55 protein-coding genes (2 of these 55 cut by a window edge) are annotated in these 56,534 nt (G+C 60.4%); 26 read left to right on the forward strand and 29 right to left on the reverse strand.

Annotation, left to right across the window (positions count from 1 at the left end; translation table 11 throughout):
- Positions 1-921, forward strand: the 3' portion of a protein-coding gene (locus Q1A63_RS14625) for a mandelate racemase/muconate lactonizing enzyme family protein (RefSeq protein ID WP_299632147.1). Its footprint begins 312 nt before the window's first position; the window shows 921 of its 1,233 coding nt (coding positions 313-1,233); its start codon lies beyond the left edge, outside the window; it ends in the stop codon at positions 919-921.
- Between the two features lie 2 nt (positions 922-923).
- On the opposite strand, the gene Q1A63_RS14630 is transcribed toward Q1A63_RS14625, so the two are convergent.
- The 14 genes from Q1A63_RS14630 to Q1A63_RS14695 all read right to left on the reverse strand — a co-directional run bounded on the left by Q1A63_RS14630 (position 924) and on the right by Q1A63_RS14695 (position 14,949).
- Positions 924-1,616: an RraA family protein gene (locus Q1A63_RS14630; RefSeq protein ID WP_298973731.1), complete on the reverse strand. Its 693-nt coding sequence runs from the start codon at positions 1,614-1,616 to the stop codon at positions 924-926.
- A complete protein-coding gene (locus Q1A63_RS14635) occupies positions 1,616-2,743 on the reverse strand; it encodes a cobalamin-independent methionine synthase II family protein (protein WP_298973736.1) in 1,128 nt (375 codons plus the stop codon). Before Q1A63_RS14635 ends, Q1A63_RS14630 begins: the two co-directional genes overlap by 1 nt.
- Before the next feature lie 10 nt (positions 2,744-2,753).
- On the reverse strand, positions 2,754-3,356 hold the full coding sequence (locus Q1A63_RS14640; protein ID WP_299632150.1) for a class I SAM-dependent methyltransferase: 603 nt from the start codon (positions 3,354-3,356) through the stop codon (positions 2,754-2,756).
- Positions 3,353-4,318 carry a cupin domain-containing protein gene (locus Q1A63_RS14645; RefSeq protein WP_298973743.1) on the reverse strand — a complete coding sequence of 322 codons (966 nt, stop codon included), beginning with the start codon at positions 4,316-4,318 and terminating at the stop codon, positions 3,353-3,355. The genes Q1A63_RS14640 and Q1A63_RS14645 overlap by 4 nt, the downstream gene beginning before the upstream one ends.
- Before the next feature lie 138 nt (positions 4,319-4,456).
- Positions 4,457-5,431: an ester cyclase gene (locus Q1A63_RS14650; protein ID WP_298973745.1), complete on the reverse strand. Its 975-nt coding sequence runs from the start codon at positions 5,429-5,431 to the stop codon at positions 4,457-4,459.
- Positions 5,428-6,444 carry a LacI family DNA-binding transcriptional regulator gene (locus Q1A63_RS14655; RefSeq protein ID WP_298973750.1) on the reverse strand — a complete coding sequence of 339 codons (1,017 nt, stop codon included), beginning with the start codon at positions 6,442-6,444 and terminating at the stop codon, positions 5,428-5,430. The genes Q1A63_RS14650 and Q1A63_RS14655 overlap by 4 nt, the downstream gene beginning before the upstream one ends.
- A gap of 18 nt (positions 6,445-6,462) precedes the next feature.
- Positions 6,463-7,221 carry an SDR family oxidoreductase gene (locus Q1A63_RS14660; RefSeq protein ID WP_298973752.1) on the reverse strand — a complete coding sequence of 253 codons (759 nt, stop codon included), beginning with the start codon at positions 7,219-7,221 and terminating at the stop codon, positions 6,463-6,465.
- Positions 7,221-8,267: an ester cyclase gene (locus Q1A63_RS14665; protein WP_298973757.1), complete on the reverse strand. Its 1,047-nt coding sequence runs from the start codon at positions 8,265-8,267 to the stop codon at positions 7,221-7,223. The genes Q1A63_RS14660 and Q1A63_RS14665 overlap by 1 nt, the downstream gene beginning before the upstream one ends.
- A gap of 58 nt (positions 8,268-8,325) precedes the next feature.
- Positions 8,326-9,654 carry a histidinol dehydrogenase gene (gene hisD, locus Q1A63_RS14670; RefSeq protein ID WP_298973759.1) on the reverse strand — a complete coding sequence of 443 codons (1,329 nt, stop codon included), beginning with the start codon at positions 9,652-9,654 and terminating at the stop codon, positions 8,326-8,328.
- A gap of 12 nt (positions 9,655-9,666) precedes the next feature.
- Complete coding sequence (locus tag Q1A63_RS14675) at positions 9,667-10,197, reverse strand: ester cyclase (RefSeq protein ID WP_298973762.1); 531 nt, start codon at positions 10,195-10,197, stop codon at positions 9,667-9,669.
- 49 nt (positions 10,198-10,246) lie between these two features.
- Complete coding sequence (locus Q1A63_RS14680; protein ID WP_298973764.1) at positions 10,247-11,404, reverse strand: carbohydrate ABC transporter permease; 1,158 nt, start codon at positions 11,402-11,404, stop codon at positions 10,247-10,249.
- Complete coding sequence (locus tag Q1A63_RS14685; RefSeq protein WP_298973766.1) at positions 11,404-12,429, reverse strand: sugar ABC transporter permease; 1,026 nt, start codon at positions 12,427-12,429, stop codon at positions 11,404-11,406. Before Q1A63_RS14685 ends, Q1A63_RS14680 begins: the two co-directional genes overlap by 1 nt.
- A 129-nt stretch (positions 12,430-12,558) precedes the next feature.
- Positions 12,559-13,779: an extracellular solute-binding protein gene (locus Q1A63_RS14690; protein WP_298973769.1), complete on the reverse strand. Its 1,221-nt coding sequence runs from the start codon at positions 13,777-13,779 to the stop codon at positions 12,559-12,561.
- A gap of 81 nt (positions 13,780-13,860) precedes the next feature.
- Positions 13,861-14,949 carry an ABC transporter ATP-binding protein gene (locus Q1A63_RS14695; protein WP_298973771.1) on the reverse strand — a complete coding sequence of 363 codons (1,089 nt, stop codon included), beginning with the start codon at positions 14,947-14,949 and terminating at the stop codon, positions 13,861-13,863.
- 128 nt (positions 14,950-15,077) lie between these two features.
- Here Q1A63_RS14695 and Q1A63_RS14700 point away from each other — a divergent pair, with 128 nt between their 5' ends.
- Complete coding sequence (locus tag Q1A63_RS14700; RefSeq protein ID WP_298973772.1) at positions 15,078-16,085, forward strand: ester cyclase; 1,008 nt, start codon at positions 15,078-15,080, stop codon at positions 16,083-16,085.
- 10 nt (positions 16,086-16,095) lie between these two features.
- Here Q1A63_RS14700 and Q1A63_RS14705 read toward each other — a convergent pair whose 3' ends face one another.
- The gene (locus tag Q1A63_RS14705) at positions 16,096-17,319 is read right to left on the reverse strand and encodes an acyl-CoA dehydrogenase (protein WP_298973774.1); all 1,224 of its coding nucleotides are present in this window, start codon (positions 17,317-17,319) and stop codon (positions 16,096-16,098) included.
- A 111-nt stretch (positions 17,320-17,430) separates the two neighbouring features.
- On the opposite strand from Q1A63_RS14705, the gene Q1A63_RS14710 reads away from it, so the two are divergent.
- Both Q1A63_RS14710 and Q1A63_RS14715 read left to right on the forward strand, forming a co-directional pair.
- Entirely contained in the window at positions 17,431-18,321 is an 891-nt protein-coding gene (locus Q1A63_RS14710; protein ID WP_299632157.1) for a LysR substrate-binding domain-containing protein, read from the forward strand.
- A gap of 233 nt (positions 18,322-18,554) precedes the next feature.
- A complete protein-coding gene (locus Q1A63_RS14715) occupies positions 18,555-18,869 on the forward strand; it encodes a hypothetical protein (RefSeq protein ID WP_299632159.1) in 315 nt (104 codons plus the stop codon).
- Positions 18,870-18,873: 4 nt separating this feature from the next.
- Here the strand turns inward: Q1A63_RS14715 and Q1A63_RS14720 are convergent, their stop codons facing one another.
- Both Q1A63_RS14720 and Q1A63_RS14725 read right to left on the reverse strand, forming a co-directional pair.
- On the reverse strand, positions 18,874-19,581 hold the full coding sequence (locus Q1A63_RS14720) for an SOS response-associated peptidase (RefSeq protein WP_299632244.1): 708 nt from the start codon (positions 19,579-19,581) through the stop codon (positions 18,874-18,876).
- A gap of 100 nt (positions 19,582-19,681) precedes the next feature.
- Positions 19,682-21,238, reverse strand: coding sequence for a bifunctional metallophosphatase/5'-nucleotidase (locus tag Q1A63_RS14725; RefSeq protein ID WP_299632161.1), 1,557 nt, complete (start codon positions 21,236-21,238; stop codon positions 19,682-19,684).
- A gap of 153 nt (positions 21,239-21,391) precedes the next feature.
- Here Q1A63_RS14725 and Q1A63_RS14730 point away from each other — a divergent pair, with 153 nt between their 5' ends.
- Together Q1A63_RS14730 and Q1A63_RS14735 are read left to right on the forward strand one after the other, a co-directional pair.
- Positions 21,392-21,742, forward strand: a complete 351-nt coding sequence (locus Q1A63_RS14730) for a DUF952 domain-containing protein (protein WP_298974373.1) — start codon at positions 21,392-21,394, stop codon at positions 21,740-21,742.
- Positions 21,743-21,755: 13 nt separating this feature from the next.
- Positions 21,756-22,799, forward strand: a complete 1,044-nt coding sequence (locus Q1A63_RS14735) for a quinone-dependent dihydroorotate dehydrogenase (protein ID WP_298973781.1) — start codon at positions 21,756-21,758, stop codon at positions 22,797-22,799.
- Positions 22,800-22,802: 3 nt separating this feature from the next.
- Here Q1A63_RS14735 and Q1A63_RS14740 read toward each other — a convergent pair whose 3' ends face one another.
- Genes Q1A63_RS14740 through Q1A63_RS14750 form a run of 3 tightly spaced genes read right to left on the reverse strand, consistent with a single transcriptional unit; the run spans position 22,803 to position 25,064 of the window.
- Complete coding sequence (locus Q1A63_RS14740; protein WP_299632162.1) at positions 22,803-24,137, reverse strand: MATE family efflux transporter; 1,335 nt, start codon at positions 24,135-24,137, stop codon at positions 22,803-22,805.
- Positions 24,130-24,645, reverse strand: a complete 516-nt coding sequence (locus tag Q1A63_RS14745; RefSeq protein WP_298973784.1) for a PaaI family thioesterase — start codon at positions 24,643-24,645, stop codon at positions 24,130-24,132. Before Q1A63_RS14745 ends, Q1A63_RS14740 begins: the two co-directional genes overlap by 8 nt.
- Positions 24,642-25,064, reverse strand: coding sequence for a PaaI family thioesterase (locus Q1A63_RS14750; protein ID WP_298973785.1), 423 nt, complete (start codon positions 25,062-25,064; stop codon positions 24,642-24,644). The genes Q1A63_RS14745 and Q1A63_RS14750 overlap by 4 nt, the downstream gene beginning before the upstream one ends.
- Positions 25,065-25,196: 132 nt before the next feature.
- Here Q1A63_RS14750 and Q1A63_RS14755 point away from each other — a divergent pair, with 132 nt between their 5' ends.
- The 9 genes from Q1A63_RS14755 to Q1A63_RS14795 all read left to right on the forward strand — a co-directional run bounded on the left by Q1A63_RS14755 (position 25,197) and on the right by Q1A63_RS14795 (position 34,548).
- Positions 25,197-25,571, forward strand: a complete 375-nt coding sequence (locus tag Q1A63_RS14755) for a MerR family DNA-binding transcriptional regulator (protein ID WP_298973786.1) — start codon at positions 25,197-25,199, stop codon at positions 25,569-25,571.
- Between the two features lie 238 nt (positions 25,572-25,809).
- Positions 25,810-26,211, forward strand: a complete 402-nt coding sequence (locus Q1A63_RS14760; protein WP_298973789.1) for a MerR family DNA-binding transcriptional regulator — start codon at positions 25,810-25,812, stop codon at positions 26,209-26,211.
- Between the two features lie 37 nt (positions 26,212-26,248).
- Positions 26,249-28,030, forward strand: coding sequence for an acyl-CoA dehydrogenase C-terminal domain-containing protein (locus tag Q1A63_RS14765; RefSeq protein ID WP_298973791.1), 1,782 nt, complete (start codon positions 26,249-26,251; stop codon positions 28,028-28,030).
- Between the two features lie 57 nt (positions 28,031-28,087).
- On the forward strand, positions 28,088-28,300 hold the full coding sequence (locus tag Q1A63_RS14770) for a hypothetical protein (RefSeq protein ID WP_298973794.1): 213 nt from the start codon (positions 28,088-28,090) through the stop codon (positions 28,298-28,300).
- A gap of 22 nt (positions 28,301-28,322) precedes the next feature.
- Positions 28,323-29,480, forward strand: coding sequence for an acyl-CoA dehydrogenase family protein (locus Q1A63_RS14775; protein WP_299632166.1), 1,158 nt, complete (start codon positions 28,323-28,325; stop codon positions 29,478-29,480).
- The gene (locus Q1A63_RS14780; protein ID WP_298973797.1) at positions 29,477-30,115 is read left to right on the forward strand and encodes a glutathione S-transferase family protein; all 639 of its coding nucleotides are present in this window, start codon (positions 29,477-29,479) and stop codon (positions 30,113-30,115) included. The genes Q1A63_RS14775 and Q1A63_RS14780 overlap by 4 nt, the downstream gene beginning before the upstream one ends.
- Positions 30,116-30,183: 68 nt before the next feature.
- Positions 30,184-31,395 (forward strand): acetyl-CoA C-acetyltransferase, encoded by a 1,212-nt coding sequence (locus Q1A63_RS14785; protein WP_299632169.1) that lies wholly within the window; start codon positions 30,184-30,186, stop codon positions 31,393-31,395.
- Between the two features lie 4 nt (positions 31,396-31,399).
- Entirely contained in the window at positions 31,400-32,350 is a 951-nt protein-coding gene (locus Q1A63_RS14790; RefSeq protein WP_299632171.1) for a hypothetical protein, read from the forward strand.
- Positions 32,347-34,548, forward strand: a complete 2,202-nt coding sequence (locus Q1A63_RS14795) for a 3-hydroxyacyl-CoA dehydrogenase NAD-binding domain-containing protein (protein ID WP_299632173.1) — start codon at positions 32,347-32,349, stop codon at positions 34,546-34,548. Before Q1A63_RS14790 ends, Q1A63_RS14795 begins: the two co-directional genes overlap by 4 nt.
- Before the next feature lie 82 nt (positions 34,549-34,630).
- On the opposite strand, the gene Q1A63_RS14800 is transcribed toward Q1A63_RS14795, so the two are convergent.
- Together Q1A63_RS14800 and Q1A63_RS14805 are read right to left on the reverse strand one after the other, a co-directional pair.
- Entirely contained in the window at positions 34,631-35,317 is a 687-nt protein-coding gene (locus Q1A63_RS14800; RefSeq protein WP_298973806.1) for a Hint domain-containing protein, read from the reverse strand.
- A 242-nt stretch (positions 35,318-35,559) separates the two neighbouring features.
- Entirely contained in the window at positions 35,560-36,216 is a 657-nt protein-coding gene (locus Q1A63_RS14805; protein ID WP_298973808.1) for a sulfotransferase family 2 domain-containing protein, read from the reverse strand.
- A 134-nt stretch (positions 36,217-36,350) separates the two neighbouring features.
- Between Q1A63_RS14805 and Q1A63_RS14810 the strand changes: the two genes are divergently transcribed.
- Positions 36,351-37,982 carry an AMP-binding protein gene (locus tag Q1A63_RS14810; protein WP_299632176.1) on the forward strand — a complete coding sequence of 544 codons (1,632 nt, stop codon included), beginning with the start codon at positions 36,351-36,353 and terminating at the stop codon, positions 37,980-37,982.
- Between the two features lie 106 nt (positions 37,983-38,088).
- On the forward strand, positions 38,089-39,102 hold the full coding sequence (locus Q1A63_RS14815; protein WP_298973810.1) for a hypothetical protein: 1,014 nt from the start codon (positions 38,089-38,091) through the stop codon (positions 39,100-39,102).
- A 30-nt stretch (positions 39,103-39,132) separates the two neighbouring features.
- Here Q1A63_RS14815 and Q1A63_RS14820 read toward each other — a convergent pair whose 3' ends face one another.
- The 6 genes from Q1A63_RS14820 to Q1A63_RS14845 all read right to left on the reverse strand — a co-directional run bounded on the left by Q1A63_RS14820 (position 39,133) and on the right by Q1A63_RS14845 (position 44,655).
- The gene (locus tag Q1A63_RS14820; protein WP_298973811.1) at positions 39,133-39,756 is read right to left on the reverse strand and encodes a hypothetical protein; all 624 of its coding nucleotides are present in this window, start codon (positions 39,754-39,756) and stop codon (positions 39,133-39,135) included.
- Between the two features lie 92 nt (positions 39,757-39,848).
- Positions 39,849-40,481, reverse strand: a complete 633-nt coding sequence (upp, locus tag Q1A63_RS14825; protein ID WP_298973812.1) for a uracil phosphoribosyltransferase — start codon at positions 40,479-40,481, stop codon at positions 39,849-39,851.
- A gap of 107 nt (positions 40,482-40,588) precedes the next feature.
- Positions 40,589-41,779: a phosphopentomutase gene (locus Q1A63_RS14830; protein WP_298973814.1), complete on the reverse strand. Its 1,191-nt coding sequence runs from the start codon at positions 41,777-41,779 to the stop codon at positions 40,589-40,591.
- Entirely contained in the window at positions 41,779-43,098 is a 1,320-nt protein-coding gene (locus tag Q1A63_RS14835; protein ID WP_298973816.1) for a thymidine phosphorylase, read from the reverse strand. Before Q1A63_RS14835 ends, Q1A63_RS14830 begins: the two co-directional genes overlap by 1 nt.
- Complete coding sequence (locus tag Q1A63_RS14840) at positions 43,095-43,484, reverse strand: cytidine deaminase (protein WP_298973818.1); 390 nt, start codon at positions 43,482-43,484, stop codon at positions 43,095-43,097. Before Q1A63_RS14840 ends, Q1A63_RS14835 begins: the two co-directional genes overlap by 4 nt.
- 85 nt (positions 43,485-43,569) lie before the next feature.
- Positions 43,570-44,655, reverse strand: coding sequence for a cupin domain-containing protein (locus Q1A63_RS14845; protein WP_298973820.1), 1,086 nt, complete (start codon positions 44,653-44,655; stop codon positions 43,570-43,572).
- 187 nt (positions 44,656-44,842) lie between these two features.
- Between Q1A63_RS14845 and Q1A63_RS14850 the strand changes: the two genes are divergently transcribed.
- The 7 genes from Q1A63_RS14850 to Q1A63_RS14880 all read left to right on the forward strand — a co-directional run bounded on the left by Q1A63_RS14850 (position 44,843) and on the right by Q1A63_RS14880 (position 55,271).
- Entirely contained in the window at positions 44,843-47,116 is a 2,274-nt protein-coding gene (locus tag Q1A63_RS14850) for an NADP-dependent malic enzyme (RefSeq protein WP_298973821.1), read from the forward strand.
- A 231-nt stretch (positions 47,117-47,347) separates the two neighbouring features.
- Positions 47,348-47,614, forward strand: coding sequence for a hypothetical protein (locus Q1A63_RS14855; RefSeq protein WP_299632181.1), 267 nt, complete (start codon positions 47,348-47,350; stop codon positions 47,612-47,614).
- Positions 47,615-47,810: 196 nt separating this feature from the next.
- Complete coding sequence (locus tag Q1A63_RS14860; RefSeq protein ID WP_299632183.1) at positions 47,811-49,703, forward strand: propionyl-CoA synthetase; 1,893 nt, start codon at positions 47,811-47,813, stop codon at positions 49,701-49,703.
- A gap of 15 nt (positions 49,704-49,718) precedes the next feature.
- Positions 49,719-50,639 carry a LysR family transcriptional regulator gene (locus Q1A63_RS14865; RefSeq protein ID WP_298973825.1) on the forward strand — a complete coding sequence of 307 codons (921 nt, stop codon included), beginning with the start codon at positions 49,719-49,721 and terminating at the stop codon, positions 50,637-50,639.
- Between the two features lie 92 nt (positions 50,640-50,731).
- On the forward strand, positions 50,732-52,810 hold the full coding sequence (locus Q1A63_RS14870; protein WP_299632185.1) for a hydantoinase/oxoprolinase family protein: 2,079 nt from the start codon (positions 50,732-50,734) through the stop codon (positions 52,808-52,810).
- 4 nt (positions 52,811-52,814) lie between these two features.
- Positions 52,815-54,524: a hydantoinase B/oxoprolinase family protein gene (locus tag Q1A63_RS14875; protein ID WP_299632187.1), complete on the forward strand. Its 1,710-nt coding sequence runs from the start codon at positions 52,815-52,817 to the stop codon at positions 54,522-54,524.
- A 39-nt stretch (positions 54,525-54,563) separates the two neighbouring features.
- Positions 54,564-55,271 (forward strand): SDR family oxidoreductase, encoded by a 708-nt coding sequence (locus Q1A63_RS14880; RefSeq protein ID WP_298973828.1) that lies wholly within the window; start codon positions 54,564-54,566, stop codon positions 55,269-55,271.
- Between the two features lie 68 nt (positions 55,272-55,339).
- Here the strand turns inward: Q1A63_RS14880 and Q1A63_RS14885 are convergent, their stop codons facing one another.
- Entirely contained in the window at positions 55,340-55,549 is a 210-nt protein-coding gene (locus Q1A63_RS14885) for a CsbD family protein (RefSeq protein WP_298973829.1), read from the reverse strand.
- A 183-nt stretch (positions 55,550-55,732) separates the two neighbouring features.
- Between Q1A63_RS14885 and Q1A63_RS14890 the strand changes: the two genes are divergently transcribed.
- Both Q1A63_RS14890 and Q1A63_RS14895 read left to right on the forward strand, forming a co-directional pair.
- Complete coding sequence (locus Q1A63_RS14890; protein WP_298973831.1) at positions 55,733-56,179, forward strand: hypothetical protein; 447 nt, start codon at positions 55,733-55,735, stop codon at positions 56,177-56,179.
- On the forward strand, positions 56,176-56,534 hold the 5' portion of the coding sequence (locus tag Q1A63_RS14895; protein ID WP_298973832.1) for a hypothetical protein. It continues 205 nt past the right edge of the window; only the first 359 of its 564 coding nucleotides appear in the window; it begins with the start codon at positions 56,176-56,178; its stop codon lies beyond the right edge, outside the window. The genes Q1A63_RS14890 and Q1A63_RS14895 overlap by 4 nt, the downstream gene beginning before the upstream one ends.

Raw genomic sequence — 56,534 nt, forward strand, 5'->3', positions numbered from 1 at the left:
TTGGGCAAAGCACGTGAGCGCCCGGTCTGGGCGCTGCTGGGTGGCCGCATGAACGACCGTATCCGCGCCTACACCTATCTCTACCCGCTGCCGAAACAGGATATGACTGCCTTCTGGACCTCGCCCGAGATGGCAGCCGAAGCCGCTGCCGATTGTTTCGCCCGGGGCTATACGGCGGTTAAATTTGACCCGGCGGGCCCCTACACCCTGCGCGGGGGGCATATGCCCGCGATGAGCGACATTTCCCAATCCGTGGCCTTCTGCAAAGCCATCCGGGAGGCGGTGGGCGACAAGGCCGATTTGCTTTTTGGCACCCATGGTCAGTTCACCACGGCGGGGGCCATCCGCCTCGGCCAGGCGCTGGAACCCTATTCGCCGCTCTGGTTCGAAGAGCCGATCCCGCCCGATGCCATCGACGAAATGGCCAAAATCGCGCGCGCCGTGCGCATTCCCGTGGCCACGGGCGAGCGCCTGACCACCAAGGCCGAATTCGCGCCCGTTCTGCGCGCCGGGGCGGCCAGCATCCTGCAGCCTGCCTTGGGCCGGGCCGGGGGCATCTGGGAAATGAAAAAAGTCGCCGCCCTCGCCGAGGTTTACAATGCTCAGATGGCGCCGCATCTCTATGCTGGCCCTGTGGAATGGGCCGCGAACATCCACCTTGCCGCTTCCATTCCCAACCTGCTGATGGCGGAAACCATTGAGACACCCTTTCACGACGCACTCATCAAGGGCAGCATCCAGGTGGAGGCGGGTTTTGTCACGCCGCCCGAAGCGCCCGGTCTGGGCATCGATGTGGACGAGGAACTGGCCCGCGCACATCCCTACACCGGCACCCGCCTGCACCTGGAAATGCAGGAAGCGCCCTGCGACTACGTCAACGGCAATGCGTTTGAAGGCGGCGCACCTGCGCCAAAGGGATAGCCTCAGGTCCGAGAGGCTTCAAACGCGGCCCAGGCGGCTTCAAACTCCGCAAAGCTGATCCGTTTGTCTTTGACCGCCTCGAAAACGATCTTTTCTGAGGCAAAGAGCTGCGCGATGGCCTCGGCGAGGCGCGGCACAATGTCATCCGGGATCACAACCCCGCCGTGACGGTCCGCGTGGATCAACGCGCCGGGGGCGACGGACATACCACAAATCTCCACCTTGATATCGAAGTCGAGCACATGCACAAACCCGTGGCTTGGCCCGATGGAGCCTGCCACCACCGGGAAGCCATCCGGCAGGTCTCCCAGATCGCGCATCACCCCGTCCGTCAGCGCCCCGGCAAGGCCAAAGGCCTTGTGAATATTGGTGTTGACCTCACCCCAATAGGCGCCAATAGCGTTCGGGACATCCATGTCCTGCACCACAGCCACGCCAGGGCGCGGGCCCTCGGCCATGTATTTGTAATAGGCCATGCGCCGGGCCTTGATGACCTCGGGCGGTTCGGATGGCGGGGTGACGGCCTGAATGCGCGCGGTGCGCGCATAGCCTACCATTGCCTGCCCCGGTGCCGAGCATTGCATCGTGCCGCGGGTAAAATCGTTGAAGCCGCGCTTGCCCTGCGCCACTTCGATGGCGTTGCAGACGGTGGGCGTGTCGACGCTGCGCAGCAGGTCCAGTAGGGCCGCGTCCATCACCGTCTCTCCGCCAGTGCCGCACCATCGCGCAGTGCTTCGAGTTTGGCGAAAGCGATATCGGGATCGACCGCGCCGAAACCCGCGAATGTGCCGAAGCCGCAGTCTGACCCGGCCACAACCCGGTCCGCGCCCACAATGCCTGCAAACCGTTCAATCCGCTGGGCGACCAGTTCGGGGTGTTCCACGAAGTTGGTTGTTGTATCCACAACGCCCGGCACCAGCACCTTGTTGTCCGGGATATCTGCCTTGCGGTCGCGAAAGACGGTCCATTCATGCGCATGGCGGGGGTTCGAGGTTTCAAAGAGCAGGTAGCTCGCCTGCGTCGACATCAGCGTGTCAAAGACCTTCTCCATCCCGATGTCGCAGACATGCGGCCCTTCGTAATTGCCCCAGCAGATGTGCACGCGCACCTTGTCCTGCGGGATGCCTTCAAGCGCATGGTTCAACGCCTCCACATGGGCGCCCGCGATCTTGAGGAACTCATCATCCGACAGATCGTTGAAAAGCATGTGCCGCGACAGCGCGAGATCCGGACAATCGAGCTGCAGATCGAGCCCGGCGGCGACAATCGTCTGATACTCCTCGCGCATCGCATCGGCCAGCGCCGCGAGATAGGCGTCGCGGGTCTTGTAGTGGTCGTTTTGCAGGAAGAGCGAGATGACCCCGGGAGAGGCCGCATTCATGAAACCCCGCGCCGCGCCATGTTGCGCCATCGCCGTCTTGAGGTTGGCAATGTCTTTCTGCAACTCGCCCTGACCCTTGGATTTAACCTCACCCGTGCACATCGGCCGCGCGTATTTCGGGGTGCCGCCATCCTCGGCCAGACGTTTGAGAAAGCTGGGGAATTTCTTCAGATCCGCAGGCGCGTTGCGCGGGCTGTCGCCTGAAAACCCGGTGTAGCGGTCCTTGACGTAGGTGGCGTAAGAGATCTTGGAGGTCTCTCCATCGCTGACAATGCCCACGCCCGCAGCCACCTGTTTGGCGACGGTATCGGAGACGGCCCGCGTCATCGCCGCGTCAAATTCTGCCGAGTCATAGGGCGTGCCGTGCTCGCGCGCGAAAATGAAATCGACGACCTCTTGGGTGCGGGGCAGCGAGCCTGCGTGCGTGGTCAGGATGGACATGGCAATCTCCTCAGATCTTGCGCGCCATGAGCACGCTGTGTTTGTTGGTCTCCGGGTCCTCGGCAAGATACCCGGTCAGGCGAAGGCCGTTTTGCTCAAGACAGGTGGCGTATTGCGCCGGAGAGAGCGAGGCGTGATAGACGGGCTGGTCACCGACGGTGCCGGTCGCCTCACCGGCATCAGGTCCCACCGTCATCAAAAGCGACGCGCCGGAGGTCAGATGCGCAGCCATACGGGCGATACAGCCGCGCTGTTCGTCGGGCGTGAGGTGGAAGAAGCTGTCCCAGGCGATGATCCCATCGAAGGTCTCGCCCAGATCGAAGCGGCGCATGTCACCCTGCCGCCAGTCACCCTGGGGCCAGCGACTGCGTGCGATCTCCAGCATGGCATCGGCGAAATCGACACCCGTCACCTCGAAGCCTTCAGCAAGGAACCAACGCGCGATGGGCTCTCCCGTCCCGCACCCCAGGTCAAGAACGCGACCTCCCGTCGGCAGACAAGCGGCAAACCGCGCGAGCCACCGCGCCTCGAAGAGCGCGCGGGAGCGTTGCGCATCGTAAAGCGCGGCCTGGGTTTCATAGACATCGCGGGTGTCGCCCGGATCTGCAGTCATCCCTGCCATGTGGCACCAGCCGGGTCATCCGTGCCCACGATGTGATAGAGGGCGGCATCGCCGGTCATCGATGGCACGGCGTTGTGCATCAGGTTTTCCGGCACCGACATCGTATCGCCAGGGGCCAGCGTCGCGGTGCCGCCTTCCCATGTGACTTTCCAGTGCCCGGTGACCGGCATGAGTACCGAAGGCCGGTCATGCTGATGCATGTCTGTGCTGGCGGAGCCACGGGTCACCAGCGCCACCTCGAACCCCGGCTTGTCGCGCAGCATTGCCTCTGCGCCAATGACACTTGCAGGTGTCTTGTCGGCCAGCGACACCATATCCCAATAGCGCGCGACGTAGCCCGGGATCACATCGGCTGTGGTCGGTTCGGGAAAGCTTTTGAGCGCGTCTTCGGTCAGGAGCGGCATCGGCTTCACACCCTCCGGCAGCGTATGGCCCTGTTTGCTGTCATAGAGCTTGCCCTCTTCCGACAGCACCAGCCCGTGATCTGCGGCGTCCTCGATCACCTGCGGCGCCCAGATCACGCCGCCGCCCGCGTCGTCGCCGCCAAGGATCGCCATGATCATACCGTAGTCATTGCCGATGTTCTCGAATCCACGGAAGATACCGGTGGGGATGTTGAAGATATCGCCCTCTTCCAGCACCACCTCGCCCGCATCACCCCAGCGGCCCCAGAAAAACCGCCAGCGGCCTTTCAGCACAAAGAACACCTCTGCCGTGCGGTGGCTGTGCAGCGAATTGCGGCACTTGGGCGGCTGGCCCGCCGCGCCGATGTTGAACCCATGCGGGATCGCGATATGCACATGCTGATCGGGGCTTTCCGACACACCGCCGCCGATGATCGTGAAGTTTTCCTTCTGATCGGAGCCGGGTGTGTGGGCGTCGATGAAGGCGGTCTTGCAAGGCATCAAATCGCCGTAGCGGACGATGCGGGTTTCCATCTCTTGTGGTGTCATGTCTTTGGTCCTTGTCTGAATGGGAAGTAAGTGGGTGAGGTCACCCGTTCCCCGGTGGACGCAGGTTCAGACGGCGCGCGCGCAGCGACGCCCGCCAGAGGTGGTATCGGCGCAGATCTTCATGGATCGCGCGGGGCATCAGAGCTCTCCTGTGTGCAGCAGGATCTGTTTCCAGATCGTGGTCTCATCAAAGATGACATATTCACGGCGCAGCCCCCAGGGGCCGAATTCTGCGTGGCTGATCCCCAAAAGGTAAACCTCCGCACCCGTCGGCGCCCCGAACCGCCCCCAGCCGGAGTGTTTGCCCTGCAATGACCAGCGCAGCGCTGCGCGGGGTGGCATCATCGGGTCGTCGCGTCCGATCTGGTGATCGATCTGGAAGGTGGCATCCGGGAAAGACGCCCGCAGCCCCATCCAGAATTGATCAACGTCGCCGTGGCTATGTCCGGTCTGTCCGCCCGGGTATTCCACGTGGCAAGCACGGTCATATTCCACAGGGATTGCCGCCATATCCGCACCCATGATCCGGGTGAGGATATCGGCGTATTTGGCCCCCCATGCGTTGTCATTCCCCCGACCTTTGTAGGGACCGGGCTGATCTGTCGCCGGGCTGAGCGGTTGGGTGCAGGCCTCTGGCCCGCCTTCGCGCGCGATCAGATCGGCGGCGTAGTCTTTCGGATCCATGCCCAGTTGGCGCACGATGGCGCCCTGATCCCGGATCAGCCATTCATCATTGATCTGATTGTTGATGGCGTGGCAGTCAGCCATGATCCGGTAGGTCAGTTTCTTGCCCGTCGCCTTGCCGTAAACCCCGTCATGCGCATGGGTCGCCGTGCTGAGCAAACGGTGCGAGGACAGCATGCCCTCCTCCGGTGTGCCCGACCAGATCACATCCTCCCCCAACAGTGTCCGATCCGGGAATTCGGCCAGCGTGGCCATGGTCGCACCAATCACATTCTGGTTGCCAATGACCACCGAGGCCGGGGAGCGGACAACGATGTCGTCGGAATAATACTGATGCAGGGTCGCAATGCCGCGATCCTCCCAGATCTCCCTGGTGATCCCGATGATGTAATCGGGGAAATCCTTGAATTTGGGATCGAAGCCTTTCATAGCGTGCAACTTTCAGGTTTGCGGGCAGAGCCGCGGATGATCAATGGGCCGTCGAGGGTGATGCGGCGGGGTGCTTCGTCTTCTTCGGAAAGGCGTGCCAACAGGGCCTCGACCGTGGCAGCCACCATGCGGTTGGCGGGCTGGCGCACGGTTGTGAGGTCGTAGCTGGGCCAATGTGAGAGCGTCACGTCATCATAGCCCACCACCGAAACATCCTCCGGCACGCGCAGACCAAGTTCAAACCGCAGCACATCCATCACCGCAAAGGCCATGTGATCATTGGCGACAAACACCGCGTCGGGCCGTTCTTGCGCGCCAAACATCCGCCGCGCGGCGTTTTGGGCGGTCTCGAAGTTGAAATTCCCGATGCCACGGGCAACGAGCGAGACCCCTGCCTCTTTCAAGCCCGCCATGAACCCCGCCTCGCGGTCGATCTGGGTCGAGGCATCTTCCCAGCCTGCGATATGGGCAATCCGCTTATGACCGCCCGCAATCAGGAACTCCGCCAGCTTGCGCCCGCCTGCCACATTGTCCGACGTCACGCTGGTGAGCCGCTCGTCATACTGGTGCCGGTTGAATAGCACGATGGGGATACCGAGGCCTTCGCACCGTTTCGTCAGGTCGCTCGACAGGCCCACGGAGGCCGCGATGATCGCATCCACCTGGTAGTCAAGCAGCTCATCAATCACCGTCTGCGTGGCCGCGTGATCGTTCGACGCCATGAAGACCAGAACATGATAGCCTTCCGCCTGCAGCGCCTTTGACAGGCGTTCGATGGCTTCCGGGTAGAACTGGTTTTCAAGGTAGGCGACGACCAGACCAATGATCCGGCTGCGCCCGGTGATCAGCGAACGCGCCAACACATTGGGCCGGTAGCCCAGCTGTGCTGCCGCCTTGCGCACTTTTTCGGCCGTGCTTTTGCTGACGGAGGCCCCGGGCGTAAACACGCGGCTGACCGCGGATCGGCTGACCCCGGCCCGCTCCGCCACTTCCACTGAAGTCACCTTACCCATGTTGCCTGATCCCGATCCTCAACCTGCCGTCCAGCCGCCGTCGATCATCATCGAGGTGCCGGTGATCATGGCCGAGGCATCCGACGCCAGAAAAAGCGCGGCCCCCATGATGTCTTCCACTTCACCCACGCGGGGCAGTTTGATCTTGTCCATGATCCAGGCCAACCGTTCAGGATTGTCAAACGTCACCGCAGAAAGGGGCGTGCGAATGAACGTGGGGCAGATCGTATTGATGCGGATCCCCGACTTGCCCCATTCGATGGCCATGGCTTTCACCATCCCTTCGAGCCCGTGTTTTGACGCGCAATAGACGGCGCGGTCCACCCCGCCCACATGGCCCATCTGGCTTGAGATATGGATGATCGACCCCGGCAGCCCTGCGCCCATCAGCGCCTTGGCCGCCTGTGCAGACAAAAAATAAGCGCTGCGCAGGTTCACATGCATCACCGCATCATAGTCTTCGGGCGTGGTCTGGGTGGCGGGCCCATGACGCGCCAGCCCTGCTGAGTTGATCACGATGTCAAAGGGCTCTTCAAAAGCAGCCCGTAGCGCACCTAGATCACCTTGATCCAGCGGCATGGCTTCAGCGGACCAGCCCTGCCCCGCCATCGCATTCACCGATGCCTGCAAGACATCCGCGCGCCGGGCTGCACACACCACATGGGCGCCAGCCTCGGCAAGCGCCACGGCACACCCCAACCCGATGCCCGACGACGCACCGGTGACCAGTGCCCGCTTTCCCGACAGATCAAATGACGGCGTTTCTGGCAGTTCCATCAAAGTGCAGCCCCTGTTGCAGAATCAAACCCAACGCGAGCCTTGTTGAATTCCCGCATGCGCGCGAAAACATCGACCCCGATCTGATCATACATATGCAGCAGGTCCACCAATACCCAATTTTCTCGAATCAAACCGTTTTCCACCCGCCAGAAATCCAGACTGCGCATTTCGATCTTCTTGCCCGTGGGCGCAATGCCTAGCCAACCGCCCTGCGAAATCGACTGGTACATGTCGGGCCAGCCGGTCACCGCCGCGTAATTGCGGTCGCCAAAGAAATGATACTCGATCTCATCCACATATTGGCCGCGGTCCGGCATGCCGTTGAGGAACGGGATCTGGTGCCACTTGCGGAACCCTTCGATCCCGCGCCCGGTGCCAATGCCGGAGGGACCATACCAGCTCATGCGCGGATGCCAGAAGCGCTCCATCTCCATAACCTCCGGCCCGCCCTGCGAGGGGTGGCGCTTGAGATATTCCAACATCTCCACGATGTGCCGACAGGTGGCGGCCCCCTGCGCCGCATCATACGGCCCCGGCACCAGCCCGTCACAGGTGGCAGGCCCGGGAATATGCCACTCGCGCCCCAGGCTCGGGCTCATCGGCCAGGCATCCGCCTGCATCATGACCTCTGGCAGATCCCAAAGCGCCTGCATCTCGGTAATCTTGCCGTCCTCGAACCGGTAGAATTCATGAAACCGCAGGTGCATCAGATGCCCGGTCGATGGAATATCCAGCCACGGCATGCAGAAGGTGCCGGTGTAAAACCCGCCGCAGCCAACCCAATCAGCCCCTTCAGCTGTGGGTCCCGCCATGACGATGTGATCACGCCGTTCCAAATCCGGCACCGCCCGCACCAGCGGCGCATAGACCGCATCCACATAAGCGTCGACGCCGGTGATCGTCTCGAACGGATAGGCCAGGCGGAACAGCACATTGGGCGCACAGATCTCATGGAGCAAGCGCCGCAGAGCCGCCAGGTCAAAATCATACAGCGCCGCGCGCAGGGGCGCGAGTGTCTCTTTATTCCGTGAATGCGTATCCATATCTTCTTCTGGCTTGAAAATATCCCGGGGGTCCGGGGGCAGCGCCCCCGGCTGCTGCTTATTCCGCCGCTTCGCGGGCCGGGGCACCCTCACCGTAGGGCACGTTCACCCCGCCATAGCGCCGGACCCGCAGATTGCATTGCTCTGCGTGCCCCACGAACCCCTCCAGCATGCACAAACGCGAGCCATAGGCGCCAATTTCGGCGGCGGCCTCATCGGTGGTAACCTTCTGATAGCTATGAGTTTTCAGGAATTTTCCAACCCAGAGCCCACCGGTATAGCGCCCGGCCTTCTTGGTGGGCAACGTGTGGTTGGTGCCGATCACCTTGTCGCCATTGGCCACATTGGTGCGCGGTCCGAGAAAGAGCGCACCATAGCAGGTCATGTGCTCCAGGAACCAATCGTCACGCTCCGTCATCACCTGCACATGTTCGCTGGCGACGTCATCCGCGACTTCCAGCATCTCTTCCCAGGTGTCACAAAGGATCACCTCGCCGTATTCCTCCCAACTGACCTTGGCAGTATCCGCTGTCGGCAGAATGGTCAGGATACGGTCGATTTCGGCCAGCGTCTCCTCGGCCAGTTTGCGTGAATTCGTGAGCAGGACTGCCGGGGAGTTGTACCCGTGTTCGGCCTGCCCCAACAGGTCGGTCGCGCACATTTCCGCGTCCACGGTCTCATCCGCGATCACCATGGTTTCGGTTGGCCCCGCAAAGAGATCGATGCCGACACGGCCGAAAAGCTGACGTTTGGCTTCGGCTACAAAAGCATTGCCCGGCCCCACGATCATATGCACGGGATCAATGGTGTCTGTACCAAGCGCCATGGCCCCCACCGCCTGAATGCCGCCCATGACGTAGATCTCATGCGCCCCACCCAGATGCATTGCCGCGATCACACCTGGATTGGGCTTGCCCTTGAAAGGTGGTGTGCAGGCAATGATCCGCGGCACCTTCGCCACGCTCGCAGTGGCCACCGACATATGCGCCGAAGCCACCATCGGGAACTTACCGCCCGGTACGTAACAGCCTACCGACTGCACAGGGATGTTCTTGTGCCCGAGGATCACGCCCGGCAGGGTTTCGACCTCGATGTCGAGCATGGAGTCCCGTTGGGCCTGCGCAAAGTTACGTACCTGTGCTTGCGCGAATTTAATATCTTCGAGCTCACGCGGGCTGAGTTGCGCGATCAGATCGTCGATCTCCTGCTGGCTCAAACGGAAGGAGGCCGGCGAATACCTATCGAACTTCTCGCTCAGTTCCCGCACGGCCACATCTCCGCGCATCTCGATATCGGCCAGCGTGGTTTCGACGGCGACGCGGGTTTTTGCGTCATCATCTGCGCGTTCGGCCTCAGGCTTACCACGTTTCAAATACTCGATTGCCATCCGTTGTACTCCTTACTCGCCCGGGCGCGGCGGGGCTTTCTCGCCGCGGTCGAAAGCCTCCCAGCCTTCGCCCTTGAACACATCCACGCCCAATTGGGCCAACACATGCGGGAAATCGACCATCACCCAGTTGTCGGTGATGCGCCCCTCTTCCACTTTCCAGAAATCCATGTAGCGGATCTCGACCCGTTTGCCGGTCCGCGCCACGCCCATGAAGGCGCCGGAATGCGTGGCCTCCTGTCGGCCAAAGGCGGCGGCCCATTCGCCCATGTAAAGGCGGGCTTCATCGACGCAGACCTTGTCGGAAAAAGCCGCCTGAAACGGGCGCTGCCAATTGTCCTGAAATTCCTGCAACCCGTTTTTGGTGCCGCACCCCAGGTTGCCCATCCAGCGGAAGTTTTGCGCAAAGAAGGCCCCGATATCGTCAATTCGGTGGTCGTTCAGGCCATCGACCATGCCTTCAATCACGGCGCGGGTGTCTTCTGTCTTGCTCATATCCGTGTCGCGGCTGAGCACCGCTTGTTCGGGACGTGATCCTTTCATCGCGGCTCCACCTCCGGCGGGCATGTCCGAGGAATAATGGAAGTCAGGGTCATCCTTTGACGGCTCCTGCGGTTAATCCGCTGACAATCTGGCGCTGGAAAACCATGACCAGAAGGAAGAGCGGCGCGGTGATGGAGACGGCCGCCGCCACGGCTTCGACCTGATCGGTGGTCGTGGTTTCGCGGTTGAAGTAACCCGCGATGGCCGGAACCATCGTCTGGTTCTGCGCGTCAAGGAGCAGCGACGTCACAAGGAAGTCATTGTAGCCCAAGAGGAAGGAGAAGAGCCCGGTGGTGATGACACCGGGCCACATCACCGGCATGATCACCCGGCGGAACGCCTGGAAATGGCTGCAGCCATCGACGCGGGCGGCTTCGTCCAACTCGGCGGGGATGTTCTGGAAAAAGGAGCGCAGCATCCAGATGGTGAACGGCTGGTTGATGGACACCAGCACGGCGATCACCGCCCAAGGCTGGCCGTAGAGCGTGGGGGCGCCTTCGCCGAAGATCGGTCGGAGGATTTCGGAGGAGTTGATGAAGACCGGTAGGTAGCCCGCGACCAGCACCGAGTGTGGCAACGCGCGGAAAACCAGCGCCAGGATCAGCAACCAGAACGCCAGATCGGAGCCGGACCGCGCGAGCCCATAGCCCGCGAGTGTGCCGACGGTCAGCGAGATGGTGACCACGCCTGCGGTGACCAGCATGGAGTTGAGGAAGTTGCGATAGAATTCGTTTTCGGCCCAGACAGCCACGTAGTGCTGGGTCGTGAGGCCCAGCACCGGGTTGCCCAACGGACCAAGGAGGCTGTTGAGCACGCCCAGCACCAGCGGCAGCACCCCGAAGAAGATAAGGACAAACAGGATGGCATAGGCCAGCGCGCCGATGATCCACCCCAGCACGAGCAACCCAGGCGGGCAGTATCTCTGCACCAGCCCCGGCAAGCGCGTGAAGGCCCAGCGGATGGCAAAATAGAGCACCGCCAGCCCCAAAGCGATGTCGATGATCGACAACCCATCGCCATTTGCGCGCGTGGCGGGGCCTGTGATGACATCCCATGCGCTGTCGGCGAAGGCGTCGACGGGCGATTTGAAGCTCATGACCGCGATCCAGAAGATCGGGAAGGCGGCAAGCAAGCACCAGAAGGCGAGGAAGGCGCCGGAGGAGAAGCGCAGTGCAAAGGACTGCTGCATGGCTTTGGGGGTAGACATCAGTGCGCGCTCCCTTTGTGGTCACGCCAGGTGCGGCGCAGCGGCAGGATCAAGAGGAACACGATCCCGATCATGGTGAGCATGGCGGAGGCGGAGGCCCGCGAGATCGCGCGGTTGCCAGCGTCATCCGGCGTCATGAAGTCATAGGTCAGCCATTGCAGCGAGATGACGTGCGCCTGGCTGCGGAAGCCGACGATTTCCTCGAAGACACGGTAGCAATCCATCAGATGGATGAGCGCGATAAAGACGATGAGCGGCATCAGGTGCGGAACGATCACATGGCGCAGACGTTCCCAGCGGCTGGCCCCATCGATCACGGCGGATTCCAGCGTGTCCATATTCACCGTTTGCAGCCCAGCATAGAAGATCACGAAGGCAAAGGGCGCCACGTGCCAGACCCGGTAGAAATACATCAGCAACTCGATGGTCCAGGCCTGCGCGAACATGGAGATGTTGGTGCCGGTCCACCGCTCCATCATGGCGGTCAGGATGCCATCGCCCACGAAAAGCCAGTAGATCGACAACGAGCCGATCACCGGTGTGATAATGAACGGCAGGAGGGAGATGAAGATGATTGGCCCGCGGATCGAGCGGGTGGCGTTGTTGACTGCAAGCGCAATGGCCAGCCCGACGCCAATCACCAGCGGCAGTGTCAGCAGGGTAAAGGACAGGGTAAATCGCAGCGCTTTCCAGAAATCGATCTGCATGATGTCATTCCAGCTGCCGTTGCCCACAGCCTCCCAAAACTTATCCATCTGCAAAACGTTGCGATAGCTTTGCAAACCGACCCACCGGGTTTCTGTCATGGTTTTGCCAGCGTCATCCAGTACCGGTACCGTCTTGGTTTCCGTCACACAGGTCTGGGTGAGAAATCCGGGCGTACAGGTTTCCACTTCGACCTGTTGCAATATGGGTTGCGTGACCTGAAAGCTCTGGATGAAGACACTCACCAGGGGTGCCGCGATAAACAGAAGCATCATAAAGACGGATGGGCCAACAAAGGCGGCAAATGTCTTGAACTTCATGGCACTCTCCTCACGGCAGCACAGATTGCGAATGTTTCTGGTGCGTTTTGCAAAGCCCCTTGTCGAAGCGCTCTGCAAAACACGCCGTTGGTCGGGGCTGGCCGCACGAACGCCGCCAGCCCCAATAGATTACTTGAGCACACCGGCCTCTTTGGCAGAGGTGGTATAGGCCTCTTCGATTGCCGTCAGCGTGGCTGCGGCGTCGCGATCACCGGTCAGGAAAGCAGGAAGCTCATTGCCCAGCGCAGTGTGCAGCAGGCCCATCTGTGTCGTGGAAGGATAGGCGGGTGGTGCTGGTGCGGCGGTTGCGGTGGCAATCGCGCCCTCCGCGATCTCCGTTGGTACGTAGCCGTTCACAAGCCAAATCGCCGCATCATTGGCTCCCTGTACGGTCTCCGCGTCCAGACCTTCCATCGCCAGCCGGAACGCCGCATCCGCCTCTTCATCAGAGATGTTCTTGGCAATCACGATGCCATCCCACCACAGGGTCGTGGCTGGTGCGCCATCGGCGACCGCTTTGGGGGCAGCCGCCATCGCGACCTTGCCCACCACCTGGCTTTCCGCCGGATCGTTCATCGCGCCTGCGCGGCTCGACCAGAGGTTCGCCATCGCGATTTTGCCCTGTTGAAACTGCTGCTGCACGTAGGTGGAGTCGCTGACCAACACCTCTGGATCCGTGAAGGCCAGCGCCTTTTTCATCGTTTCCAATGCGGCCACACCAGCATCGGAATTCACTGCGGTGGTGTTATCATCGTTGAAGAACTGGCCGCCGTGTCCGGGGTACATGTTCACGAATTCCTGCGCCAGGTTCCAGCCGGATTTCATCGTGGCCCCCAAGGGGTAATCGACGACACCGGCTTCCTTGATCTTCTCGGCGGCGGCGTAAACTTCATCCCAAGTTGTGGGCGTTTCAATGCCCAGATCCGCCAGAATGTCCGATCGGTACATCAGGTGCTGGGTGTTCACCATCATCGCCACGGCCATGATCTTGCCGTTGATGCGGATCAGCTGGTTCGGGGTCAGGTTCTGACCATATTTGGCGACCAGATCGTCCAGGGGGCGAATTGTGCCCGCGTTGATCAGCGGCGTGATCGTCCCGTTGGAGACACCCCCGATCTGGTAGAGCGATGGATTGGCCTCAAAGGCAGCAGGCTGCTTTGTGCGGAATTCCTGATCCAGCTCGGCCTGAAAGTTTCCGCATTCCGCCATGGCGTCGGTGACGGCTTTCCAGGCTTCAAAACCAGCCGTCAGCGATTTGATCGGCGTTGTATTCTCGTAGGAACAGGCCGCAAAAGCAGCACTGCCCATCAACGAGATCGCCCCCGCCAGTGCAATTTTCTTCAAAAACATATGCAAACTCCCTGTTGCAGTTGGCTTGGGTGCATCTTGCAAGGCTGCACCCTTTGGTTGGCCCCTTCAGGGGCGTATTTATCAAGCAACGCCGATGCGCGTCCCGCTGTCTTTGTTGCCCGCGTCGATGCGTGCCCCGGTGTCCTTGTCAAACAAATGGCAAATCGCTGTCGGGACATTGAACGAAACCATGTCCCCGATCTCCGCCCGGAATTCCTTGTGTGCCTTGACCGACACCAGCTGCCCCCCAGCCCGCACGGTCAGCATCGTGGCATCGCCCAGCAGTTCGATGGTGTAGATGGGCGCGGTGATCTGGCCACTGGCCCCTTCGGCCAGCGTGGCGTCTTCGGCGCGAAAGCCCAGCGTGACAGGGCCATCCGACCCGTTCAGGCCCGAAATCGACACGTTGTCACCTGCAAAGGTGCCACCGCGCATTTCGCCCTCCATCAGGTTCATTGCGGGGCTGCCGATGAAGCTGGCGACGAACGTATTGGCTGGATGGTCGTAGATGTCGGTCGGTGTGCCCACCTGCTGGACCTTGCCCTGCTTCATCACCACAACACGGTCGGCGAGCGTCATCGCCTCGATCTGGTCATGCGTCACGTAGACTGTCGTCACTTTCAGCTCGTGACTGAGGTTCTTGATCTGCGCGCGGGTCGAGACGCGCAGTTTCGCATCAAGGTTCGACAGCGGCTCATCCATCAGGAAGACGTTGGGCTCACGCACGATGGCGCGGGCCAGCGCCACGCGTTGGCGTTGCCCCCCCGAAAGTTCTGCCGGTTTGCGGTGCAGGAAATCGTCCAATTCGACCATCGCGGAGGCCCGACGGACACGCGTATCATGCTCCTCCTCGGGCACCTTACGCACCTTCAGCGGAAAGCGGATGTTCTCGTAGACATTCATATTGGGATAAAGGCCGTAGGACTGGAACACCATCGCCACATCGCGATCTTTGGGGTCCAGATCATTCACCACCTTACCATCGATGATGATCTCGCCATCGGTTGCATCCTCAAGACCTGCGATCATGCGCATCGTGGTCGTCTTGCCGCACCCTGATGGGCCGAGCAGCACGAGGAATTCCTGGTCCGCAATCGTCAGGTCAAAGTTATCGACGCCAACGAAGCTGCCCCATCTTTTGTTGATGTTCCGCAGTTGAATTTCAGCCATGATGTCCCCGCTGTCGCAGACCTGCCTTTTGCAGGCTTTTATCGACGCTAGACATTCCCGCCCTCACTTGGCAAGAGTTTTTTGCACACGTGTGCAAAACCGATTGAGCGCCGCTCAGGGATTCAGCAATGCAAAACACCACACCCGAAATTCGCGATTTTTTAAACACCGTGATCCACGCGGATGATGCAGCCCTGCAACCGCTTTGTGCCCGGTTTCTGCATCCCGGCTGCGTCTTCGAAATCTCATATCCCTTTGAGCCCCTGCAAGGTCCGAAGGCCATAATCGATGGTTTCCTGAGACCTTTGCGCGCGGCGTTGCACCATACCCGGCGGCGTGACGAAATTTTCATCAGCGGTGCCAATCGACGCGACGAAGGCGGCGATTGGATCGCCTGCGTCACGCATTATCTGGGCACCTTCAGCGGCGCATTTATGGGCATCATACCATCGCAAAAACTGGCGTTTTTACGGTCAGGCGAATTCTACAGAATCGAAAACGGCCAGATAACCCAGGCGCGAATCATCCTCGATTTACCAGATCTCATGCGTCAGGCGGGCCGTGATCCTTTTCGCGGCCAGCTTGGCCTGGAGACCCTGTTTCCGGGGCCGGCAACCCATGATGGGGTCTTGCCCGAAGGGTCGAATGGCGCCGCGAGCCTTGATCTGGTGGAGGCCATGCTGGGCGATCTGCACCACTATGACCCACACACTGGTGGCTCCGAAGGCCAGACCGGTCAGGATGGGTATTGGGCAGAGGACATGCTGTGGTACGGGCCCGGCGGCATCGGGTCGAATTACCGCTGGGAGGGGTTCGTCAGGGATCACCGCGCGCCGTTCCTGACGGCGTTCCCCGACCGAAAGGGCGGCAATCACTACTGCCGGATTGGCCACGGCAACTATGCTGCGGTGTCGGGCTGGCCATCAATGACAATGACCCATCGCGGCGACTATCTGGGTATCGCGCCGACCGCTCGCGCCCTGACGCTGCGCGTCATGGATTTCTACCGATGTGCCGACGGTAAGATCGCGGAAAACTGGGTGCTGCTCGACTACATGCACCTGATGCACCAAATGGGCGTAGATCTGATTGCCCGCTCGAATGAGCTGGCATCCCCTGCGCAAGCGCCCCCCTAAACCTGAACCATCAGAAAAAGGCCTGAAGCCCGGTCTGCGCCCGCCCGAGGATCAACGCGTGAATGTCATGGGTGCCCTCGTAAGTGTTCACCGTTTCCAGGTTCATCATGTGCCGGATCACCTGGAATTCGCCGCTGATGCCGTTACCGCCATGCATGTCGCGGGACATGCGGGCAATATCCAGCGCCTTGCCACAATTGTTGCGCTTGACGATGCTTACCATCTCGGGCGCGGCCTTGGCCTGATCCATCAACCGCCCCACCTGCAACGCGCCTTGAAGGCCCAATGATATTTCGGTCATCATATCGGCAAGCTTCTTCTGGAAAAGCTGGGTACCCGCCAGCGGCTTGCCAAACTGATGACGGTCCAGCCCGTATTGACGTGCCGCGTGCCAGCAGAATTCGGCAGCGCCCATCGCGCCCCAACTGATGCCATAGCGCGCCCGGTTCAAACACCCGAAGGGTCCTTTCAGCCCCTGAACATTTGGCAAAAGCGCCTCTTCGCTTACCTCAACGCCGTCCATCACGATCTCACCCGTGATCGACGCCCGCAGCGAGAGCTTATTGCCCACCTTGGGCGCGCTCAGACCCGCCATGCCCTTTTCCAACACAAACCCACGGATTTTCCCGCCATGGTCTTCGGATTTCGCCCAGATCACAAAAACATCCGCAATCGGCGCGTTGGAAATCCACATTTTCGACCCGGTGATCTTATACCCTGTCGCCGTTTTTTCCGCCCGCGTCTTCATGCCTGCGGGGTCGGACCCGGCGTCAGGTTCGGTCAGGCCAAAACACCCGATCCACTCTCCGGAACAGAGCTTGGGCAGATATTTCTGGCGTTGTGCCTCTGACCCATATGCGTAAATCGGATAGATCACGAGACTGGATTGCACTGACATCATTGACCGATAGCCGGAATCAACCCGCTCAACCTCACGCGCGACCAGACCGTAGGACACGTAGGAGCCACCCAACCCGCCGTATTCCTCCGGGCAGGTCACGCCGAGCAAGCCCATCTCCCCCATTTCGCGAAAAATGGATGGATCGGTGACTTCGTCGGCAAAGGCCTCAATGACGCGGGGTTGCAGTTTTTCCTGCGCATAGGCCTGCGCGGAGGCCTGGATCATACGCTCATCTTCCTGCAACTGCTCGGACAGGCGAAAGGGATCAGACCATTCAAAAGCGCCAAGATCGGGCGCGTCCTTGGCTTTCAGGATAGGGCTTTCAACGTTCATGTGATGTCCTTTCGATGCGGCAGGGATCGGGTCGGTCTTTGCCTCATTATTGCAAATTCAGGGCTAAAAGACTAACGATGCTTTGTTCTGCAAATCATGAGAAAAACTCATATGTCTGTCCCGCGCCGCTATTTGCCGTCGATCTCCGCGCTGATCGCCTTTGAAGCCGTGGCGCGGCTGGGCAGCGCCACACACGCCGCCGCCGAGCTGTCCCTGACGCAAAGTGCGATCAGCAGGCAGCTCAAAGCGCTCGAAGATCAGCTTGGCGTGGTTCTGCTGCGGTGCGAGGGTCGGGGTTTCGTGCTGACCCAAACGGGACATGAATATGTGCGCGAAGTCCGCGCGATATTGCAACGGTTGGGTCGGGCAACAATCTCTGCACGCACAAATACCGAAGGCGGCCCCCTGAATCTGGCCATTCTGCCCGCCTTTGGCATGCATTGGCTGGCACCAAGACTGCGGGATTTCGCGCGGCGGCACCCGGAAGTGACGGTAAACCTGTCGACACGACTGGCCCCTTTCGATTTTCGCACCTCGACCTTCGACGCCGCCATCCATTTCGGACGCGAGGACTGGCCAGGGGTTCGCTACCTGCCACTGCTGCCCGAAATTGTTGTGCCGGTGTGCGCGCCATCGCTGATCCCGACGCCGCTGACAGACCCAAATGAAATCCTCGGCCATGACCTTCTGCATCTCGACACGCGACCACGCGGTTGGGTACGCTGGATGCGCGCGCTGGGGCTGGATGCCGAGGTGCCGCCGGGCATGGTCTTTGACCAGTTTTCCACGATGGCACAGGCTGCGATTCATGGCCTTGGCATTGCGCTACTGCCGACATTTTTTGCAGAACCCTATCTGGCGGACGGGCAGTTGGTGCTTGCCTCACAACGCACCTCCGAAAGCATCGGCAGCTACTATCTGGTCTGGCCCGAAGACCGGGAAGAGCGCAGTGCGCTGACCTCATTTTGCAACTGGCTGGCCACGCAAACGGTAAACCCTTAGCAGGTAACGGTTTTTGAATCCCCCACCACAACCAACGAGAGAAAATTAATTAATTTCAATATATTGTACCGTTTTCAGAAACACTCTGTGCGCGGGCGCATTGCCGTTCCCGCGCCATTGGTCGGGCCATTTTCAGCCTTATTTCAAATTTAGTTCAAAGGCATCTGCCGATTGGGTGGGACCGGTCTAAGGATGTTATTGATTTGCTGCTCAAATCTGCTTTACCAGTTGCCTTGTTACTCTTTGGATCGGTCTCATTCACGGCGGTTCAGGTGCGTGCCGACGAACATATCGTCATGATACTTCAATCCGCATATTTTCCCGATCTCATCAGCGTCGAGATGGGCGACACCGTGCGTTTCGTGAACGCCAGCGGCAGCAAGCATACGGTCGGAAGTTCAGAAGGGATTTGGTCAACGGACATGATCGCCGATGGCGCCGAAGTCACTTTGGAGATCAGGCAGGCCATGGCGGGACGGTTTCACGGCTGGACCAACAGCTTGATCGAAGGACGGCTGGATCTGATCCGCGCGCCCCTGCCGGACTGACACGCTATCGGCCCACCATGACTTGTGCTGCAACATCGTCGTCATCAATGAGCTCGTGGATAAGCGCCGCACCCGAAGCGCGATTTGAATTCACATCACGCTTCACGCGGTGCATCCGCAACGCGTCGTCGGGTGCCGCCCGCATCAGCACCGCCGCCCCATGGCCCGCCTCTCCCAGCCACAATGGCCAATCCTTTTGCTGCAATATCACCGGCATCCTGTGGTGAATTGTCGACATCGGCGCATTTGCACCGGTTGTGACCAAGGCGCAGCTGCGCAGCACATCACCCTCCGGGCTTGTCCAATCCTGCCAAACGGCGGCCATCACAAGCGCCGCCCCGTCCGCACGTGTGATGTACCAGGGGTTGCGCTGGCCTTCGGGCGTTTTCGTCCATTCGTAAAACCCGGTGACGGCGACCAGAGCGCGCCGGGCGCGGACAGCCTCTCTGAACGCAGGTTTCTGCGCGATGGTTTCAGATCGCGCGTTGATCAGCAGGGAACCGGCGTTTGTTGTCTTGTACCACGCGGGCAGGAACCCCCACCGCATTTGCGTCAGCCGTCGCGCTCCGCCCTCGGACTTTGAAACGACATGGATCTGATTGGTCGGACATACATTGTAATTCGGCACGTCAGGCAGATCATTGTCTGGCTGGGCGTCGAAGAGTTGCGCCATCGCATCGCTGGGTTGGGTGATGACAAAACGGCCGCACATCCGCGGACCGTAATCGCTCAATCCGCGGGTATCCAGAGATCCGGGCATAAAAAAACGCGCCCGAGCTGGACCCGGGCGCGTTCGCGTTTATCAGAGGGCGTTACTTCGCTGAAATGCGACCATCCGTGTAGGGCGTATAGGGGCCGTGTTCTGCGAGGAATTCCGCTGTGACATCCGCCAGATCGGGCCCGAAATCATAGGCATTGGCCGCTGTTTTGAACATATCATAACCATCGCCGCCATTGCGTACGTAGTTGTTGGACACCACGGCATAGACCTTGGCCGGATCAATCGCCGCGCCGCCGACCATCACGTCGCTGATGCGGCTACCCGCCGGTTGGGACACGTCAAAGGCAAAGCTCATACCCGCCACCTGCGGGAAACGGCCTGCGCCTTCCTCGTGCTGACTGACGCCGTTTTCGAGCGCGGCGATGATGGTCTCACCGGTCACCTCGAACGTGCTGAGCGTGTTCTGAAACGGCAGGACGGTCAGCACCTCGCCCATGGTCACCTTGCCCGCGTCGATGCTCGCGCGGATGCCGCCACCGTTCTGGATCGCGATCTGCACCCCCTGGTCCTTCACCCTCGCGAGCATCGCATCGGCGATCAAGTTGCCCATCGCGCATTCACGGGCGCGGCAATCCTCCCGCACGCCCACGATTTCCGCAGCAGTTTCGGCCACGATCTTGTTGCGGATTTCTTCCAGCGGTTTGGCAGCCTCTGCGATCCGCGTTGCGGTCGCCGCATCCTTGGCAACCTGTCCGTCAATCAGGATCGGCTCACCCTTGGCTTCGGTGAGAGTGCCATCGTCGTCAAAGGTGACGTTCAATTCGCCCAGAAACTTGCCGTAGGCATAGGCCTGCACGATCGCGGTATCGCCGACCATCGTCGGATAGGGACCTTCCGCCCTGTCATTGGTGTTTGAGAGCAGTGAATTGGAATGGCCGCCGACAATCACATCAACGCCAGAGGTTTCCGCCGCAACGCGCTGGTCGGTCCGGTAACCGGAATGGCTCAACACGATGATCTTGTTCACACCCTCTGCTGTCAGTCTGTCCACCTCACCCTGTACCGCCGCAACGGGATCGGAAAAGGTGATGTTGTCGCCCGGGGAGGCCAGTTCATCTGTATCCTCCGGCGTCAGGCCGATGAGGCCGATTTTTTCGCCACCCCGTTCGATCACCGTGGATTTGGCCAGCTTGTCCGCCAGCAAAGGTTCGCGCGAAACATCCGCGTTCGACATCAGCACCGGGAAGTTCACCGCATCCATGAACCCGCGCAGCACTTCCGGGCCGTCGTCAAATTCGTGGTTGCCGACGGTCATGCCGTCATACCCCAGTTTGTTCATCATTTCGGCGGCCAGCGTACCCTTGTAGTAGGTATAGAAGAGCGTGCCCTGGAACTGGTCGCCCCCGTCGACAAGAATGGCGTTGTCGGACCGCGCGCGCGCCTCCGCGATGGCGGTAACCAAACGCGCGGAGCCGCCGAAGCATTCGCCCGCTGCATCATCTTCCGCAGAGCAGCCGCTGTCATATTTGCTGATCGGCTCAAACCGTGCGTGGAAATCATTGGTGTGCAGGATGGTCAGATTGTATTCAGCCGCTGCCATGCCACTGGTCAGGGCAAGGGCGGCGCTCGCTGTCAGGAATCGTTTCATGGGTTTTTCCTCGTTTGGACTCTGCCACCATCGTGGCGAGTGCCGAAACGACTGTCAAAGCATCTGGAGCGGCTTGCCTTTGCGTCAGGGTCGAAAAATGTCAGCATGATGGAGGCCTTGACCCCACGGGTGCTGCAAGGCATCAGAAGCGCCATGATGATTTACAAGATTTTCCGGGCCTCCGAATGGGCCGATCTGCGTGCAAACGGCACAACAGCCGGGGCGCCCATTGATGTGGCGGACGGCTATGTGCATTTCTCAACCGCATCGCAAGCCGCTGAAACCGCTGCGAAACATTTCGCTGGTGCAGACGATCTGATGCTGCTTGCCGTTGACACGGACCGTCTGGGCGACGCCCTGAAATGGGAAGTATCGCGGGGCGATCAATTGTTCCCGCATCTCTACCGGGATCTGCAAATAGCCGATGTGGTCTGGGCGCAGCCTTTGCTTTTGAAAGATGGCGCGCATGAGTTCCCCGCGGGTCTGGAAGAGGCCAGCGCGTGAACGCACAGCGGCAATGAAAAAGCTTCTTGAACAAATCGGTCTGCGCGCACTGCGCCAGATCGATCCCGAAAACGCCCATGCGCTAGCGATCCAGGCGTTGCAAAATGGCCTGGCACCGGCCCCCGGCCCGATCACCTCTGACCGTTTGAAAACACAACTGGCGGGCATGGCGCTGCCCAACCCCATCGGCCTTGCCGCGGGTTTCGACAAGAACGCACAGGCGATTGCGCCCCTGTCGCAAGCCGGTTTCGGGTTTCTTGAAGTGGGCGCTGCGACGCCGGTGCCGCAACCCGGCAATCCCAAGCCGCGTTTGTTCCGCCTGGCTGAGGATGGGGCCGCCATCAACCGCTTTGGCTTCAACAACGACGGGATGACGGCCATTGGCGCGCGGCTTGGCGCGGCGTCATCCTCGGTGCCGGTGGGCATCAACCTTGGCGCCAACAAGACCAGCGAAGACCGTGCCGCGGATTTTGCCAAGGTCATGGCGCATCTGGGTGGCGCCGTCGATTTCGCGACGGTCAATGTCTCCTCCCCCAACACCGAAAAACTGCGCGATTTGCAGGGGCCAGCGGCGCTGGCAGGATTGCTGGACGGCGTGATGCAGGTGCGTGGCACTACACCTGTCTTCCTGAAAATCGCACCTGATCTGAGCAGGGACGAAATCGCCGATATCGCGACGGTGGCGCGGGACGCCCGCGTCGATGCACTCATCGCAACCAACACAACGCTATCACGGGACGGTCTACGCAGCGCCCATGCGTCCGAAGCTGGCGGGTTGTCCGGCCAGCCGCTTTTTGAGCGATCCACGCGGGTACTGGCGCAGCTTTCCGCCCAGACAGATATTCCAATTGTTGGTGTCGGCGGCGTTGGATCGGCAGAGCAGGCCTACGCCAAAATCTGCGCGGGCGCATCCGCCGTGCAGCTTTATACCGCGCTGGTGTTTGGCGGGCTGTCGCTGGTCAGCGAAATCGCACAAGGCCTCGACAAACTGCTGGCGCGCGACGGGTTTGCCTGCGTGCAGGAGGCTGTGGGCAGCCGCCGCGGTGAATGGCTCTGACGGTCAGGTTTTCTCTGCCGAGGCCTCCAGTGCCGGATACCTCAGGCCCAGCGTGACCCCACGTGCGATGAATGAAATCAGCAGTGCCAACCAGAGCCCGTGATTTCCGAGCAGCGGCAGCAACACCAAAATGGCCGCCCAATAGATCACAAAACTGAGCGCCATCATGTTGCGCATGTCCCGGCTGCGCGTTGCCCCGATAAAGATGCCATCCAGCATCCAGGCCGCGCACCCAACCAGCGGGGCCAAGACCATGTAAGGCAGGAACACCCGCGCGGTGGCCTGCACCTCCGGGTCCTTGGCCATCAGATCGATGATCCATCCACCTGATAGCCCGAAGGCCGCCGCTGTTGTGACGCAGATCACCAGGCCCCAGGTCGATGTGAGCACAGCACTTCGGCGCACATAGGCACGATCCCCACGCCCGATGGCGCGCGCAATCAGCGTCTCCGCCGCAAAGGCAAAGCCGTCCATGGCGTAGGCGGTGATGTACATGAACTGCACCAGCACCTCATTTGCCGCCAGCGTCACATCGCCGAACTTTGCGCCGATGAAGACAAAGGACGAAAAGATGATCATCAACATCGCCGAACGCAGCAGGATATCGGTGTTCAGCAGCGCCATCCGGATCAACTTTGCGCGGTCGAAAATGCGCGGCCAGTCGCGCCAATCAGGTCTGCGAAAGGCGCTTCGGCAGAACCACAAGCCAAGCGCGGCCCCTGTCAGTTCCGCGATCACGGTGGCAATGGCCACACCGGGCACACCCCAGTCAAAGACCAGTACAAACAGCAGATCAAGCAGGATATTGGTGCCGTTCATGACCAACTGGACCCAGAAGACGCCGCCCGTGCGCTCCATCGCGACCAGCCAGCCGGTCAGCGCATAGACCGCAATGGCAGCGGGCGCTGTCCAGATGCGGATCGTCAGATAGGTCCGCGCGAGGCTTTCAACCTCATCGCTGGCCGGTGCCAGCCGCAAAGCGCCCCAGAAGATCAGCGGCTGCAGAATGATCAGTGTTATCCCGCCCGCCAGCGCCACCAGCAGGGCGCGGGTCAACCAGGCGGAAACCTCGGCCTTATCCCCTGCCCCTTCGGCCTGGCCCACAAGCCCGACCGTGCCCATGCGTAGGAACCCGAAAATCCAGTAGACGGTCGACAGGATGATCGCGCCCAGCCCAACCGCGCCAATGGGAGCAGCCTCGCCCATCTGCCCTACCACGCCGACATCCACCGCCCCCAGAATGGGAACCGTGGCATTGGACAAGACGATGGGAAGGGCGATTTTCAGGACACGCCTATGCGTCACCGCTGCCTGGGGCGTGGTTGCCGTGTCAGTCACGGCGTTGGGGCATCAGGAAATGCCCGGTTGCCTGTGCAAAAAGCCGGTTGCGATTGTCCTGCCAGGCTTCGACATGCACCGACGCATACCGCCGCCCGGACCGGTTGATCCGCGCCCGCGCATAGGCGTCCCGTGGCAGACCAGATCGCAGGTAATCGGTTGAAATATCAATGGTCTTGGGCAATCTGGGCAAGCCACCGTTTTCGAGAGATTCCGTGTTGATCGCCCCCGATTCCACATCCTCCCACAGGTAGGTCCAGCTCAGCGTGATGATCGCGGTGACCTCCAGAAATGCCGCAGTGACGCCGCCATGGATCGCGGGCAGCATCGGGTTGCCGATCAGTTTCTGATCGAACGGCAGAACACCGGTCAACTCATCTCCCTTACGCTCAAACTGCATGCCGAGGTACTGAATATAGGGCACGCCTTCGACCAGCGCCCGCAAGGTCGCATCGCGGCGCTGTTTGATCACCTGAACCGGCTCCGGTGGGCGCCGCGGCGCCTTCATCGCGCCCCCTCCACGGTAAAGGCGCCCGTCGCCGCCGCCACCGGGTTGTCGGTATCAGCATCCGTCGCCGTCGCCCGGACAAAGGCCACCGTGCGTGTCACGTGATAGCAGGTGGCGCGCGCCGTGATCGCCTGACCCGGCTTTGCCGCCCGCATATAATCAATGCGCAAGTCGATCGTCGCAGTGCCGCCGGGATTTTCCGGATGGCTCATCACCGCAGCGCCGCAGCAGGTATCCATCAGCGCCGACACAGCCCCGCCATGGATGACCCCGGTTTCGGGATCCCCCACAAGCTTTTCATCATAGGGCATTTCGATGGTTGCGACACCTTCCCCCATGTCCGTCAGGCGCATGCCCAATGATTTGCTGTGCGGGATGGCTTCGATAAACTGCCGCGCGATGTCGGTTTTTGTGGCCATGGGTGTCTGCTCCGATCGGCTTGTCCCGGATGTATCTGCGCCCTTTATCATCCCAGAGCCCGCCGAAGGGCAAGAGCGACGGTTGCGCTTGACGAATTAGAGTCCTAGCCTGCACGCAGGGAGAGAAACGGCATGACAGAGCAGCGCCTGACATTCAAAGAAATGTGCGCCAAATTCGACGTGACCCCGCGGACGTTGCGCTATTACGAATACATTGAGTTGTTACAGCCGGATCGCGAAGGGCGTGCACGTTTTTACGGCCCTCGAGAAAGCGCGCGGATGAAACTTATTCTGCGCGGTCGCAAATTCGGCTTTCAGCTCGAAGACATTCGACAGTGGCTGTTGATCTACGAAAAAGAAGGCACCGCCGCGCAAATGGAAGCCTGGGTCACCCTGGCGGATGGCCAGTTAAAGGAACTGGCAGAGCAACGCGCGCAGCTGGACGAGGCGATGCAAGAGCTTCAGGATCTGCGCGACTCCGTGGCCAATGAGATCAAAACCACCTGATTTTAACCGCTTTTGAAACGACTCACCGCTTCATTGCCGCTTGGGCATCTGGGGTCCTGTTTGTGCGGATTGGCGGTTTTTTGCGCTCATAGTGATGTGACGCAGCGTGTCGCTTGGTTTCCGCGATGGCATTCGGGAAAGTGACGTGACGTTCAGGTTACGTAAACGTAATCTCATATTGTAGCAGCAGGGCCAGACAATATCTGTACCGCGTTCCGATGCCGAAAAGAGTAGATCAATGACAGATGAGACGATGACCATCCGCGAGATGTGCGATGCGTTTGATGTAACGCCCCGGACGTTGCGTTTCTACGAATCCAAAGAGCTTTTGTTCCCGATCCGCGAGGGGCAAAAGCGTCTGTTTACCCGACGCGACCGTGCGCGGTTGAAACTGATCCTGCGCGGCAAGCGCTTTGGCGTGAGCCTGGAGGAGCTGCGGCAACTGCTGGATCTCTACGACATGGGCGATCAGCAGAACGCGCAACTTCAAGCCTCCTATGAGGTCGGGCTCAAACGTCTGGCCGAAATGGAAAGCCAGCGTGACGCCTTGAACACGGCGATTTCGGATCTGCGCGACCAGCTGAAGTGGGGCGAAGAGATGCTCGCCTCGATGAACACGTCGCGCGACGCTGCAGAATAGCGCCACCAGACATCACGATTTCAGGGAGAGAGACCAGATGCCCCGTTACACCGCCCCCACCAAAGACATGCAATTTGTCCTGCACGACGTGCTGAATGTCACCGGCCAGGACATCCCCGGATATGATGAGCTTGAAGCGGATTTCACCTCGGCCATTCTGGAAGAGGCGGGCAAGCTGACCTCCGAAGTGCTGGCCCCGCTGAACGTGGTTGGTGATACCGAGGGCTGTGTTCTGGAAAACGGCGTGGTGCGCACGCCTACTGGTTTCAAGGCAGCCTTTGAGCAGGTCAAAGAAGGCGGCTGGCCCGGGCTGGACATGCCCGAGGAGTACGGCGGTCAGAACATGCCTTACGTGATCGGCACCGCGGTCGGCGAGATGTTTTCGTCCTCCAACATGGCCTTCACGATGTACCAGGGTCTGACCCATGGCGCGGCATCGGCAATCCTGGCCCACGGGACAGATGCGCAGAAAGACATGTATCTGCCCAAGATGGTCGCCTGCGACTGGACCGGCACGATGAACCTGACCGAACCGCATTGCGGTACCGATCTAGGCCTGATGCGTACCAAGGCCGAACCACAGGGTGATGGCAGCTACAAGATCACCGGACAGAAGATTTTCATCTCCGCCGGTGAGCATGACATGTCCGACAACATCATTCACCTGGTGCTGGCCAAAATCACCGGCGCGCCGGAGGGCATCAAGGGCGTGTCGCTCTTTATCGTGCCGAAATTCATTGTCAAAGACGACGGTTCCCTGGGAGAGCGGAACGGCGTTGCCGTGGGTAAGATCGAAGAGAAGATGGGTATCCACGGCAATTCCACCTGCGTCATGAACTATGATGGCGCAACCGGCTATCTCCTCGGCGAGGAGCACAAGGGCATGCGCGCCATGTTCACCATGATGAACGAGGCACGTCTGGGCGTGGGCATGCAGGGCATGTCACAGGCCGAGGTCGCCTATCAGAACGCACTGGATTACGCCAAGGACCGGCTGCAAGGCCGCGACGTGACGGGTGTTAAGAACCCCGAAGGACCCGCCGATCCGCTGATCGTGCACCCGGACATCCGCCGCTCGCTGATGGATCAGAAGAGCTTTGCCGAAGGCGCGCGGGCGTTCATCCTCTGGGGGTCGACCCTGATCGATGCGGCCCATCGCGGCCAGGACAAGGATGCCGATGGTCTGGTGTCCCTGCTGACACCGGTGATCAAGGGCTTCCTGACCGATCAGGGCTATGACATGACCATCAAGGCGCAGCAGGTCTATGGCGGCCACGGCTACATCGAGGAATGGGGCATGTCGCAATACACCCGCGATGCCCGGATCGCGATGATCTATGAAGGTGCCAATGGCGTTCAGGCGCTTGATCTTGTCGGGCGCAAGCTGGCACAGGATGGCGGCAAGCATGTGATGGCCTTCTTCGAGCTGGTGAAGTCTTTCATCAAAGAAAACGCAGGCCAGAATGCCGAATTCGACGCACAATTCCTGGAGCCGTTGAAAGCCGCGAGCAAGGATCTGCAGGCAGCGGGCATGTATTTCATGCAAAACGGCATGAAAAACCCGAATAACGCGCTCTCGGGCTCCTATGATTTCATGCATATGTTTGGTCATGTCTGCCTCGGCCTGATGTGGGCAAAAATGGGCAAAGCGGCGCGAACCGCCCTGGACACCGGTGCTTCTGACGTTGCGTTCTATGAGACAAAGCTGAACACCGGTCGCTATTATATGGCACGGCAATTGCCAGCGACGGCCCTGCACCTCAGCCGGATCGAAACCGGTGCCGATACTGTGATGGCGTTGGAGGTGGCAAACTTCTAAGGTCGGAAAAGTGGGCTACGACCCACCCCCTTTCCGACGCTGCAAAGGACCCGGCCCATGCCCAAACGTTTCCGTCTGACCCGCCGTTTTCCCGTCGCCATGACAGAAGACGGCTACCGCAGGCTCAAACGTTTCGCGGGCGACGCCGGTCTGGACGAAGGCGAAGCGCTGTCGTTTCTCTTTGAGAATTTCGACAGCGTCATCAACGAAGAGACGTTCGGCCACCGGCTGCGGCTCTTCAATGCGGAGCTTGATGCACGCAAGAAATGAGCACATCTGGGGAGGGTGCGAGATGAAAGACGGATCAAGCGACACCTCCGGTTGGATGACCGAAGAGCACCGCATGACCGCGGAGATGACCGCGCAATTCATCACGACCGAATGGTCACCCAAATTTGAAAAATGGCGCAAACAGGGCCAGATGGACCGTGAAACCTGGGCAGAGGCCGGTGCTCTGGGTCTGCTCTGCCCCTCCGTGCCCGAAGCCTATGGCGGGCCGGGTGGCGATTTCGGTCACGAGGCCGCAATCCTCATCGAGGCCTCCGGCGCCAATCTGGCCAGCTGGGGGCACGGCATCCATTCCGGGATCGTGGCGCATTACGTGCTTGCCTACGGCACCGAGGAACAGAAACAACGCTGGCTGCCAAAGATGGTGTCGGGTGAGCTGGTTGGCGCGTTGGCGATGACCGAACCCTCCACTGGGTCCGACGTGCAGCGGATCAAGACCAAAGCGGTGAAGGACGGAAACGTCTACCGACTCTCAGGGCAGAAAACCTTCATCACCAACGGTCAGCATGCGAACCTGATCATCGTGGCCGCCAAGACCGACCCGACCGAAGGGTCGAAAGGCGTATCGCTGGTCATTGTGGAGACCGATGGCGCCGAAGGGTTTAGCCGCGGGCGCAACCTTGAGAAGGTCGGACTGCATGCGGCTGACACGTCTGAACTCTTCTTTGACGCGGTGGCGATCCCGCCCGAGAATATCCTCGGCGGTGATGAGGGTCAGGGCTTCTATCAGATGATGCAACAACTGCCTCAGGAACGGCTGATCATCGGCTGCGGCGCGGTGGGGGCCATGGAGGGCGCGGTGGAACGCACCATCGCCTATTGCAAGGAGCGCGAAGCCTTTGGCGGCCCATTGACGCAATTCCAGAACACCCGCTTCAAGCTGGCCGAATGCAAGACCCGCACTGCCGTGGCACGCGCCTTTCTGGACCAATGCATCGCGGCACACCTGCGCGGTGAACTGACGGTCGAGCGCGCTGCCATGTCGAAATACTGGCTCACCGACACCCAATGCGACGTGCTGGACGATTGCGTGCAGCTGCACGGGGGCTACGGGTTTATGCAAGAATACGCCGTCGCGGAAATGTGGGCGGACGCGCGCGTGCAACGCATCTACGGTGGCACCAATGAGATCATGAAAGAACTGATTGCGAGGACCCTATGACCATCCAACTCTATTGCTTTGGCGAAAGCGGCAATGCCTACAAGGCCGCACTTGCGCTGCAGCTCTCGGGTCTCGATTGGGAGCCGTTCAAGGTCGATTTCTTCGGGGGCGAGGCACGCACGCCCCAGTACCGCGCAGAGGTGAATATCATGGGCGAAGTGCCAGTGATGGTCGACGGCGATCTGCGCCTGACCCAATCGGGCGTGATTCAGGACTACGTCTCTGAAAAGTCGGGGAAATTCGGTGGTACGGATGCGGCCGAACGGCGCGAGATACTGCGCTGGGTGCTCTGGGACAATCACAAGCTCAGCTCGACCGCTGGGCCAACGAGGTTCCTGATGAACTTCCTGCCCGAAGACAAACGCCCGGCAGAAGTGATAGCGTTCAACCAGGGGCGTCTAAAGGCCGCCTATAGCGTTTTGAACGACCACCTCGCGGGCCGTGATTGGATTGTTGGCGACGGGATCACCAATGCCGACATCAGTTGCTGTGGCTACCTGTACTATCCTGAGCCCTTTGGCTTTGACCGCGCCGACTGGCCGCACATCGATGCCTGGCTCACCCGAATTTCCGAAACACCGGGCTGGAAAGCCCCCTACGATCTGATGCCCGGCAGCCCCGCTGACCGCGCCTGACCCGAAATACGGCGCGGGATCGCGCCTGATCAAGATACCGCGTGCAACCGCGCGAGAAGGAGACCCATATGACCGAAGCATACATCTATGATGCGCTGCGCACCCCGCGCGGCAAAGGCCGCAAGGACGGCAGCCTGCATGAAGTCACGTCACTGCGCCTGTCCGCGCAGACGCTGAATGCCGTCAAGGAACGCAACAACCTCGAAGGTCACGCGGTCGAAGACGTGATCTGGGGCAATGTCACCCAAGTGATGGAGCAAGGTGGGTGTCTGGCCCGTTCCGCCGTGCTGGCCTCTGATCTGGACGAACGCATCCCGGGTCTCGCGATCAACCGCTTCTGCGCCTCCGGCATGGAAGCCGTCAACCTTGCGGCCAATCAGGTCAAGGGTGGCGCGGGGGAGGCCTATATCGCGGGCGGTGTGGAAATGATGGGCCGCGTCGCCATGGGCTCGGACGGGGCGGCGATTGCCGTGGATCCGACGCTGGCGATGGAAAAATACTTTGTCCCGCAGGGGATCAGTGCCGATATCATCGCGACCGAATATGGCTTCACCCGCGACGACGCAGACCAACTTGCGGTGGAGTCGCAACGCCGGGCCAAAGCGGCTTGGGACGATAAGCGCTTCGCCAAATCAGTCATCGAAATCCGCGACCAGAACGGCTTGCCGATCCTCGATCACGACGAATACATGCGCCCGCAGACCGATATGCAGAGCTTGGGCGGTTTGAACCCTGCGTTTCAGGCGATGGGTGAGGTCATGCCCGGTTTCGACAAGGTCGCGCTGATGAAATACCCGCATCTGGAGAAGATCAACCACATCCACCATGCGGGCAATTCCAGCGGCATCGTCGATGGGGCGGCGGCGGTTCTGATCGGCTCGAAAGCCTTCGGCGAAAAGCACGGGCTGAAGCCCCGCGCCCGCATCCGTGCGACTGCCAAGATTGGCACCGATCCCACGATCATGCTGACCGGCCCGGTGCCGGTGACCGAGAAAATTCTCGCCGACAACGGTATGGACATCAAGGACATCGACCTCTTCGAGGTCAATGAGGCCTTTGCCGCTGTCGTCTTGCGCTTCATGCAAGCCTTTGATGTGGAAAGCGAAAAGGTGAACGTGAATGGCGGATCGATCGCGATGGGTCACCCGCTGGGGGCCACCGGTGCCATGATCATCGGCACCCTGCTGGATGAGATGGAACGCAGCGACAAAGAGGTGGGGCTTGCCACGCTCTGCATCGCCTCGGGGATGGGCGCCGCGACGATCATCGAACGGGTGTAACCGCGTGGTCGGCGTCACCGCCCTGACCGTCTATCAGGAGACGTTGGATGTCTTGTCCAACGCGATCATGACAGACGACACAGGCACGGCGCTGGCTCGGACCAAACTGCCACACCTCCATCGCACGTTGAGCAGCGAGGTGGTGGTGGAGACACCTGAGGATCTGGTCAAAGGTATTTTGGCCTTTGGTCAGGCCGTCAAAGGGCTAGGGGCAACCAATCTGGTGCGCCTGGCCACGGAGGCTAAGTTTCTCAGCGAAAACTACATTGCCGGCTACCACGTCACCTACACGCTGCGGGATGCGGTGCCGGTGGTCGACAGCTACGCGAGCCGCATGGTGTTGCTGCGCGAGGATGGGGTCTGGAAGATGTTGGAGGTGGAGAGCATGCTGGATAACCCGCATTGGCCGATCTACATTCCCCGTGTGCATCACGATGCGGGGCGCACACAGGCCCTGGCATCGCCGGAAAATGATGCACGCAAGCAGGCCGTGCATCCGCTGACCATTTACCAAAGCTTCATCGAGGACCTCTCCGCGGCCAATACCGAGGACGATTTCGAGACCTACTGCAGTTATCTGCTGTTTCCCTACACGTCGCACACTGAGTTTGCCGATACGATCATTGCAACACCAGAAGACGTGCGCCCCTTTTTCGATATGCTGCGCGACACCATGCGGGAAAAGTCCTGCGACCGGCTGGTGCGGCGCGCAGAGGATGCGGAGTTCATCTCCAGCGATCTGATCTGCGGCTATCACGCAACTGAATTCTGCGCCGGTGAGACCTGTGTCTTTGGACCGATCAAGTCGCGCATGATCCTCAAGCGCGAGAACACCAACTGGTACCTGAAATCCGTGACCAACTCGCTGGCAAACAGCCGATTTCCTTACAACGTCCCCAAGCCGTCCAACGCCTTGGTGACCCTGCGAACAATCCAAGAAAGGACCCGGACATGACCGAGTTTACAACGACAACCGACGGCGACGGCATCGCCACCATCACCTGGGATGTGCCCGAAAAGTCCATGAACGTGATGTCCTACGAAGGGCTCGCGCAGATCGACAAGCTGATGGATGACGCGCTGGCCGATGACGCGGTAAAGGGCATCATCCTGACGTCCGGCAAGGAAGGGTCCTTTGCCGGTGGGATGGATCTGAACCTGATCGCCAAGATGAAAGCGGATGCGGGCGACAACCCGGCCAAAGGTCTTTTCGATGGGGTGATGGACATGCACCGCCTGCTGCGCAAGATCGAGCTAGCCGGGATGGACCCCAAGACGCAAAAGGGCGGCAAACCGATTGCCTGCGTTCTGCCCGGCACGGCGCTGGGTATTGGTCTGGAACTGCCGCTGTCGTGTCATCGCATCTTTGCAGCCAACAACCCCAAGGCCAAGATCGGCCTGCCCGAAATCATGGTGGGCATCTTCCCCGGCGCGGGTGGCACAACCCGTCTGGTGCGCAAGATGGGCGCGATGGCGGCCTCACCCTTCCTCCTGGAAGGCAAGCTGGTCGACCCCGTGAAGGCCAAGGGCGCAGGCCTGATCGACGAGGTCTCTGACGACCCGATGACAGACGCCCGCGCTTGGGTTTTGAACGCCAAAGATGCTGATCTGGTCAAACCCTGGGACGCCAAAGGCTACAAGATGCCCGGCGGCGCGCCCTATCACCCGGCGGGCTTCATGACCTTCGTGGGCGCCTCCGCCATGGTCAACGGCAAGACGCAAGGGGTCTATCCGGCTGCCAAGGCGCTGCTTTCCGCGGTCTATGAAGGCGCGCTCGTGCCCTTCGATACTGCACTGAAGATCGAGGCGCGCTGGTTCACCTCGGTCTTGCTTAACCCCTCGTCTGAGGCGATGATCCGCTCGCTCTTCATCAATAAAGAAGCGCTGGAGAAAGGTGCCGTGCGCCCCACAGATGTGGCCGACCAGCGGGTGAAGAAACTGGGCGTGCTGGGCGCGGGCATGATGGGCGCGGGCATCTCGCTCGTCTCCGCACAGGCGGGCATCGAAGTGGTGCTGATCGACCAGACGCAGGAGGCCGCGGACAAAGGCAAAGCCTACACTGCAAATTTCGCCGACAAGGGAATTCAGCGCAAAAAGACCACGCCGGAGAAGAAAGAGCAGCTGCTCAACCTCATCACCGCGACGACCGACCTCGACGCACTGAAAGGCTGCGACCTGATCATCGAAGCGGTCTTCGAGGACCCCAAGGTCAAGGCCGAAATGACGCAAAAGGTCGAGGCGGTGATCCCCGAGGATTGCATCTTTGCCTCCAACACCTCCACTCTGCCCATTACGGAACTGGCCAAGGCCTCAAGCCGCCCGGAGCAGTTCATCGGCATCCACTTCTTCTCGCCTGTCGAGAAGATGCTGCTTGTGGAGATCATCAAGGGCAAGGGTACCGGCGACCGCGCTGTGGCCAAGGCGCTGGATTACGTGCGCCAGATCCGCAAGACGCCGATTGTCGTGAACGACGCGCGGTTCTTCTACGCCAACCGCTGCATCATCCCCTACATCAACGAAGGCATCCGCATGGTCGCCGAGGGCGTTGAGCCCGCGCTCATTGAGAACGCCGCGCGCCTTGTTGGCATGCCGCTGGGACCGCTGCAACTGGTCGATGAGACCTCGATTGATCTCGGCGCCAAGATTGCCCGCGCCACGAAATCCGCGATGGGCGACGCCTACCCCGATGCCGCAGTTGACGAGGTGATTTTCTGGATGGAGGGCGAAGGCCGCCTGGGCAGGAAGTCCGCCGCCGGGTTTTATGCCTATGATGAAAAAGGCAAACGGCAGGGGCTCTGGGACGGGCTGGCCGCCAAATACCCTGTCTCAGACGATCAACCCGATCTGACGGACGTGCAGCACCGTCTGCTCTTTGCCCAATCGCTGGAGGCCGTGCGGGCGCTGGAGGAAGGTGTACTTATGGACATTCGCGAAGGCGACGTGGGTGCGATCCTGGGCTGGGGTTTTGCGCCCTGGTCCGGCGGACCGCTCAGCTGGCTCGACATGATCGGCGCACCCTACGCCGCTGAACGCTGTGACCAACTCACGGAAACCTTCGGCGACCGTTTCGCCTGCCCCGATCTGCTGCGGGACATGGCGGCGAAAGGTCAGAGTTTCTATGGCAGGTTTGCCAAGGCCGCCGCAGCCGCCTGATTGCAATCAGAAAAGGAAAAGGGGGGTCTGCCGGCCCCCCTTTTTGCTGCTCGCCACCTGCTCGGCGCCTTGTATCAGCATCTCATGCGACCAGAACCATCTCCGTCGCACCAAAAACATATCCGGCCCCCTGCATCAGGGAGCGCTTGACCATCTCACCATCGGCGAGCATAGCGCGCGCCTGCGCCAGCGAAGCCACTTCATAGAGCACTTCGGCGGGCGCAATCATATCGTGCAACATCACCATGCTGCGCGGGCAGTGGATCAGCAGACCACCGTCAATATAGATTACTTCATCGCTCGCAAAATGAAGAGTGACCACTTCGACCGGCTGCCACGGCGCTTCTCGGCGAATGCCGCACAATCCTTCCAACGCCTGCGCCGGCACCACCGCGAAGGGATCTCCCATCGGATCGGAGGCGGTCTCACTTTCCAGCATCACCCCTTGGTCCGGCAATAGGACCACTTCCTTTGCGTTTCCGAGCGCTTCTGCAGGGATGGTCACCGGCCAGTGTCCCGGCGCGACCTCTTCATCTTGAGCCCAAAGCGTCGTGCGCGTAATCTCGACAATGCGCTGTACACCGTTGTCAAAGGTCAGGACCTTATCGCCAACCACCAGCGATTCAACGCTCCGCCAGCCTAGATTTGCCGCAACCCGCGTGCCGACGACAAGGCCATGGCTGACCGGTGGCTTGATCGTCACACCCAGCGGTGCAATTGCCTCCGGCTGAAGGGGGGCGGCGGTTACGTTGACGCTCCATCCGTACATGATGTCTTTTCTTCCTAGGTGGCCCGCCCCTTCAATTCAGGCGGGAAAGTGTCTCTTCCAGCAGCAGACGACGACCAAACCATGACGGCGCTTGGCCACGATTGCGGCGCATGTAAGGCATTGTTTCCACAACTTTGTGTATTTTTTCTATATCCAGATGATTATTGCCCAAAAAGAAACAAAAATCCGCCGATGGCGGGAACTTGCTGTCCAGCTGTTAACCAATTCACGCTTTCCGAGAATCACCCGAAATCGTCAAATCGATAGCCAAATCTGGCAATATCCTCGGCGCAGACGTCCGCCACGATATCCCGCAAGTTTTGTGAATAGTAGTGCCGGTAATCGCTTTCCCGCGCCGAGCGGTTTTCATGTGGGATCTCTAGGCTAAACCCGAGATGTTCCTGCAATGGCGCGAGATCCGCTTCAAGCCGTTCCAACCGAATAAAGCTGCGGCAGCGTTCAACGCCTGTAACATCGCGCATATAACTGCTGGCTGGAGAGTGGCGCAGGCTTTCCCGAATGTGCCGATCAGTAAGAAAGCCATCGAATGGCCGTCGCTTTGCCGTGACAACACTGGGATGTTCAAACTGCTGTTCTTTCAGCCAGTGATAGTAGCTGACCACCCGATCCCATGGGTTGCGCACCAGCGTGAAAGTGAACATTCCTGCCAGTTCTTCCGGCGTCAAAATACCGTCGATGTCGGCGAGCGTGGCGTGTTTCCAGATCCGACCACGGGCTTGTAGACCCTGCAACCGGCGCTTGCGCCTGCGTGCCTTGGGCGTGTCGCCGATCAACAGATCGTCTTTCATGGCACGGTTCTCCAGCGCCATTGCCAGCGATGTGCCACCGGTTTTGGGGATATGGACAAAGACGTATGAGCGCCCTCTGGAAATGATCATGCTCGGCTCCCGGGATGGCGCCTGGGGCGCAGGCTCCAATTGTATGACAATTCTCTTTTCAAATCCCGTAAATCCAATATCCTGCGATATGCGCTAAACTGACACGACCAGGCGCGAATGGGGAGGGAAAACAAATGGGCTGGATGCAAGATGAAACCGGGTTGGACAAATGTGACGCCAACTACGTGGCCCTGACGCCATTATCCCATCTCCGTCGTGCCGCCCTCGTTTTTACCAATCATCCGGCTGTGATCTACGACAACCACCGGGTGACATACGCGCAATATTACGAGCGCTGCACGCGGCTTGCCTCGGCGCTGGCCGCAAAGGGCGTGGCGCCGGGCGAGGTTGTGGCCACCCTGATCCCCAACGTGCCTGCGCAGATCGAGGCGCATTTCGGAGTGCCCGCTTGCGGCGCAGTGCTGAACACCATCAACACCCGTCTCGACGTGGACACGGTCAGCTATATCTTTGATCACGGCGGCGCAAAGCTGTTGCTGGTCGACAGCCAGTTCCTTGATCTGGCCGAAGCTGCTTGTGCGCAAATGGACGGCCCTGCGCCGATGCTCATTGAGGTGCCGGATACCAACGCGGGTCATCCAGCCTCGGGGCGCCATGCAACTTATGAGGACATGCTGGCCGAGGGCGATCCAGGTTTTGAGTGGATTATGCCGCAGGACGAATGGGAAAGCCTCGCGCTCAACTATACCTCCGGCACCACAGGCAGGCCCAAAGGCGTGGTCTATCACCACCGCGGCGCCTATCTGATGACCATGGGCACGGTGGTGAGCTGGCGCATGGTTCTGCACCCGATTTACCTGACAATCGTGCCGCTCTTTCACTGCAACGGCTGGAACCATTCCTGGATGATGCCGCTGATTGGCGGTACCGTCGTGTGCTGCCGCGACATCACCGCGCCTGCCATTTTTGGCGCAATTGCCGACGAAGGGGTGACCCATCTGGGCGGCGCACCCATTGTGCTGAACATGCTGGTCAACGCACCGGTGGAAGAGCGCCGCAGCTTTAACCACGTGGTTGAGGTCTTCACCGCGGGCGCGCCCCCGGCGCCCGCCACGCTGAGCAAAATCGAAAGCCTGGGGTTCAACGTCACACAGGTTTACGGGCTGACCGAAACCTATGGCCACGTGACGGAATGCCTATGGCGCGGTGAGGATTGGGACGGGTTGGACAAACCTGAACGCGCGGCAGCGAAAGCGCGCCAGGGCGTTGCCTTCCCGATGATGGAAAACATCACCGTCATGGATGCCGAGATGCAGCAGATCCCCAAGGATGGATCGGCCCAGGGTGAGATCATGATCCGCGGAAATTCGGTGATGAAAGGCTATTACAAAAATCCATCCGCGACCCAGGAAGCATTTGCCGGCGGGTTTTTCCATTCCGGTGACATCGCGCTGCAGCACGGCGACGGGTATATGCAGATCGCCGACCGCGCCAAGGATATCATCATTTCCGGTGGCGAGAATATTTCTTCGGTCGAGGTTGAAGGCGTATTGATGGGACATGAGGATGTCTTGCTGGCCGCCGTGGTCGCCAAACCGGATGAAAAATGGGGGGAGGTGCCGTGCGCCTTCGTGGAGCTGAAACCCGGCGCCAAACCTGATCCGGAGGGGCTCATTACCTTTGCGCGTCAGACGCTTGCAGGCTTCAAGACCCCCAAGAAAGTCGTCTTTGAAGAGCTGCCCAAGACCTCGACAGGTAAAATTCAGAAGTTCGAATTGCGCAAAAAAGCACAGCTGCTGGACTAAAACCCCGCCGCCGTTCATTTGCACCCCTTATCGCGGCGCCCATTGCCTGAAAACGCTCAGATGGTAAGCTGCGCGCAACCAAAAAAGAGCAGCACCCACCGACGCCATGACGGCTTTGAAAAAATATGCCCGGCTTGAAGCAAGCGGCCTGTGGCGCGCGTCCGAGGATGCGCAGCGGCGCGAGGTGATCGTCTCGATAGGCGACGCGACCCTGATGATTTCCGACATGCGCGATCAGGCCATCACCCACTGGTCGCTGGCCGCTGTGCACCGGGCCAATCCAGGCAAACGCCCGGCCATCTATCACCCGGACGGCGATCCGGGCGAGACGCTCGAGCTGGACGCGGGCGAAGCGCAGATGATCGACGCGATCGAAAAACTCCGGCGTGCGGTCGAACGCGGACGCCCCCGCCCCGGCAGGTTGCGATGGGTGGGCATGACGCTCTCGATCGCCACCGTGGTTGCGGTTGGTGTCTTCTGGGTGCCGCAGGCTCTGGTCAACCACACGCTGTCGGTGGTGCCACAGGTCAAGCGGGTCGACATCGGGGAGGCTCTGCTGGCGCGGATCGAACGCATGACCGGCCCGGCCTGCGCCAATCCCGCGGGGCTGAAAGCACTAAGCACCCTGCGCGCGCGCCTAGGCGCAGACAAGATCAGCGTGATGCCCGGCGCGGTGCAGACCAGCCTGCATCTGCCGGGACAGCACATCCTGCTGAACCGGGCGTTGGTGGAAGACTTTGAAGAACCGGATGTTGCGGCCGGATATGCCATCGTGGAGCAAAACCTGTCCCGCAGGGATGACCCGCTGCGCGCCCTGCTGGAAATCGGCGGCACCTGGGCCAGCTTTCAGATGCTCACAACGGGTGAGCTGAAAAGCGAAATTCTGGACGGCTACGCAGAACACCTGCTGACCCGACAGCGCCAACAGCCCGATCCCGAAACACTCCTGCCTGTTTTTGAAGCCGCGCAGTTGCGCAGCACCCCCTACGCCTATGCGCGCGATATCACCGGCGAGACCGTGCTGCCCCTGATCGAAGCGGACCCGATGTCGGGCACCCCGTCCAGATCCCTACTCAACGATGCGGATTGGTTGCGATTGCAAAACATTTGCGGCGGCTAGGGCCACCCTACGCACGCGCAAATCGATGCTTTAGTCAATCAGCCGACGCGGCACCGTGTTGGTCCAGATCTGGTTCATGCTGGCGTCGCCGGCAAGCGTCTGTTCCGCACGGCGCGGGTTGAGCCGATCATCTTTCCAAACCGTGCGATAGCCCTTGGGCACCGAGACACCGCGTGTGGCGCGACGGTTTTGATAAACATGTTTCGGGAGCACCCGCGTCGCCTTAGTAACACCCTTCGCAGCAGCGTTTTCACGCGTCACAACAGTGCCTGCACGGCTCGGCGCCACGCGGCTTGTCTGCTGTGCCGGGCGCGCAACGACAACCGCCGTTTTGGACGCCCGGCCTGATGTCGCCTGCACCGGCGCTGCCGCCTCGACACCTGTCTCTTGTGGCGCTGCGGTCCGCAACGTGAACGTTGGCTGCAACCCGCAAATCAATCTGCGATCCCGCGTGACACGCGGCACCCATTGCACCGCATCATCAATACCGGCGCGAATGAAGACACAGCCCGAACTGTCGACATATTGTCGACCGGTATAACTGGCAGGGGGATATTCTTTCGGAGCAACGGTTGTTTGCGCTTCAGCTGCAGTACCGGAGAAGTTTAATGACGCTGCAATGCTTAGGATTGCGACAGTTATGGTTATTTTCATCATTGCCCCCACAAGATATAGGGGTGACGATGCCCGAAGACGACAAACAACGCAAGGCGCAGCACAAGGAATTTTAGCCCTTGGCAGCTATTCTACTTTGTGCCGAACATGCGATCACCCGCATCGCCCAGACCCGGCACGATATAGCCAATCTCGTTCAGCTTTTCATCCACCGCTGCGGTGACAATCGGCACATCGGGGTGCGCCTCACGCATGCGCGCGATCCCCTCCGGGGCCGCCAGCAAACACAGAAAACGAATGTTGGTCGCCCCGGCCTCTTTCAGCAGATCAATCGCCGCGACGGAGGAATTGCCCGTGGCCAGCATCGGATCAACGGCGATGACCAGGCGGTCATCCAGACCTTCGGGCACCTTGAAGTAGTATTGCACCGGCTGCAGCGTGGCTTCATCCCGGTAGAGCCCAACAAATCCGACGCGGGCGGAGGGGATCAGCTCCAGCACACCATCCAAAAGGCCGTTGCCCGCCCGCAGGATCGAGATCAGCGCCAGTTTTTTACCATCCAGCGTGGGCGCGTCCATCTGCTGCATCGGGGTTTCGATCTGTTTGGTGGTCATCGGCAGGCCACGCGTGACCTCATAGGCCAGCAACTGGCTGATCTCGCGCAGCAATTGCCGAAATACCGCGGTCGGTGTGTCCTTCGCCCGCATGATCGTGAGTTTGTGCTGCACCAGCGGGTGGTCGACGACGGTAACGTGATCGGTCATGGGGGCCCCTCTTTTCAAATCCTGTTCCGTTTAGACCTGAAGGCGGTCAGGCCGCAACCCAACCCCAGCATTTCGCAGGCGCAAGGCCCCCTGGACCAATGAGAGGTTCAGGGAATGCTGACCCCCAAATGGCGCGCCACAATGGCCGCCACATCCGTGAATTCGATGTGCCCCAACGCATCGACGCCCGCACCCGCGATCAACACAGGCACGCGTTCCCGGGTATGATCCGTCCCGACCCAGGTGGGATCGTTGCCATGGTCAGCCGTCAGCACCAGAATATCACCGCGGCCCATGCGGCGAATGACCTTCCCTATTTCGCCGTCGAACCATTCCAGCGCACGGGCATAGCCGGAGACATCGCGACGATGCCCGTAAAGGCTGTCAAATTCGACAAAATTTGCGAAGGTCAAGCTGCCCTCCTCGGCGATATCGACAAGGTTGACGAGGTGTTTCATCAGCATGTCATCCGGGCCCTTGCGGACCACATCAATGCCCTGCATCGAAAAGATGTCGCCGATTTTGCCAACCGCATAGACCTTGCGCCCGGCATCCTGCACCCAGTTTGTCAGGACAGGGCGCGGCGGTGCGATGGCGTAGTCTCGCCGGTTCTCCGTTCGGAAAAAACCGTTTTGCGGGTCGCCCAGGAACGGGCGCGCAATCACGCGGCCAACCTTCATGTCATGCAGCGTGGGCGCAAGGTCCTCGCAAAGGGTGAGCAGTTTCTCCAGGCCGAAAGTCCCCTCATGAGCCGCGATCTGGAAAACGGAATCGGCGGATGTATAGCAAATGGGCTGACCATTGTGCATGTGCAGCGCCCCCAATTCGTCGATGATGGCCGTCCCCGACGCGTGGCAATTGCCCAGAATGCCATCCGTACCCGCAAGCGCGCAGGTCTTGTCCACCAACTCTTTTGGAAAGGCGCGCTCCTGATCGGGAAAGTAATGCCACTCCCAGGGCACGGGCACGCCAGCCAGCTCCCAATGACCTGACGGTGTGTCTTTTCCCTTGGAAACCTCGGTTGCGACACCCCAGACACCAGCGGGTTCCATGCCCAACCCAAGCGCCAGGTTTCCGCTGGCCAGTTGCACGGCCCGGCCCAGGCCCAGACTGTCCAGATTGGGCACCCGCAGTGGCCCCAACCGGCCCTCTGACGCCTCCCCCTGTGCGCAGGCGCGGGCAATATGGGCCAGCGTATTTGCACCCTCATCCGGAACGGTGCCGTTGAAAAACATATGCGCATCCGGCGCGCCGCCAATGCCGACGGAATCCATGACAACCAGAAAAGCCCGCGCCATCAGTCAACCCTCTCTCGGATGAGATCGGGTAGCACCTTGGGGGGCGTGTCAGACAAGGTGATGGCCGCGCGTAAGTCGGCCGCGGCCTTGTCCGCCGCATCCGGGCGCGCCGCGTGCACCACGGCCAAAGGCTGGCCGCGCATGATTTTTTCGCCCAGCCGGACCATCTGCCCGATGCCAACGGCTGGATCGATCATGTCGCTTTCCACCGCCCGACCGCCACCGAGGTTCACCACCGCCATGCCCAAGGCTTCGCCGTCGATCGCGCTGATGCATCCCGCATCGCGGGCTGTGACCTCTCGGATTACCGTCGCTTCCGGCAAGAACCGCGCCCAGTTTTCAACGAAATGGACAGGGCCACCCATCGCCGCAATCATCGTTCCAAAACGCTCCGCGGCGCGCCCATCCTGCAGGCTTGCCGTGATCGCCTCCGCCCCCTTCGACGGGGTTTTGGCGAGGCCTGCATTCGCCAGCAAAACACCGCCAAGCGCGGCTGAAATCTCTGCCAGAGGAGATTGCACATCGCCGCCGGTAAGCACCTGCATGACATCTGCGACCTCGAGCGCGTTGCCAAGGCTCGGCGCCAGCGGTTGGCTCATATCGCTGATGATGGCCGTGGTCTTGCAGCCTGCTGCATTGGCGGTCCCGACCAATGCGGCTGCCAGATCGCGCGCGGCCTCGATGTCCTTCATGAAGGCGCCGCTGCCAACTTTTACGTCCAAAACCAATCCGTCCAGCCCTCCGGCCAGCTTTTTCGACAGGATGGACGCGGTGATCAGATCCAGACTGTCAACGGTTGAGGTGACATCCCGCACCGCATAGAGCCGTTTGTCCGCAGGCGCGATATCCGCGCTGGCCCCGACAATGGCACAGCCCGCCTGCGCGACAACGCTGCGAAATCGATCTTCGTCCATTTGCGTGACAACGCCCGGGATCGCATCGAGCTTGTCCAGCGTCCCCCCCGTATGTCCCAGCCCGCGCCCTGAAATCATCGGCACGAACGCGCCGCAGGCCGCCAATGCCGGGGCGAGGATCAGCGACACACAATCGCCAACCCCACCGGTGGAATGCTTGTCCAGCACCGGCCCGTCCACGTCCCATTTCAACACCCGCCCGCTGTCCCGCATGGCGAGGGTCAAAGCCACCCGCGCCTCTTCGCTCAGGCCGCGCACGCAGATGCCCATGGCAAAGGCACCGGCCTGGGCATCGCTGATTGTGCCATCGCTGAGTGCCTGCGCCAGCCACGCCAGGTTCGACCCCTGCAGCGGAATGCCATGGCGCAGTTGCGCTAACAGCTTGCGGGCGGTCGGCGCACTCATGAGTTCATATGCGCCACGTTGAACACGCCCGGCAGCAATTCACCCACGGTGATGGCCTGTTCCACGCCGCCCGTGGTCGCCATCGTCACACGTACGCCTGCATCAGCAAATTCCGCCAGCTTTTGTCGGCACCCGCCGCAGGGTGTGACCGGCATCGGCGATCCGGCGATTACATAGGCCTCTGTCAGCCGGGTCTCGCCTGCGGCCACCATCGCGGCAATCGCACCTGCCTCGGCACAGGTGCCCTCGGGATAGGCCACGTTTTCCACATTGCACCCTACGTAGACCGTGCCCGACGCCGCGCGGATCGCGGCACCCACCTTGAAATTCGAATAGGGTGCATGGGCGTTTTCACGCACCGCTGCAGCCGCCTCTCTGAGGGACATTCCAGAACCTTTCACCTTGATCCGTCGCGCGCCAGCGTGTCGCCAGATGCGCCCCTTTGCAAGAGCCTGCACGCGATATTCGCACTTACCCCAACGTCGTTTCAAACACACCGGGCAGCGAAACTTCAAGCAGTTCGATGTCCTCCGAGGGATCGCTGTATCGCCCCCGCATGCCCGGCGGGATCACAAAAGCATCCCCTGGCTCCAACGCATGCGGCGTGCGTCCCTCGCCTTCCAGCACCATCCGGCCCGCCATCACGAAAGTGAACAGAATGTCACTTGCATGCCGGGTCCAGGTACTCTCTCCAACACCTCGCCGCACCACATGCACCCCCGCCACATTTCCGGTATGCGCCGCAATCGTGGTGTCGCGGCTTTGAAACCCCGGCACCCGGAACGGCGCCCATTCAGCGCCTTCGGCCTTGTGATGTACAAACTTCTGGCCGGAAAAATCCCGATCCGGGTTGGGCGGCCCATTGGGCAATTCCATGTCGTGGTCAATGGTCGTGACATGTTCTGCCGGCACGCCGATCTCGATCACCTCGATGTTGTCTGAGGCAAACAGCACCCGGTGGCGGATTTCCGGCGGCTGGATCACGCAATTTCCCGCATGCAGCCGGAAGGGCGCGCCCTGATCCTCATAGACCAGATCAACCCAGCCCTTGTAGCAAAAGATCAGCTGAAACCCGACCGTGTGGTAATGCACCATATCCGGCACCGGCCCGCCGTCGGGAATGCGGATGTGGCTGGCAATGATCGACCCGCCCAGACGGTCTGGGATAAGATCACGATAATGCATGCCCGCGCGCCCGATGATCCAGGGGGCCTGATCCGCCAGGCGCCGTACGACGAAACTGTGCACCGTCTCCGGCATCACCAAAGGTTCCTGCATCGCGACGATATCGATCTGCGTCCCATTTGGCGCTTGCAGGGTCGTCTTGCCGTCAGCAAATGCCATCGGATCGTCACATAGGATGCGCAACCGTCCCGCGGGCACATCCGCATGCCTGTCGATCCGTATGCGCAAACCGTGGCCAGAAAAAACCGCGACCGATGGATCATCAGCGGGATAGATCATATCCATGCGCATCCCCAAAACCTTGGTGTAAAAAGGAATATCGTCCCGCAGCTCTTGCGTCGGCAGCACGGCCTCAGCTCTGATCTCGCTCATAGGTCCTCCCAGTTCGCGCGCATCTTGCGACCTGTTCAGCGGATTGACAAGCCACCGCCCTCTTTCTCTTGGCTCAAAACATCCCGGGGAGTGTGAGGGGCAGCGCCCCTCATTGAAAAACAGGACCTTGGCCACTGCCACCACTTAGTTTAACACTAAACTATTCCCTGGGAGGAGCCTCCATTTCATGACTGATTCAAAGAACCTGCGGCAAGCGGCCCTCGACTATCACGAATTCCCAAAACCGGGGAAACTCGAAATCCGCGCAACAAAACCATTGGCGAACGGGCGGGACCTGGCCCGCGCCTATTCTCCCGGCGTGGCGGAGGCGTGCCTGGAGATCAAGGAGGATCCCGCAACGGCCGCCCGGTACACCGCGCGCGGCAACCTGGTGGCCGTGGTGTCCAACGGCTCGGCAGTGCTCGGGTTGGGCAACATCGGCGCATTGGCCTCCAAACCGGTGATGGAGGGCAAGGCCGTCCTCTTCAAGAAATTCGCAAGCATCGATTGCTTCGACATCGAGGTCGACGAATCCGACCCCGAAAAGCTCGCCGATATTGTCTGTGCGCTTGGACCAACCTTTGGCGCAATCAATCTCGAAGACATCAAGGCCCCTGATTGTTTTACGGTGGAACGGATTTGCCGCGAGCGCATGAACATTCCGGTGTTTCACGACGATCAGCATGGCACCGCAATTGTCGTGGGAGCAGCCGCAAAAAATGCGCTGCACGTCGCGGGCAAAAGCTTCGAAGACATCAAGATCGTCTCGACCGGCGGTGGCGCTGCTGGCATTGCCTGCCTCAACATGCTGCTCAAACTGGGCGTGAAACGGGAGAATGTCTGGCTCTGCGATATTCATGGGCTGGTCTATGAGGGCCGCGAGATTGACATGAACCCCAGCAAGTCGGAATTTGCCCAGGCGTCCGATTTACGCACACTTGATGACGTGATCCCGGGCGCCGACCTCTTTCTCGGCCTCTCCGGCCCCGGGGTTCTGCAGCCTGAAATGGTGGCGAAAATGACGGACCGTCCGATCATTTTCGCGCTTGCCAATCCAACCCCGGAAATCCTGCCCGATCTCGCCCGCGAGGTAGCCCCTGAGGCGATCATCGCAACCGGGCGCTCTGATTTTCCCAATCAGGTCAATAACGTACTGTGCTTCCCCTTCATCTTTCGGGGAGCTCTGGATGTCGGCGCCACGACCATCAATGACCAGATGGAGCTGGCCTGCATCGACGGGATAGCGGAACTGGCACGGGCCACCACCTCTGCGGAGGCGGCAGCAGCCTATCAGGGCGAACATCTCACGTTCGGCGCGGAATACCTGATCCCGAAACCATTCGACCCCCGTCTGGTGAGCGTCGTGTCCTCTGCCGTCGCGCGCGCCGCGATGGAAACCGGCGTGGCCACCCGCCCGATCGAGGACCTCGACGCTTACCGTCAGAAACTCGACGGTTCGGTGTTCAAATCCGCGCTGCTGATGCGCCCGGTCTTCCAGTCCGCACGGCTGGCGCCACGCCGGATCGTCTTCGCGGAAGGCGAGGACGAGAGGGTGCTGCGCTGTGCCCAGGCCGTGCTGGAAGAAACCATCGAAAAACCGATCCTGATCGGTCGTCCTGACGTGATCGAAACACGGATCGACCGCGCGGGTCTGACCATCCGGCTTGGCAAGGATGTTGATCTGGTGAACCCGGAAAATGATCCGCGCTACCGCGATTATTGGGAGACATATCACGATCTGATGGCCCGGCGCGGGGCGACCCCGGATATTGCGCGCGCTGTCATGCGGACCAATACCACCGCCATCGGCGCAGTCATGGTGCATCGCGGTGAAGCTGACAGTCTGATCTGTGGCACCTTTGGCGAATTTCGTTGGCATCTCAATTACATACAACAAATCCTCGGGCGGGACGGGCTGAAGCCCGATGGCGCGCTTTCGATGATGATCCTCGAAGATGGCCCCCTGTTCATCGCTGACACACAGGTGCACCTGCACCCCAATCCCGAACAAATCGCCAACATTGCGATAGGGGCCGCGCGTCATGTGCGGCGCTTCGGGATCGAACCTAAAGTCGCCTTCTGTTCACAATCACAATTTGGCAATCAGGGGGAGGGCACCGGCGGGCGCCTGCGGGCGGCCATTCAGCTGCTGGACAGTCAGGGACATGATTTCTGCTACGAAGGCGAGATGAACATCGATACCGCGCTTGATCCGGAATTGCGGGCCCGCGTCATGCCATCGAACCGGATGGAGGGTGCCGCGAATGTGCTGGTCTTTGCCCATGCGGATGCGGCCTCGGGTGTGCGTAATATTCTGAAGATGAAAGGCGGCGGGCTTGAGGTTGGTCCCATCCTGATGGGCATGGGCAACCGGGCGCATATCGTATCGCCCTCAATCACGGCGCGCGGTCTGCTCAATATGTCTGCCGTCTCGGGCACACCGGTCGATCACTACGGCTGATCGCGGCCCCGCGACGGGTTTTCACCCGCAGATGGGAACCACCGGCCCCACCCTCTGTGTGTGATGCGGGGCGATGAGTTGCGCCTGAAACAAACCGCGCGAGAGGATCACGACGCTACACAAACCCGTTGCGGTTCATCATTGTGGTTGATTTTGTCCCCGCGCGCCCGAAATTATAAGAGGCAACTCAAAACCCACGTCCCAATTTTCAGGCAGTAATCGGAGTTTATCATGACCGCAAAACTGGTATTTTTTTCGGCAGCCACCGCGCTTGTGCTGAGCGCATGTGGCACCGTGGCCAATCAAACCGTGGGTACAATCAACGTGGATGGCGATGACTATGAGTTGCGCACCCGGACCATTGAACGCGCGAACGGTTCTTTTGACATCACCAGCGTGCGGGTGAACGGGTATTACATCACCTGCTTGCCCGACAGTCCAAATGACTGCGAATCCAAGGTCCGCAACGGCCTGAGTGCCCGCATCGACCGGAGCTAGGGCCTTCCGCGTGATCCCGGCGTCGCGGCGGATAAAACTAATGCGCCAGACGCGTATTTTACCCGGCAGCGTGCCCTGCGACGCAGACGTTAACGCCAACATTCACATCATACCCCGCGAGCGGCGGGTCTGACCACTTGCGGTCCTGCCCGTGCCACGGCTACACCAAGGCACGTTGCAAGGCCGGGAGGGACAGATGGGCTACAAAGAGACATATGCTGCCAGCATGGCGGATCCTGAAACATTCTGGATGGGTGCCGCCGAGAAGATTGACTGGAGCACCCCCCCTTCCAAAGCATTGTTCGACCGCGGTGATGATCTCTATGAATGGTTTGCCGATGGCATGACCAACGGCTGTTACAACGCCGTTGACCGGCACGTCGAAAACGGCCGTGGCGATCAGCTTGCCATCATCCACGACAGCCCGATCACCGGCTCAAAATCATCCCTGACCTATGCGGAGTTGCAAACCCGCGTCGCCGCGCTTGCGGGTGCTTTGGTGGCGCAGGGCGTGACAAAGGGCGACCGGGTCATCATCTACATGCCGATGGTGCCCGAAGCTTTGGAGGCCATGCTTGCCTGTGCCCGCATCGGTGCCGTTCATTCGGTCGTCTTCGGCGGGTTTGCGGCCAACGAGCTGGCCGTGCGCATTGACGATTGCCAGCCCAAGGCGATCCTTGCTGCCTCTTGCGGGTTGGAGCCGGGCCGCGTGATCCACTACAAACCGCTGCTGGACGGCGCCATCGATCTGGCGGATCACAAACCAGACGTCTGCCTCATTCTGCAACGGGATCAGGAGCGCGCCGAATTGATCCCCGGGCGCGACCTCGATTGGCATGCTGCCCAAGAGGGTGTGACGCCTGCCGAGTGCGTGCCCGTAGAAGGCAACCACCCGGCCTATATCCTCTATACCTCTGGCACCACCGGCGCCCCGAAAGGCGTGGTGCGGCACACCGGCGGTCACCTCGTCGCGCTGAACTGGACGATGAAAAACATCTACCAATGCGATCCCGGCGATGTGTTCTGGGCAGCCTCTGATGTGGGCTGGGTCGTTGGCCATAGCTACATCTGCTACGGACCGCTCATTCACGGCAACACCACCATCGTTTTTGAAGGCAAGCCGGTGGGCACGCCGGATGCGGGCACCTTCTGGCGGGTAATCTCCGAGAATAATGTGCGCAGCTTTTTCACCGCCCCCACCGCAATCCGGGCGGTCAAGCGTGAAGACCCGAAAGGGCTGGAGCGGCAAAAATATGACCTCAGCGGGTTGCGCGCGCTTTATCTGGCGGGAGAACGCGCCGACCCGGATACGATAGAATGGGCCGGTGAAATTCTCGCCGTACCGGTCTACGATCACTGGTGGCAGACCGAGACGGGGTACACCATCGCGGGCAACCCTGCGGGCCTTGAAGCTTTGCCGGTCAAAATCGGCTCTCCAACAGTGGCGATGCCCGGCTATGACGTGCAGATCCTCGACGAAGCAGGCCATCCGCAAAAGCCCGGTGAGTTGGGCGCGATTGCGATCAAACTGCCCCTGCCGCCCGGCACGCTACCAACGCTCTGGAATGCCGAAGACAGGTTCCGCAAAAGCTATCTGCACGCCTTCCCGGGATATTATGAAACCGGCGACGCGGGCATGATCGATGAAGACGGATACCTCTACATCATGGCGCGCACGGATGACGTGATCAACGTGGCGGGGCACCGTCTGAGCACGGGTGCCATGGAGGAAGTACTCGCCGGGCATCCGGATGTCGCCGAATGCGCAGTGGTTGGCGTGTCGGACGCGCTCAAGGGGCAATCGCCGCTTGGCCTGGTCTGCCTGACCAATGGCGTGAACCGTCCGCACGACGAAATCTCCACCGAATGTGTGAAGCTGGTACGTGAAAAAATCGGGCCCGTTGCCGCCTTCAAAAATGCGCTGGTGGTCGACCGGTTGCCGAAAACCCGCTCGGGCAAAATCCTGCGGGCGACGGTGGTGAAGATCGCGGACAACGAAGCGTTCAAAATGCCGGCCACCATCGATGATCCGGTGATCCTGGATGAAATCCGCGCCGCCCTGCAGACCATCGGCTACGCCAAAGGCTGAGCCCGAAAGCCCGTCATGATCGGTCATCTCATCAGCCTCAGACAGCTCGAAGCGCTGATCTGGGTGGCCGATCTGGGCAGCTTTCGCAAAGCAGCACAGCAGTTGAACACGACACAGCCGAACATCTCGGCCCGCATCGCCGGGCTGGAGGAGACCCTGGGGCTTGTGCTGATGCACCGCGATGCAGGCTCTGTGCGGATGACGGACAAGGGGTCCGAGATCCTGGCGGTGGCACGCCGCATCGTGGGCGAGGCTGAAACCCTGACCGAAATCGCCGGGCGTGCCGATCTGTCCGAGGGGCGCTTGCGGCTGGGGGTCACGGAACTGGTTGCCGCAACGTGGTTGCATCAATACCTGCGCGACCTCAAGGCGACCTACCCGGCCATTTCGGTCGAGCTGACCGTGGATATGTCACGTCAGTTGGACGCAGCTCTTGGAAACCACAGCATCGATCTGGCCATCCAGAACAGCCCATTTGTCACAGCTGCCTCCGGCGTGATCGAGATTGGCCAATACCCCTACGTCTGGGCGGCAGAAAAATCCCTGGCCCATGCGCTTTCCTCTGCAAAGACGCTCAAGGGTCTGATGCCGCACACCCTGTTGACCCACGCGCGTCACACACAATCCTACATCGAACTCAGCGACCATGCGCAAGCGCTAGGGGTGCCGACAACCAGCTTTGCACCCTCCAGCTCTCTCACCTCCTGCATGCAAATGGCAGCTGATGGTTTGGGCGTGGCGCTGCTGCCGCGCATTATGGCGGAACGGGGCGCCGGTGCAGATAGGCTCACACTCCTCGACGGCCTCTGGCTCCCATCTCCGTTGAGGTTTTCGGCGCGCTATAATCGCGACACAGCACCGCGTTATGTCGCGCAAGCCGCCGCAATCGCCGCCGCCACTGCGCTGGCCTTCGATCATGCTCCAGCACCCGAATGATAGATTTTTTCAATCCATATGATCGAAACAAATAATTGGATTGTATCGCACGATCGTGCCTAATCTGCCACTGGACCAGGAACAGGCAGTATATGAAATCTTCTTCGATCAGGCTGGGCGTAGACATTGGCGGCACTTTCACCGACGTGGTGCTGGAAAAGGACAGTGCGTCCTTTTCAACCAAGGTACTGACCACCTATGCCGCGCCCGAAAACGCCATCATTGATGGGATGCATCAGGTCTGCGTCAAGGCCAGCATCACGCCTGACCAGATCGACCAGATCATTCATGGCACGACCCTGGCCACCAACGCGCTGATCGAGCGGCGGGGCGCCAAAACCGCGTTGATTACCACGCAGGGTTTCCGCGATGTCATTGAAATGCGGACCGAATCCCGGTTCGAGCAATATGATCTGAACTTGACTCTGCCTGAACCGTTGCTGCCCCGCCAAAGACGCTACACCCTGACCGAACGGGTCGACGCGCGGGGCGATGTGCTGATCCCGCTGGACCGGGCAGAGGTGGAACGGCTTGCAGAAAGCATAGCAGATGCAGGGTATCAAAGCGTCGCGGTCGGGCTGATCCATTCCTATCTCAATGACAGCCACGAACGGATGGTGCGCGAGGTTTTGGCAGAGAAACTTCCCGGGGTGATGATCTCGCTCTCGTCAGAAGTCAGCCCGCAAATGCGCGAGTATGAGCGTTTCAACACCGTGGTGGCCAACGCCTACATCAAACCCTTGATGAAATCCTATCTTGGGCGGCTCAAAGGGCGCTTGCGCGACGAAGGCACCCGCTGCAACATCTTTCTGATGCACTCGGGCGGCGGGATCATTTCGCTGGAAAGTGCCGCGGAGTTTCCGGTGCGTCTGGTGGAATCCGGCCCCGCGGGCGGTGCCGTTTTTGCCGCACATATCGCGGCGCGCTACGGGCTGAACAAGGTGCTCAGCTTCGACATGGGCGGCACCACGGCCAAGATTTGCTTGATCAAGAACCAGACGCCCAAAACCTCGCGCGTCTTCGAAGTGGCGCGCACTTATCGCTTCAAGAAGGGGTCCGGCATGCCGATCTCGATCCCGGTGATCGATATGGTTGAAATCGGTGCGGGTGGCGGGTCGCTGGCGCATGTGGATGCCATGCGGCAAATCCGCGTCGGGCCAGAAAGCGCAGGCTCCGAGCCGGGGCCTGCCTGCTACGGTCGCGGGGGTGAAAAACCTGCCGTGACGGATGCGGATCTGGTGCTGGGTAAACTTGACCCGGATAACTTTGCTGGCGGTTCCATCAAATTGGACGCCCAAAGCTCCGCCACTGCGCTCGAAACCCACCTGGGCGACACGCTGGAAATGGATGCAACAACTGCCGCCTTTGGCCTGGCCGAAGTGGTAGATGAAAACATGGCGAACGCGGCGCGGGTCCACGCGGTTGAAAACGGTGAGGATCTGAGCGACTACACCATGATCGCCTTTGGCGGTGCCGCCCCGCTGCACGCCGGGCGCTTGTGCGAAAAACTGGGCGTTGATCGGTTGCTGGTGCCGCCGGGGGCCGGGGTCGGCTCTGCCATCGGTTTTCTGCGCGCGCCCTTCAGTTTCGAGGCCAACCGCTCCTTCTACATGAAACTGTCGGATTTCGACGCGCCGAAAATCCGCTCCCTTCTCTCTGATCTCGAAACGGAAGCCACTGCCTTTGTCCGCACCTGCGACGCAGAAAGCGACATCCTGCCCGAATTCAAGGTTTACATGCGCTACACCGGCCAAGGCTGGGAAATTCCGATTGTACTGAGTGCAGAACAGGCCCAGAACCCCGATGCGGCGCGTTTTCAGGCCCTTTTCGAGGCCGACTATGCCAAGCTCTTTGGTCGCACGGTGGCAGGTCTCGACATCGAAATCACCGTCTGGTCGGTGAACGCAACCACACCCCCCGAGACGGTAGCGCCCGTGCCCACCCGGACGGGCGCCCGCGCCGCGCCTGCCCAAGGCATGCGGCGGATGTTCGACCCTGTGCAGGCCGACTATCTCGACACATCAATCATCTTGCGCAAGGCCATGGCGGAAGGCAGCGAGGCGCAAGGTCCGGCGGCGATCACCGAGGATGAGACCACCATCATCGTGCCCCCCAATCGCCGCGCTGTGTGCCAGCCTGACGGCTGCATTGACATCACCGTGAAAGGGTAAGGCCATGGCCAAGACACATACCACCGTCGCCTATCAGGTCATGTGGAACCGCCTGATTTCGGTTGTCGAGGAACAGGCGCAGGCGCTTGTCCGCACCGCATTTTCGACCTCGGTGCGCGAGGCCGGGGACCTCTCTGCAGGGGTCTATGACACCCACGGGCAAATGCTGGCGCAGGCGGTGACCGGCACACCGGGTCACGTCAACGCGATGGCCGATGCGGTGGCGCATTTCATCCGGCGCATTGGCCGGCAGAACATCTTTGAGGGTGACGTCTACATCACCAATGATCCCTGGGAGGGCACGGGCCACCTGCATGACATCACGATGGTCACGCCCTCTTTTCACAACGGATTGCTGGTCGGCTTTTTCGCCTGCACGGCGCATATCGTCGACATTGGCGGGCGGGGGTTTGGCGCGGATGCGGCCAGTGTCTATGAGGAAGGCCTTTACATCCCGATCATGAAGTTCGCCGCCGGTGGCGAGGTGGACAAAACGCTGGTGCAGATCATTCGCGGCAATGTGCGCGAGCCCGATCAACTCATCGGTGACGTCTATGCGCTGGCCACCTGCAACGAGATCGGTCACCGCCGTCTGATCGACATGATGCAGGAATTCGCGCTCGACGATCTGGACGGGATTGCGGAATTCATTCTGGAAAACTCCCGCCGCGCCACGCTGGAGCGCATTGCTGCACTGCCCCGTGGGCAGGCCAGCGGCGAAATGACCGTGGACGGCTTTGACACGCCCATCATGCTCAAGGTCCAGCTGACCATCGAAGCAGACCGCATTCTGTCTGACTTCGCGGGCACGTCGGGCCTCGACAAGAAGGGGATCAACTGCCCGCTGGTCTATACCAAGGCCTACGCGTGCTACGCGCTGAAATGCGCCATCGCGCCGGAAATTCCCAACAATGCGGCCTCTCTCGCGCCCTTTGAAATCGCGGCACCTGAAAACTCGATTGTACATGCGCTGCATCCCGCGCCGGTTGCCTTGCGGCATATCGTGGGTCATTTCGTGCCCGACACGGTCTATGCCGCCCTCGACAAGATCCTGCCCAACGTGGTGCCCGCCGAAGGGGCGGGTTGCCTGTGCAACTTTCAGGTCTCGCTGCGCCCCCGCACAGACGCGCCTGCCCCCGCAGATGCGGTACGCTCCGAAGTGTTGACCTTCAATTCCGGTGGCTCCGGCGCCCGACCGCAACACGATGGGCTGAATGCGACGGCCTTCCCCTCCGGCGTGATGACCATGCCGATTGAGGCCACGGAACATGCCGGTCCCGTGATCATCTGGCGCAAGGAATTGCGCCCCGATTCAGGAGGCGCCGGGCAACAGCGCGGCGGTCTGGGCCAGTACATGGAAGTGGGCGCCCGCGCAGGCCATGAGTTTGATTTCTCCGCCATGTTCGACCGGGTCGATCACCCTGCCCGCGGACGTCGCGGCGGCGCTCCGGGGGCATCCACGACGATTGCGCAAGACGATGGCAAACCCATGCGCGGCAAAGGCAAACAATTCGTCGCACATGGTCGCAAGGTTGTTTTGGCCTTCCCCGGCGGCGCGGGCTACGGCGCGGCGAAAGACCGGGACATAGCGCTGGTCAAGCGCGATCTTGCGCGCGGCTACATCTCGGCGGAGGTGGCTGCTCGGGACTACGGGTTGAGCGCGGAGGACATCGCGACCGTGCAGCAGGCCGTTCTTCGCGGCGAAGAAATCTAAAACCTCACCGCTTTGGCGGTTTTCAAAAAGGACGTGACAATGGCAGATATCAAAGTAGCGCTGGTCACAGCGGGCGGCAGCGGCATGGGCGCAGACAGCGCGCGGGCGCTGGCGGCAGATGGGTTCAAACTCGGCATCCTGTCCTCCTCGGGCAAGGGCGAGGCTCTGGCCAAGGAGTTGGGCGGCGTGGGCATCACCGGCACCAACCAATCCGAAGCGGACCTGCAAAAACTCGTCGATGCCGCGATGAACCACTGGGGCCGCATCGATGTTCTGGTGAATTCCGCGGGGCACGGCCCCCGTGCACCGGTTCTGGATCTGACGGACGAAGATTGGCACGCGGGCATGGACGTCTATTTTCTGAATGCGGTGCGCCCCACGCGACTGGTCACTCCGATCATGCAGGCGCAGGGCGGCGGCGCGATCATCAACATCTCAACCTTCGCCGCCTTTGAACCCAACCCGGTGTTTCCGACCTCCGGCGTGATGCGCGCCGGTCTGGCCGCTTTCAGCAAGCTTTTCGCCGACAAATACGCAGCCGAGAATATCCGCATGAACAATGTGCTGCCGGGGTTCATCGACAGCCTGCCGGAGAAAGAAGAGTTCCGCTCGATGATCCCGATGGGACGCTACGGAAATTCGCTGAATGAGATTGCGTCGGTTGTGGCTTTCCTCGCCTCCGAGGGTGGAGCCTATATCACCGGGCAGAATATTCGCGTGGACGGCGGCATCACCCGGTCCGTGTAAGTGCAAACGAAAAAGGCGACCCCCAAAACCGGGGGCCGCCCTTTAAAAAATCAGTCACGACGAGGTAATTACGCGGCTGATTTATGCTCTGCGATGAAGGCGTCGATCTGGCGCTCGGCTTCATCCTTGGCCACGCCATAGCGCTCCTGAATGAGCCCGGCAAGGCGCTCGCGATCACCCTCCAGCTGATCGATTTCATCGTTTGTCAGTTCGCCCCATTTCGATTGAATGGTGCCGGTCATCTGTTTCCAGTTGCCCTTGATAATATCCCAGTTCATTGGTCTCTCCTTTTTCAGTTGATCTCGTTGAACCAAGCACATGTGCATCACATGCTCTTGGCACCAGAACGTCGCCGCTGCACGAAAGGTTCCTGAAAAAGTGATCGGCGCGCGAATAATCGCGCATTGATCGAAAGCAGCACCCCGCTTAGGCTTTTTTCACCGTTATGGAGAACTGCCGATATGAGAAAGATTTTACCCCTGCTGCTATCCTGCCTTGCGGTGCCCGGATGGGCGGCCAGCGAAGGCACCCGCATTCAGGTCACCGGAGAGATCATCGACACGTGGTGCTATTACTCCGGCGTCATGGGGGGACCGGATGCTGTTGTCGGATCTGCGCATCATACCTGTGCGCTCTGGTGTTCGGCGGGCGGTATCCCCGTGGGTCTGCTGGCCGAAGATGGCACTGTCTATACCGTGCTCAAGATCGCGCAGGATGCGAATTCAGCCGGTGGCGACACACAGCTCAGCCTCGCGGCCCATACAGTCACTGCGGACGGGATGCTCTATGAGCGCGACGGTCTGAAGTATCTCGTGGTCAACGAGGTGGTCAGCGACATGGATATCGTGAACCAGACCCATGAAGATTATGGCACCGTGCCGCCCTTCTCATTCCCGGAGCCGAAATGATGCACAGATTTGCTTTTGTACTGGCGCTGATCGCCAGCCCGCTGGCGGCGCAGGATTTTTCTGCAGGTTCCGAGGCGAAAAGCTGGAACCTCTACGCCGAAGTTCCCGCACGGTTTGAGGCCAAGGTTGTCGATGTGCTGTGTGAGTTGACCGGCGATTGCCCGGCAGAATGCGGTGCAGGCACCCGGCAGCTCGGGCTGATCCGCAGTGCGGATGACGTCATGGTGCTGCCGATGAAGAACAGCCAGCCCGCCTTTACCGGTGCTGCGGAAGAGCTGGTGCCCTTCTGCAATCAAGTGATCGAAGTCGATGGGCTGATGATCGAGGACGAAGAGATCGGCGCCAGCAATATCTA

The organism is uncultured Roseobacter sp. (genome assembly GCF_947499265.1).
Classification (GTDB): Bacteria; Pseudomonadota; Alphaproteobacteria; order Rhodobacterales; family Rhodobacteraceae; genus Roseobacter.

Bases quoted from the DNA above. Each gene is read 5' to 3' on its own strand.
- Q1A63_RS14870 (WP_299632185.1), top strand. From the start codon at position 50,732: ATGAAATCTTCTTCGATCAGGCTGGGCGTAGACATTGGCGGCACTTTC.
- Q1A63_RS14690 (WP_298973769.1), bottom strand. From the start codon at position 13,779: ATGTTTTTGAAGAAAATTGCACTGGCGGGGGCGATCTCGTTGATGGGC.
- Q1A63_RS14655 (WP_298973750.1), bottom strand. From the start codon at position 6,444: ATGGGTAAGGTGACTTCAGTGGAAGTGGCGGAGCGGGCCGGGGTCAGC.
- Q1A63_RS14685 (WP_298973766.1), bottom strand. From the start codon at position 12,429: ATGAAGTTCAAGACATTTGCCGCCTTTGTTGGCCCATCCGTCTTTATG.
- Q1A63_RS14665 (WP_298973757.1), bottom strand. From the start codon at position 8,267: ATGGATACGCATTCACGGAATAAAGAGACACTCGCGCCCCTGCGCGCG.
- Q1A63_RS14650 (WP_298973745.1), bottom strand. From the start codon at position 5,431: ATGAAAGGCTTCGATCCCAAATTCAAGGATTTCCCCGATTACATCATC.
- Q1A63_RS14800 (WP_298973806.1), bottom strand. From the start codon at position 35,317: ATGTACGGATGGAGCGTCAACGTAACCGCCGCCCCCCTTCAGCCGGAG.
- Q1A63_RS14865 (WP_298973825.1), top strand. From the start codon at position 49,719: ATGATCGGTCATCTCATCAGCCTCAGACAGCTCGAAGCGCTGATCTGG.
- Q1A63_RS14720 (WP_299632244.1), bottom strand. From the start codon at position 19,581: ATGTGCGGCCGTTTTGTCATCACCCAACCCAGCGATGCGATGGCGCAA.
- Q1A63_RS14875 (WP_299632187.1), top strand. From the start codon at position 52,815: ATGGCCAAGACACATACCACCGTCGCCTATCAGGTCATGTGGAACCGC.
- Q1A63_RS14840 (WP_298973818.1), bottom strand. From the start codon at position 43,484: ATGTCCCTCAGAGAGGCGGCTGCAGCGGTGCGTGAAAACGCCCATGCA.
- Q1A63_RS14845 (WP_298973820.1), bottom strand. From the start codon at position 44,655: ATGAGCGAGATCAGAGCTGAGGCCGTGCTGCCGACGCAAGAGCTGCGG.
- Q1A63_RS14890 (WP_298973831.1), top strand. From the start codon at position 55,733: ATGAGAAAGATTTTACCCCTGCTGCTATCCTGCCTTGCGGTGCCCGGA.
- Q1A63_RS14805 (WP_298973808.1), bottom strand. From the start codon at position 36,216: ATGATCATTTCCAGAGGGCGCTCATACGTCTTTGTCCATATCCCCAAA.
- Q1A63_RS14745 (WP_298973784.1), bottom strand. From the start codon at position 24,645: ATGAAGGCGCCGCGGCGCCCACCGGAGCCGGTTCAGGTGATCAAACAG.
- Q1A63_RS14695 (WP_298973771.1), bottom strand. From the start codon at position 14,949: ATGGCTGAAATTCAACTGCGGAACATCAACAAAAGATGGGGCAGCTTC.
- Q1A63_RS14755 (WP_298973786.1), top strand. From the start codon at position 25,197: ATGACAGAGCAGCGCCTGACATTCAAAGAAATGTGCGCCAAATTCGAC.
- Q1A63_RS14735 (WP_298973781.1), top strand. From the start codon at position 21,756: ATGAAAAAGCTTCTTGAACAAATCGGTCTGCGCGCACTGCGCCAGATC.
- Q1A63_RS14855 (WP_299632181.1), top strand. From the start codon at position 47,348: ATGACCGCAAAACTGGTATTTTTTTCGGCAGCCACCGCGCTTGTGCTG.
- Q1A63_RS14810 (WP_299632176.1), top strand. From the start codon at position 36,351: ATGGGCTGGATGCAAGATGAAACCGGGTTGGACAAATGTGACGCCAAC.
- Q1A63_RS14630 (WP_298973731.1), bottom strand. From the start codon at position 1,616: ATGGACGCGGCCCTACTGGACCTGCTGCGCAGCGTCGACACGCCCACC.
- Q1A63_RS14750 (WP_298973785.1), bottom strand. From the start codon at position 25,064: ATGGCCACAAAAACCGACATCGCGCGGCAGTTTATCGAAGCCATCCCG.
- Q1A63_RS14885 (WP_298973829.1), bottom strand. From the start codon at position 55,549: ATGAACTGGGATATTATCAAGGGCAACTGGAAACAGATGACCGGCACC.
- Q1A63_RS14700 (WP_298973772.1), top strand. From the start codon at position 15,078: ATGCAAAACACCACACCCGAAATTCGCGATTTTTTAAACACCGTGATC.
- Q1A63_RS14830 (WP_298973814.1), bottom strand. From the start codon at position 41,779: ATGGCGCGGGCTTTTCTGGTTGTCATGGATTCCGTCGGCATTGGCGGC.
- Q1A63_RS14660 (WP_298973752.1), bottom strand. From the start codon at position 7,221: ATGGAACTGCCAGAAACGCCGTCATTTGATCTGTCGGGAAAGCGGGCA.
- Q1A63_RS14730 (WP_298974373.1), top strand. From the start codon at position 21,392: ATGATGATTTACAAGATTTTCCGGGCCTCCGAATGGGCCGATCTGCGT.
- Q1A63_RS14880 (WP_298973828.1), top strand. From the start codon at position 54,564: ATGGCAGATATCAAAGTAGCGCTGGTCACAGCGGGCGGCAGCGGCATG.
- Q1A63_RS14820 (WP_298973811.1), bottom strand. From the start codon at position 39,756: ATGAAAATAACCATAACTGTCGCAATCCTAAGCATTGCAGCGTCATTA.
- Q1A63_RS14675 (WP_298973762.1), bottom strand. From the start codon at position 10,197: ATGAAAGGATCACGTCCCGAACAAGCGGTGCTCAGCCGCGACACGGAT.
- upp (WP_298973812.1), bottom strand. From the start codon at position 40,481: ATGACCGATCACGTTACCGTCGTCGACCACCCGCTGGTGCAGCACAAA.
- Q1A63_RS14775 (WP_299632166.1), top strand. From the start codon at position 28,323: ATGAAAGACGGATCAAGCGACACCTCCGGTTGGATGACCGAAGAGCAC.
- Q1A63_RS14705 (WP_298973774.1), bottom strand. From the start codon at position 17,319: ATGAACGTTGAAAGCCCTATCCTGAAAGCCAAGGACGCGCCCGATCTT.
- Q1A63_RS14765 (WP_298973791.1), top strand. From the start codon at position 26,249: ATGCCCCGTTACACCGCCCCCACCAAAGACATGCAATTTGTCCTGCAC.
- Q1A63_RS14770 (WP_298973794.1), top strand. From the start codon at position 28,088: ATGCCCAAACGTTTCCGTCTGACCCGCCGTTTTCCCGTCGCCATGACA.
- Q1A63_RS14710 (WP_299632157.1), top strand. From the start codon at position 17,431: ATGTCTGTCCCGCGCCGCTATTTGCCGTCGATCTCCGCGCTGATCGCC.
- Q1A63_RS14815 (WP_298973810.1), top strand. From the start codon at position 38,089: ATGACGGCTTTGAAAAAATATGCCCGGCTTGAAGCAAGCGGCCTGTGG.
- Q1A63_RS14785 (WP_299632169.1), top strand. From the start codon at position 30,184: ATGACCGAAGCATACATCTATGATGCGCTGCGCACCCCGCGCGGCAAA.
- Q1A63_RS14680 (WP_298973764.1), bottom strand. From the start codon at position 11,404: ATGTCTACCCCCAAAGCCATGCAGCAGTCCTTTGCACTGCGCTTCTCC.
- Q1A63_RS14760 (WP_298973789.1), top strand. From the start codon at position 25,810: ATGACAGATGAGACGATGACCATCCGCGAGATGTGCGATGCGTTTGAT.
- hisD (WP_298973759.1), bottom strand. From the start codon at position 9,654: ATGGCAATCGAGTATTTGAAACGTGGTAAGCCTGAGGCCGAACGCGCA.
- Q1A63_RS14835 (WP_298973816.1), bottom strand. From the start codon at position 43,098: ATGAGTGCGCCGACCGCCCGCAAGCTGTTAGCGCAACTGCGCCATGGC.
- Q1A63_RS14645 (WP_298973743.1), bottom strand. From the start codon at position 4,318: ATGACACCACAAGAGATGGAAACCCGCATCGTCCGCTACGGCGATTTG.
- Q1A63_RS14725 (WP_299632161.1), bottom strand. From the start codon at position 21,238: ATGAAACGATTCCTGACAGCGAGCGCCGCCCTTGCCCTGACCAGTGGC.
- Q1A63_RS14795 (WP_299632173.1), top strand. From the start codon at position 32,347: ATGACCGAGTTTACAACGACAACCGACGGCGACGGCATCGCCACCATC.
- Q1A63_RS14850 (WP_298973821.1), top strand. From the start codon at position 44,843: ATGACTGATTCAAAGAACCTGCGGCAAGCGGCCCTCGACTATCACGAA.
- Q1A63_RS14780 (WP_298973797.1), top strand. From the start codon at position 29,477: ATGACCATCCAACTCTATTGCTTTGGCGAAAGCGGCAATGCCTACAAG.
- Q1A63_RS14635 (WP_298973736.1), bottom strand. From the start codon at position 2,743: ATGTCCATCCTGACCACGCACGCAGGCTCGCTGCCCCGCACCCAAGAG.
- Q1A63_RS14640 (WP_299632150.1), bottom strand. From the start codon at position 3,356: ATGACTGCAGATCCGGGCGACACCCGCGATGTCTATGAAACCCAGGCC.
- Q1A63_RS14860 (WP_299632183.1), top strand. From the start codon at position 47,811: ATGGGCTACAAAGAGACATATGCTGCCAGCATGGCGGATCCTGAAACA.